The 57671-nt window shown below is 59.8% G+C and carries 53 protein-coding genes (1 of these 53 running past the window's edge); 17 read left to right on the top strand and 36 right to left on the bottom strand.

Annotated elements, in window-relative coordinates:
• The 15 genes from C7436_RS11430 to tssB all read right to left on the bottom strand — a co-directional run.
• A partial coding sequence (locus tag C7436_RS11430) for a type VI secretion system Vgr family protein (protein WP_121207925.1) occupies positions 1 to 584 on the bottom strand: 584 nt, incomplete at its 3' end.
• Between the two features lie 103 nt (positions 585 to 687).
• Positions 688 to 4281 (bottom strand): type VI secretion system membrane subunit TssM, encoded by a 3594-nt coding sequence (tssM, locus tag C7436_RS11435; protein WP_121207926.1) that lies wholly within the window; start codon positions 4279 to 4281, stop codon positions 688 to 690.
• Between the two features lie 27 nt (positions 4282 to 4308).
• Positions 4309 to 5757, bottom strand: a complete 1449-nt coding sequence (gene tssA / locus C7436_RS11440; protein ID WP_121207927.1) for a type VI secretion system protein TssA — start codon at positions 5755 to 5757, stop codon at positions 4309 to 4311.
• Positions 5758 to 5768: 11 nt separating this feature from the next.
• Positions 5769 to 6404 (bottom strand): type VI secretion system-associated protein VasI, encoded by a 636-nt coding sequence (gene vasI / locus C7436_RS11445; RefSeq protein WP_022991308.1) that lies wholly within the window; start codon positions 6402 to 6404, stop codon positions 5769 to 5771.
• A complete protein-coding gene (locus tag C7436_RS11450; protein WP_023008681.1) occupies positions 6401 to 7966 on the bottom strand; it encodes a sigma-54 interaction domain-containing protein in 1566 nt (521 codons plus the stop codon). The genes vasI and C7436_RS11450 overlap by 4 nt, the downstream gene beginning before the upstream one ends.
• A 259-nt stretch (positions 7967 to 8225) precedes the next feature.
• A complete protein-coding gene (gene tssH, locus C7436_RS11455; RefSeq protein WP_121207928.1) occupies positions 8226 to 10913 on the bottom strand; it encodes a type VI secretion system ATPase TssH in 2688 nt (895 codons plus the stop codon).
• A complete protein-coding gene (gene icmH, locus C7436_RS11460; protein ID WP_121207929.1) occupies positions 10879 to 11700 on the bottom strand; it encodes a type IVB secretion system protein IcmH/DotU in 822 nt (273 codons plus the stop codon). Before icmH ends, tssH begins: the two co-directional genes overlap by 35 nt.
• Before the next feature lie 3 nt (positions 11701 to 11703).
• Complete coding sequence (tssK, locus tag C7436_RS11465) at positions 11704 to 13038, bottom strand: type VI secretion system baseplate subunit TssK (protein WP_014422964.1); 1335 nt, start codon at positions 13036 to 13038, stop codon at positions 11704 to 11706.
• On the bottom strand, positions 13038 to 13571 hold the full coding sequence (tssJ, locus tag C7436_RS11470; RefSeq protein ID WP_011787131.1) for a type VI secretion system lipoprotein TssJ: 534 nt from the start codon (positions 13569 to 13571) through the stop codon (positions 13038 to 13040). The genes tssK and tssJ overlap by 1 nt, the downstream gene beginning before the upstream one ends.
• On the bottom strand, positions 13568 to 14878 hold the full coding sequence (tagH, locus tag C7436_RS11475; RefSeq protein WP_121207930.1) for a type VI secretion system-associated FHA domain protein TagH: 1311 nt from the start codon (positions 14876 to 14878) through the stop codon (positions 13568 to 13570). The genes tssJ and tagH overlap by 4 nt, the downstream gene beginning before the upstream one ends.
• A gap of 17 nt (positions 14879 to 14895) precedes the next feature.
• Positions 14896 to 15912 carry a type VI secretion system baseplate subunit TssG gene (gene tssG / locus C7436_RS11480; protein WP_121207931.1) on the bottom strand — a complete coding sequence of 339 codons (1017 nt, stop codon included), beginning with the start codon at positions 15910 to 15912 and terminating at the stop codon, positions 14896 to 14898.
• Positions 15876 to 17648 (bottom strand): type VI secretion system baseplate subunit TssF, encoded by a 1773-nt coding sequence (gene tssF, locus C7436_RS11485; RefSeq protein ID WP_121208309.1) that lies wholly within the window; start codon positions 17646 to 17648, stop codon positions 15876 to 15878. Before tssF ends, tssG begins: the two co-directional genes overlap by 37 nt.
• A 173-nt stretch (positions 17649 to 17821) precedes the next feature.
• On the bottom strand, positions 17822 to 18259 hold the full coding sequence (tssE, locus tag C7436_RS11490) for a type VI secretion system baseplate subunit TssE (protein ID WP_023010921.1): 438 nt from the start codon (positions 18257 to 18259) through the stop codon (positions 17822 to 17824).
• Positions 18260 to 18262: 3 nt separating this feature from the next.
• Complete coding sequence (tssC, locus tag C7436_RS11495; RefSeq protein WP_011787136.1) at positions 18263 to 19744, bottom strand: type VI secretion system contractile sheath large subunit; 1482 nt, start codon at positions 19742 to 19744, stop codon at positions 18263 to 18265.
• Between the two features lie 61 nt (positions 19745 to 19805).
• Positions 19806 to 20303, bottom strand: coding sequence for a type VI secretion system contractile sheath small subunit (gene tssB, locus C7436_RS11500; RefSeq protein WP_121207932.1), 498 nt, complete (start codon positions 20301 to 20303; stop codon positions 19806 to 19808).
• Between the two features lie 272 nt (positions 20304 to 20575).
• Between tssB and C7436_RS11505 the strand changes: the two genes are divergently transcribed.
• Both C7436_RS11505 and C7436_RS11510 read left to right on the top strand, forming a co-directional pair.
• Entirely contained in the window at positions 20576 to 20836 is a 261-nt protein-coding gene (locus C7436_RS11505; protein WP_011787138.1) for an acyl-CoA-binding protein, read from the top strand.
• Positions 20837 to 20960: 124 nt separating this feature from the next.
• Complete coding sequence (locus tag C7436_RS11510) at positions 20961 to 21275, top strand: site-specific integrase (RefSeq protein WP_011787139.1); 315 nt, start codon at positions 20961 to 20963, stop codon at positions 21273 to 21275.
• Between the two features lie 22 nt (positions 21276 to 21297).
• On the opposite strand, the gene C7436_RS11515 is transcribed toward C7436_RS11510, so the two are convergent.
• Positions 21298 to 21744 (bottom strand): hypothetical protein, encoded by a 447-nt coding sequence (locus C7436_RS11515; protein ID WP_031211189.1) that lies wholly within the window; start codon positions 21742 to 21744, stop codon positions 21298 to 21300.
• A gap of 116 nt (positions 21745 to 21860) precedes the next feature.
• A complete protein-coding gene (greB, locus tag C7436_RS11520) occupies positions 21861 to 22376 on the bottom strand; it encodes a transcription elongation factor GreB (RefSeq protein ID WP_014422972.1) in 516 nt (171 codons plus the stop codon).
• Positions 22377 to 22657: 281 nt separating this feature from the next.
• Here greB and C7436_RS11525 point away from each other — a divergent pair, with 281 nt between their 5' ends.
• A complete protein-coding gene (locus tag C7436_RS11525; RefSeq protein WP_011787142.1) occupies positions 22658 to 22939 on the top strand; it encodes a hypothetical protein in 282 nt (93 codons plus the stop codon).
• A 2-nt stretch (positions 22940 to 22941) separates the two neighbouring features.
• Here C7436_RS11525 and C7436_RS11530 read toward each other — a convergent pair whose 3' ends face one another.
• The 8 genes from C7436_RS11530 to ftsY form a co-directional block, all read right to left on the bottom strand.
• Positions 22942 to 24420, bottom strand: coding sequence for a HAMP domain-containing sensor histidine kinase (locus C7436_RS11530; protein ID WP_121207933.1), 1479 nt, complete (start codon positions 24418 to 24420; stop codon positions 22942 to 22944).
• Positions 24407 to 25087, bottom strand: a complete 681-nt coding sequence (locus tag C7436_RS11535) for a winged helix-turn-helix domain-containing protein (RefSeq protein ID WP_011787144.1) — start codon at positions 25085 to 25087, stop codon at positions 24407 to 24409. The genes C7436_RS11530 and C7436_RS11535 overlap by 14 nt, the downstream gene beginning before the upstream one ends.
• Positions 25088 to 25190: 103 nt before the next feature.
• Complete coding sequence (gene hyi, locus C7436_RS11540; protein WP_121207934.1) at positions 25191 to 25970, bottom strand: hydroxypyruvate isomerase; 780 nt, start codon at positions 25968 to 25970, stop codon at positions 25191 to 25193.
• Positions 25971 to 25990: 20 nt separating this feature from the next.
• Positions 25991 to 26902 carry an NAD(P)-dependent oxidoreductase gene (locus tag C7436_RS11545; protein WP_121207935.1) on the bottom strand — a complete coding sequence of 304 codons (912 nt, stop codon included), beginning with the start codon at positions 26900 to 26902 and terminating at the stop codon, positions 25991 to 25993.
• 240 nt (positions 26903 to 27142) lie between these two features.
• A complete protein-coding gene (rpoH, locus tag C7436_RS11550; RefSeq protein ID WP_121207936.1) occupies positions 27143 to 28003 on the bottom strand; it encodes an RNA polymerase sigma factor RpoH in 861 nt (286 codons plus the stop codon).
• Positions 28004 to 28195: 192 nt separating this feature from the next.
• A complete protein-coding gene (gene ftsX / locus C7436_RS11555) occupies positions 28196 to 29200 on the bottom strand; it encodes a permease-like cell division protein FtsX (protein ID WP_023008692.1) in 1005 nt (334 codons plus the stop codon).
• Positions 29190 to 29864, bottom strand: coding sequence for a cell division ATP-binding protein FtsE (gene ftsE, locus C7436_RS11560; protein ID WP_014422980.1), 675 nt, complete (start codon positions 29862 to 29864; stop codon positions 29190 to 29192). The genes ftsX and ftsE overlap by 11 nt, the downstream gene beginning before the upstream one ends.
• A 27-nt stretch (positions 29865 to 29891) precedes the next feature.
• On the bottom strand, positions 29892 to 31109 hold the full coding sequence (gene ftsY / locus C7436_RS11565) for a signal recognition particle-docking protein FtsY (protein WP_121207937.1): 1218 nt from the start codon (positions 31107 to 31109) through the stop codon (positions 29892 to 29894).
• 204 nt (positions 31110 to 31313) lie between these two features.
• Between ftsY and rsmD the strand changes: the two genes are divergently transcribed.
• Complete coding sequence (gene rsmD / locus C7436_RS11570; protein WP_121207938.1) at positions 31314 to 31949, top strand: 16S rRNA (guanine(966)-N(2))-methyltransferase RsmD; 636 nt, start codon at positions 31314 to 31316, stop codon at positions 31947 to 31949.
• A gap of 37 nt (positions 31950 to 31986) precedes the next feature.
• On the opposite strand, the gene C7436_RS11575 is transcribed toward rsmD, so the two are convergent.
• A complete protein-coding gene (locus C7436_RS11575) occupies positions 31987 to 33165 on the bottom strand; it encodes a DesA family fatty acid desaturase (protein WP_011787152.1) in 1179 nt (392 codons plus the stop codon).
• Between the two features lie 187 nt (positions 33166 to 33352).
• On the opposite strand from C7436_RS11575, the gene mutM reads away from it, so the two are divergent.
• From mutM to C7436_RS11605, 6 genes are all read left to right on the top strand, one after another.
• Positions 33353 to 34165, top strand: a complete 813-nt coding sequence (mutM, locus tag C7436_RS11580) for a bifunctional DNA-formamidopyrimidine glycosylase/DNA-(apurinic or apyrimidinic site) lyase (protein ID WP_011787153.1) — start codon at positions 33353 to 33355, stop codon at positions 34163 to 34165.
• Positions 34166 to 34341: 176 nt separating this feature from the next.
• The gene (locus C7436_RS11585) at positions 34342 to 34674 is read left to right on the top strand and encodes a hypothetical protein (protein WP_011787154.1); all 333 of its coding nucleotides are present in this window, start codon (positions 34342 to 34344) and stop codon (positions 34672 to 34674) included.
• 86 nt (positions 34675 to 34760) lie between these two features.
• Entirely contained in the window at positions 34761 to 35450 is a 690-nt protein-coding gene (gene yrfG, locus C7436_RS11590) for a GMP/IMP nucleotidase (protein WP_121207939.1), read from the top strand.
• Positions 35451 to 35498: 48 nt separating this feature from the next.
• Positions 35499 to 35906 carry a ribosome-associated heat shock protein Hsp15 gene (hslR, locus tag C7436_RS11595; protein WP_011787156.1) on the top strand — a complete coding sequence of 136 codons (408 nt, stop codon included), beginning with the start codon at positions 35499 to 35501 and terminating at the stop codon, positions 35904 to 35906.
• A gap of 87 nt (positions 35907 to 35993) precedes the next feature.
• Positions 35994 to 36848, top strand: coding sequence for an Hsp33 family molecular chaperone HslO (gene hslO, locus C7436_RS11600; protein WP_121207940.1), 855 nt, complete (start codon positions 35994 to 35996; stop codon positions 36846 to 36848).
• 174 nt (positions 36849 to 37022) lie between these two features.
• Positions 37023 to 38558, top strand: a complete 1536-nt coding sequence (locus C7436_RS11605; protein ID WP_011787158.1) for a phosphoenolpyruvate carboxykinase — start codon at positions 37023 to 37025, stop codon at positions 38556 to 38558.
• Positions 38559 to 38674: 116 nt separating this feature from the next.
• On the opposite strand, the gene C7436_RS11610 is transcribed toward C7436_RS11605, so the two are convergent.
• Both C7436_RS11610 and C7436_RS11615 read right to left on the bottom strand, forming a co-directional pair.
• Positions 38675 to 40741, bottom strand: a complete 2067-nt coding sequence (locus tag C7436_RS11610) for a TRAP transporter large permease subunit (protein WP_121207941.1) — start codon at positions 40739 to 40741, stop codon at positions 38675 to 38677.
• A gap of 25 nt (positions 40742 to 40766) precedes the next feature.
• Positions 40767 to 41819: a hypothetical protein gene (locus C7436_RS11615; RefSeq protein ID WP_121208310.1), complete on the bottom strand. Its 1053-nt coding sequence runs from the start codon at positions 41817 to 41819 to the stop codon at positions 40767 to 40769.
• Between the two features lie 261 nt (positions 41820 to 42080).
• On the opposite strand from C7436_RS11615, the gene C7436_RS11620 reads away from it, so the two are divergent.
• Positions 42081 to 42353, top strand: coding sequence for an HU family DNA-binding protein (locus tag C7436_RS11620; protein WP_014422988.1), 273 nt, complete (start codon positions 42081 to 42083; stop codon positions 42351 to 42353).
• Between the two features lie 39 nt (positions 42354 to 42392).
• On the opposite strand, the gene C7436_RS11625 is transcribed toward C7436_RS11620, so the two are convergent.
• From C7436_RS11625 to gshB, 8 genes are all read right to left on the bottom strand, one after another.
• Positions 42393 to 43412 carry a putative solute-binding protein gene (locus C7436_RS11625; protein WP_011787162.1) on the bottom strand — a complete coding sequence of 340 codons (1020 nt, stop codon included), beginning with the start codon at positions 43410 to 43412 and terminating at the stop codon, positions 42393 to 42395.
• A 192-nt stretch (positions 43413 to 43604) separates the two neighbouring features.
• A complete protein-coding gene (locus tag C7436_RS11630; protein ID WP_121207942.1) occupies positions 43605 to 44918 on the bottom strand; it encodes a dihydroorotase in 1314 nt (437 codons plus the stop codon).
• Positions 44915 to 45934, bottom strand: a complete 1020-nt coding sequence (locus tag C7436_RS11635; protein WP_022991331.1) for an aspartate carbamoyltransferase catalytic subunit — start codon at positions 45932 to 45934, stop codon at positions 44915 to 44917. Before C7436_RS11635 ends, C7436_RS11630 begins: the two co-directional genes overlap by 4 nt.
• A 27-nt stretch (positions 45935 to 45961) precedes the next feature.
• Positions 45962 to 46474 (bottom strand): bifunctional pyr operon transcriptional regulator/uracil phosphoribosyltransferase PyrR, encoded by a 513-nt coding sequence (gene pyrR / locus C7436_RS11640; protein ID WP_121207943.1) that lies wholly within the window; start codon positions 46472 to 46474, stop codon positions 45962 to 45964.
• A gap of 19 nt (positions 46475 to 46493) precedes the next feature.
• Complete coding sequence (gene ruvX, locus C7436_RS11645; RefSeq protein ID WP_011787166.1) at positions 46494 to 46925, bottom strand: Holliday junction resolvase RuvX; 432 nt, start codon at positions 46923 to 46925, stop codon at positions 46494 to 46496.
• Positions 46918 to 47484: a YqgE/AlgH family protein gene (locus C7436_RS11650; protein ID WP_011787167.1), complete on the bottom strand. Its 567-nt coding sequence runs from the start codon at positions 47482 to 47484 to the stop codon at positions 46918 to 46920. The genes ruvX and C7436_RS11650 overlap by 8 nt, the downstream gene beginning before the upstream one ends.
• Positions 47481 to 48347: an energy transducer TonB gene (locus C7436_RS11655; protein ID WP_121207944.1), complete on the bottom strand. Its 867-nt coding sequence runs from the start codon at positions 48345 to 48347 to the stop codon at positions 47481 to 47483. Before C7436_RS11655 ends, C7436_RS11650 begins: the two co-directional genes overlap by 4 nt.
• A gap of 46 nt (positions 48348 to 48393) precedes the next feature.
• Entirely contained in the window at positions 48394 to 49347 is a 954-nt protein-coding gene (gene gshB, locus C7436_RS11660) for a glutathione synthase (RefSeq protein ID WP_011787169.1), read from the bottom strand.
• A gap of 297 nt (positions 49348 to 49644) precedes the next feature.
• On the opposite strand from gshB, the gene pilG reads away from it, so the two are divergent.
• From pilG to C7436_RS11690, 6 genes are all read left to right on the top strand, one after another.
• Positions 49645 to 50037, top strand: coding sequence for a twitching motility response regulator PilG (gene pilG, locus C7436_RS11665; protein WP_011787170.1), 393 nt, complete (start codon positions 49645 to 49647; stop codon positions 50035 to 50037).
• Positions 50038 to 50070: 33 nt separating this feature from the next.
• Positions 50071 to 50433 carry a twitching motility response regulator PilH gene (gene pilH, locus C7436_RS11670; RefSeq protein WP_011787171.1) on the top strand — a complete coding sequence of 121 codons (363 nt, stop codon included), beginning with the start codon at positions 50071 to 50073 and terminating at the stop codon, positions 50431 to 50433.
• A gap of 20 nt (positions 50434 to 50453) precedes the next feature.
• Positions 50454 to 50999 carry a chemotaxis protein CheW gene (locus tag C7436_RS11675; protein ID WP_011787172.1) on the top strand — a complete coding sequence of 182 codons (546 nt, stop codon included), beginning with the start codon at positions 50454 to 50456 and terminating at the stop codon, positions 50997 to 50999.
• 93 nt (positions 51000 to 51092) lie between these two features.
• Entirely contained in the window at positions 51093 to 53168 is a 2076-nt protein-coding gene (locus tag C7436_RS11680) for a methyl-accepting chemotaxis protein (protein WP_011787173.1), read from the top strand.
• A gap of 27 nt (positions 53169 to 53195) precedes the next feature.
• Complete coding sequence (locus C7436_RS11685) at positions 53196 to 54095, top strand: CheR family methyltransferase (RefSeq protein ID WP_011787174.1); 900 nt, start codon at positions 53196 to 53198, stop codon at positions 54093 to 54095.
• Between the two features lie 11 nt (positions 54096 to 54106).
• Positions 54107 to 57671: the 5' end (the start) of an Hpt domain-containing protein gene (locus tag C7436_RS11690; protein WP_121207945.1), read on the top strand. The gene runs 4055 nt beyond the window's last position; only the first 3565 of its 7620 coding nucleotides appear in the window; the start codon lies at positions 54107 to 54109; its stop codon lies beyond the right edge, outside the window.

The following is a 57671-nucleotide window of genomic DNA, read 5'->3' on the forward strand; positions in this document are numbered from 1 at the left end:
TTCGGGGCGTCGCCGTGGTGGTCAGCGAGAATTAACGCTGGTTGTTCTTCGCCATCCACGCTGCCGTGCTGGTAGCGGTAGTGCCAGCCTTCTTCGGCGGCCAGGCGTTCCAGGAACTGCAGGTCGGTTTCCCGGTGCTGGACGCAATATTCCCGTTCTTCCGGTGGGCGTTTGAAGTCGAAGATGGAGTCCACAATGCCCCGCTCTTCGAGCAGGGTGCGCACGATGGCGTCGGTGGTCTGGGTCTGGAAGATGCGGCTGTTGTGCATCAGGCCCAGGCGCCACAAGGGCGGCTGGATGACCACTTCGTAGCGGGTGCGGCGGTGGCCGGTGTCGCCCCGCATAAATTCGTTCACCACGCCGGTGAACCGGCGCAGGGGCTGGCCATCCTGCCACACCACCAGGTCTACCGGCTGTTCCAGTACATCGGCGGCGGCCACATCCGGGTCGGTGCTGGCCAGCTGCAACCGGCCATGGAACAGATCAGACAGCTGTTCGGTCAGCGCGAAGCCGACAACGACAAAGTGGTCCGAGGGGAATTCGCCTACACGGGCGGTGAACTGCAATCCGCTTGCCTGGGGCATGACTTCGATCCCTGAAGATTGAATGTATCCGTTTTCAGCCTGCGCCATCCGGGTGCCGGCTCCCGCCAACCCGGGCACACATACCCGGGCGACGGAACACAGTTTAATACAAGCTGCGGGGTATGCGGTACCCTGAGAGCAATTGCTCTGTGAACGGGTTGGTATTGCTGGCCGCGTGCAGGCGATAACGCATTTCCCCGTCATCCACCGTGAACTTCACGTCCACCGCATTGCTGCTGACACCGGTGATGTCCGCTTTACCCAGCAACCGGAACAGTGCCCAGGGACCGCTCTCGGAAATGCTCCGGGGCGAGCGGTTAACCTGAATCGGCACCAGCGTTACCCGGCTCTCTACGGTGTCCCGCAGGGTGTTCGGCCATACCAGCGGAATGCTCTGGCTGGGACCATGGGAGAACTCCACCAGCTGGCCATCGATGTTCACCACCGAGCGACGTTTATTGTTGCTGAGGTTCAGGGGTTCCAGCGCGAATTCCACATCCAGCGTACCGCTACGGGTGAAGAACGCCTGGCGAATCTGCCGGGCGCGATCAAGCGCAGCAACCACGTCCCGGCGCACCAGGCTGGCCCGGCGAGCATCACCCACATGTTCCGGATGGTCTTCCAGGAACAGCTTCAGGTTGTCGTTGTAGAAGGTTTCCAGAATACCGTCCGGCGCGAAGAAGCGCTCGAAGTCCTGAAGCGCGGCATCACGCCCTGCCCCCTGGGTAAACGGATAATGCCGGGCCAGGTTCTGCTGGAATGGCTGATAAACTTCGCGATACCAGTCACGCTCCAACTGGGCTACCGCACTGTCCAGAACCACCCGCCAGCTTTCGGTGGCCAGGCGGTTCAGTATCCGGTTGAGGGGTTCCGGCTGATGGCCGGCCATGCGCTGCAGGGTGAAGATAGGGTCGGCGCCCTGCAGGCCCATGCGGGCACGAGCGGCACTGAGGGCGGCTTTGCCGGTATCCGGGGATTCCTGGATGTTTCGTATGTATTCATGCAGCTCACCCACCACCAGCATGACTTCCTCCAGCCCAGACGGCTCCTCACCCTGCTTGCGGGTAAGCTGGTTCAGATCGCTGAACTGGCGCTCTATGTCCTGCAGCATGCGGTAATGGGGAGATTGCTCAAGCAACTTGCGTGCGGCTTCCGCTTCGCCTTCACCTACCGGAATCAGGCGAGTGTTTTCCCGCACCTGCGCCAGCAATCGGGCCAGTGGCTGATGGCCGCTGGTCAGGCTGTCGAGAATACGAACGCCGTGGTTGAGATCCTCAAACCGATGGATATCCAGCCGGCTCAGCGCTGTGCGCCAGGCCTCGGCATAGTGTTCGGCGTACAGCGTTTGCAGGCTGGCCAGCAGTTCGGCTTCATCGGCCTTGCTGAAATCGACATCATCCCTTCGGCCCAGCACCCAGGCGTCAATCAAGGCCAGTTCAGTGACCGATCCGGATTCCCGCAGGAACCATTTTTCAAGGCCCTCCCGGGTCAACAACGCCGGGATCGAGAGTGGATCCTCAGCAGACGGCACATCCTCGGCAAGCGGCTCGCCGTAACTGTCCAGGCGAGTGAACACGGTCGAGAACGCCGGGCCGGAGCTGCGGGCCAGTTCCAGTGGGGTCGGGAAATCACGGCTGGCCTCATTCTCCAGCTCGCGGTATACGCGGTCTGAGGTGCTGATACGACCAAGCTCGTGCTGTGCCCATTCAACACTGCTGCGGAAGGGCGCCAGAGCCATAGTGGCGGTTGGGTCGCCGTTGGCTGCCAGGTCCGACAGGTCGGTGTGGGCCATGGCGTATTGCAGGTGCCCATACAGGCGATTCTGCACATCGCGCTGGCCGGGGAAACGGGCCTGCCAGTATTCACGCATGTAACCGGACACGATGTCGGTACGGCGGCCGCTGGCATCGTAAAGCATCCGCAGCACGCGCAGGTGTTCGAGCCGCTCAGTGCTGTTATCCGGGGCCTGGCCCATTTCCTCCATCACACCAAACATCAGCGCAGGCAGGTATTGATAGGCCAACATGTTCAGGTAGGCCTTATCCACTTCCGGGCCCACCTTGTGCCCCTGGTACAGCCCCATATCGGTCACCAGCGGCCACTCCTTGCGGTAATCGCCGAAGGCCAGAGTGGCATCCCGCAGCTCATCCAGCGGTTGCAGCAGATTACGGCCGGTGGTGTCCGGCTCATAGCCAACCGGCTGCCAGTCGTTCAGATAGCTTTTCACTCGGTTTTCCACCTGGGCGGCCGCTTCGGCATTCTGGAGAAAATAGTGCTGCCAGCCCGCCGTCATGCCCGCACCGGCGGCCAGAGCCACCACGGCGGCAACGGCCACCCGACGATGACGCTGGCGCACCACCCGCCGGTTATCCCCGGCCAGGCCCGCCTCCGGATAGATGATTTCGGGGAACAGCCCCTTGGTGAACAGGCTCGCAGACTGGCCACCACGCTGGGCCGGCTGAATCGGGTCGGACATCTGGTAGTTCCGGGCAGCAGCGGAGACAAAGGCGTCCTCGGGCACACCTTCCTGCAACACCGAGGTGAAGTAGGTGCCGCGTACCAGTGCCGGTGTGGAGAAGGCATCCGCCGACAGCAAATCCGTCAGGAACTGCTCCATGGCCGGCTTCAGGCCCGCCAACTGGCGGGTGAACGAATAAGCCGCCGCCCGTTCTTCGTTATCACGGGTGTTGGCCAGCACGTCCGGCAGGCGTTCGGTGAGCTCATCCACCATATCGGCGTAACGCTCGGCAAACTGTTCCAGCCACTGGTCCTGATCCTGCTGGCCGTCCAGCCTGAAGGTGAACCCCAGGGCCTTGTCCTTCTCCGCCTTGCTGAGAGTACGGACAAACGGCGCAAATCCGTACATCAGATCCATCTTGGTGAAGGTTACATACACCGGCAGCCGGGACCCAAGCTGTTCCATCAGCTCCCGCAGGCGGGTGCGCAGCAGAATGGCGTGGGCTTCACGCTGTTGTTCGTTAGCGGCGCTCAGGCGCGCAAGATCCACAGCCAGGATAACGCCATTGAGTGGCCGCTGGGGCCGGCTGCGTTCCAGCCAGGCGATAAAGTGGTTCCACAGCCGGCTCTGGATTTCGCCGGTGGCGCCCTCACCCTGGTTCTGGCTCAACAGTTCGCCATCCGGGTCGATCAGGACACCGTTGTCGCCAATCCACCAGTCAAAACTGAACGGGTTACGGTCGCCACGGTTGTTACGGGTGACGTTGGTCAGGGTATAGGTTTGCCCGGCACGCTGAATCAGGCTGGTCTTGCCGGCATCTTCCAGGCCCATCACCAGATACCAGGGTAGACGGTACAGGCCCTTGCGACCCGGCAGATTGCTTTTCAACGCCTGCAGCTGGCGGTCCAGCAGCCGCTGTTGGCGACGCTCCATGGGCAGAATCGGGTCTTCCTGCTCCCGCTGCTCCTCGGCCTTGGCTTTGTTCACTTTGCCCAGGCGACGGGCCAGCATGGTGCCCCAGACCATCACCACCATCAGGACCACACCGAGGGTGACCAGAGCACGCATCTGCCAGGCCATCAACGGGTAGTCGCCGTTGATTTCCAGGCGTGGCCCCAGCCACCAGGTGGCTACCAGCAGGGCGATCACCCCCAGAGCCAGGGTGACGGGGGCGGCGCTGCGGATGTAGGGCAGAAGCCAACGACCAATGAGTAATGCTTTTCTCCACATGGTTTCCATTCCTGCGTTCGTTGCGTCTTGCGGGCGTTACGCCAGTCGTTCCAGTTGTTTTATAAGAGCCGGTTCCCAGTCATCGAGAACCCGCCCCTGGATCTGGTTTTTCAGATCCTGAATCTGTTCGGCGGCCAGGGCTTTCAGGCCGGTTTCCTTGAGCAGCCGGGCCGTGGCCAGGCGCCAGTAGAAGCGCTCGCGCGGCTCCCGGGCATCGGCCAGACCCTGCTCCAGCAGTTCCATGGCCGGCGCCAGTTTGTTCTGCCGCACCAGCTCAAGCGCACCGTCGAATGCCTGCTCCCAGGGGTTGGCACCTGCGCCCGTTCCTTTGCCAGCCGCGGGGGCTGTGTGCAACCAATCAGCACCATCGTCACTGAGAAACGGTGTGCCATCGTTGAAGGTGAGCTCGGCCAGTTGCGGCAGGCGGTCGACAAACGCTTTCAGGGCTTCCCGGATGGCCTCCGCGCAATCGGTATTGCCAAGGGCCATGGCCGCCCGGGCGCTGAGCCAGTGGCCATCGAGCCAGAACGGGCTGACCGACAGGCTTTGTTCAATGCGCTGCCACAGTTCCAGGTCCGGTGTTTTCTCCAGAGCTTCCTTGTACTCGGCCACCCGGTCTGCGCTGACGGCTGCCAGATCTGTGCGCTTGCCATCCCGGGTTGGCGGCAGGCTGGTGATACTCTGCCAGATGGCATACCGACGCATCCGGTAGCCCAGGGCGTTGTCCGGTTCGCTGCTGGTCAGCAGCTCGGCGACCTTGAGCAGACTCTGCCGGGTCGCACGCTCGTTACTCGGGTCCAGTGTCAGATTGCCCAGCGACGCGGCCGTAGTGTTGGAACTGGCCGAGCTGGAGGGCGATGAGCTGGCCGTGCTCTCCTGTTTGTTTGTCGGGGTGTTTTCAGACGCCGTCCGGGGCGCGGTGGCCTGGTCCGGCTTGGGCAGCTTTTCCACGGCCCGCTTCAGGTCGAACAGGGCGTCGTCAGGTAAATCCCGGTCTTTGGCCTGGGTATCCAGTTTCTCAACCAGATCCAGACAGAACTGACGACCATCTCCTACGCTGGCATCAAAGTTCAGGCTCTCAACCGCTTTAAGGGCCCGCTGCAGCATCTGCGTAAACAGCATCTTGCGAGCCCGCTGCCCCTTGGCACCGGGATAGGGCCACGCGTTTTCCCACCAGTCGTCCAGCACCCGATGCAGCAGGTACAGCGACAAGGCAAACCGTTCACCATCGCCGCCACGTTGCAGGCTGAGCATGACACAACCCAGAACCTTGATGTCCTTGCTGCGATCCGCCAGCAGTTTCAGTGCTTCGCTTTCAACCTTGTGCCAGTCGATGTCGTTGTGGGCCAGCGAGCCCACTTTCATGATCTCGTCTTCGAGAAACTCCAGCGTGCTGTCTTCAGCCAGGCTTTCGCCTACCCCGGTGTCACCCGGGATCGGGTTCAGTACCTGATCCACATAAGGATGCTGTTCAATCACCTGCATGCCATCACTCCTTACCAGCCACAGGCCTGGCGCAAAGGCTTGATCGCCTCAGCAAAGCCGTTGAGGTCAAACAGCAGGCCATCAAGCTCCCGAACCCCCGCCTGCAGGCGCACATCCGGCTGGTTGACCACATCCAGTACGGTGCGGATAGCGGGCAGGCCGCGACCGGCGCTGACCACCAAACCTTCATCCCGAACCCGCCAGTGTGCCCGATGGGGCCCCAGAGTTACGTCCACTCGCTCGCGATCCAGTGGCTCCGGCAGCATGATGGCCAGCTCGGTGATGTTGTTGTGGCACTGCAGCGACAGCACCGGGCGTGGAGGTTTTACCCCGAGCGCGGTCACCGTCACCAGATGACCCGCCGCGCTGCCGGTGTCGCGATAGACCACCCCGCCGGCATCGTTCCCGCTGGCCTGTGCAAACACCCGGCGCCAGCGCTCCGACTGGTTCACCAATGCCGGATGCTGGCCGGCCTCGTACTGCGCCAACGGCGTACCGAACACCTCATCAAAACAGGCCAGACGTTCCAGCCGGTTCGGTTGTTCAGTGCAGGCCCGGGCTTCCGCCAGGCGGGTATCGGCCCAACTGCTGGTACTCACCAGCAACAGGACCATCAAGGGCAATCGGTGCAGGTCTTTCAGGGTCATACGTCGGTTACCTGATACTTCAGACATTTATGGGCCAGTGTGCGTTTTGGCAGGCCCAGGCTTTCCGCGGCCTGGGCGCGATTGCCGCCATACTGGCGCAGACGTTCGCGGATGATGGCGGCCTCAAAGGCCTGGGCGGCGGCTTTCAGGTCTCGGATATCATCGGCCGGAGGTACGCCCGGGATGGTTTTGGCTTCCACGAAGGCCATGGTCGACTCCGGGGAGTCGGCAAACAGATCATCCAGGCGCAGGACTTCCGGCTGAATGTCGTCACCGGCCGGGGTCTGCAGACAGGCCAGTTCGATGATGTTGCGCAGTTCCCGGACATTGCCCGGGAAGTGGTAGTCGGCCAGCGCACTCAGGGCATGGCTGCTGATGCCCAGCGGGCCACTGCCCTCGCGCTCGGTGTAGAGCCGGATGAAGTGACGGCTGAGCGCTTCCAGATCTTCACTGCGTTCCCGCAGTGGCAGAACGCGCAGGGGAAACTGGCTGAGGCGGTAGAACAGGTCACGCCTGAACCGGCCATCCTCAATGCCCTCCTGAAGCGGCTGATGGGTGGCCGCCACCAGGCGGAAATCCGAATGTTGCTCTTCCCTGGCGCCCAATGGCCGGAACTGTCGGCTTTCCAGCACCCGCAACAATTTGGATTGCAGTGCCATGGGCATATCGCCAATCTCATCCAGAAACAGGGTGCCGCCGTTGGCCTGGGCCAGCAGGCCTTCTTTGGCCTGGTCGGCACCGGAGAAGGCACCCTTGGTGTGACCAAACAGTTCACTCTCCAGCAAGGTGTCCGGGATGGCGGCACAGTTGACCACCACCAGAGGCCCACTGGCACGGTCGGACATATCGTGGATGCCCCGGGCCACTACATCTTTGCCACAACCGGTTTCGCCCTGAATCAGCACAGACAGCTGGCTGCCAGCCGCTCGCACCACCTGGGCCCGGAGGTGGGTCATGGCTTCGGAATTGCCAACCAGGGTATAGGCTAACTGGCTGCAGCGCTGGCGCAGGCTTTCGGCATCGTGCAGGTGGTCCAGGGAGCGCTTGAGCAGCCGCCGTTGCCACACCTGGTCACGGGTTTGCAGCTGGCTGATCCATTGATGCACCAGCAGTTGCTTCAGGCCGCTGTACAGTGGCTGCGTAACGATGCCCTGCCAGTCAGGATGGTCGCCGCACAACACGAGCATGCCGAGGGTGCGGCCATCTTCGCCCTTTAATGGCTCCAGCCAGAAGCTTCTTGGGCGGCCACTAAGTTCCAGGAGCGTCTGGAAGCCGGCATGATCCAGGCGATAGCTGGCAGCACGGGTGAGTTCCCGCGGCTGGCCTGTCTGCAGCACGTGGGCAAAGGGGTGGCTGAAGTCGTTACAATCAAACTCGCCCGCTTCGTCCAGTTTGCTGCAGTGCAGGGTCCGGCCGCTGAGGTCGAGTTCCAGCGCCCAGCACTTGCTGAGCCCGAAGGCGCTTTCGAGTTGGCGGGTGGCGGTGTTCAACAGCGCTGGCAATGTGTCCTGTTTGATCAGTGCCACCGCCAGATCGATGCCGGTGTGCAGTTCCTTCTGCATCCGTCCCATTGATATCGTTCCTTCTTCATGGAGATCGCCGCCCGCACACCGTGGGGGATAGCTTTCCAAAACACGCTGTGAATACATCCCTGTAAGCTCCGCTCAGCCCCTCACTGCTTACTGCTCCTGCGTCGCAGTGAGGGTCCTGTCTTGGCCATCCCTGGCCAACCCGTGAAGGGCTTTCGCCCTTCACCCATGGCTCCGCAGGGTTTTGGAAAGCTATCCCCCACGGTGCGCTACGATTCAGTCAGCCCGAAAGTCAGGCGACTGTGCCCGTGAACTTGTTTTCAGTAACCCCAAGCGTCACCTTCGTCACTGGCTCCCTGGCCGCCAGTTTTTCCAGCAGCGCCAACGACACCGGTGGCAGCAGTTCGCCTTCGATGATCGACTCCAGCATCCGCGCGCCGTTTTCACTTCTGGTGGCGCGGCTGCGAATGGCTTCGACCAGACCGTCTTCCAGTTCCACCTCGGTGTGGTAACGAGTTTGAATCTGGTCAGCCAGGCGCTGGAGTTTGTCGCCGACGATGCGGTTGAGAGTGTCTTCACCCAGCGGCAGGTAGGGCACCACTTCCATCCGCGCGAGCAACGCCGGCTTGAAGAAGTTGGCCAGTTCCGGGTACAGGGCTTCTTCGATCTTCTCCGGCTCTTCGGCGTGGTTGACGATGGTCTGGAAGCCGAGGTTGGAGGTCAGGAAGAAGACCACGTTCTTGCAGTCGATCAACCGGCCTTCACCGTCGGCCAGTTCGCCTTTGTCGAAAGCCTGGTAGAACAGGTTAAGCACTTCCGGGTGGGCTTTTTCGACTTCGTCGAGCAGCACCACGGAATAAGGCTTCTGGCGGATGGCTTCGGTGAGGATGCCGCCTTCTCCGAATCCGACGTAGCCTGGGGGCGAGCCGATCAGGCGGGAGACAGCGTGTTTCTCCTGGTATTCGGACATGTTGATGGTGGTGAGGAACTGGCGGCCGCCGTAGAGCAGTTCAGCCAGTTGTACCACGGTTTCAGTTTTACCCACACCACTGGGGCCCACCAGCAGGAAGGCACCCATGGGGCGACCCGGGCGGCGCAAGTCGGCGCGGGCGGTGAGCAGGTGCTGGTGCAGGCAGTCGATGGCCGTGTCCTGGCCTTTGATATGGGCCTGCAGGTACGCAGGCAGATGGGTGATTTTTTCCAGCTCGTCGGTGGTCATGCGATTAACCGGGATGCCGGTCCAGTCAGCGATGACTTCGGCTACCTGACGGGCGTCCACCCGGGCGTGTACCAACGGTTCGTCGGCCTGGAGTTCGGCCAGTTCCTGTTCGATGGCGGAGGCTTCGCTTTTCAGGTCCGGGCGTTCTTCGTGATCGCTCTCGGCCATCTCAACAGCAGCGTCATCGGCGGTTTCGCCCTCGACATCCTCCGCCAACAGCTGTTCACGGATCTCGACCAGTCGGGCAACCAGTTTCCGCTGGTCGTCCCAGCTTTGTTCCAGTGCTTCAGATTCGGCGGTCAGGTCAGCAATTGTCTGCTCGAGGGCCTGTTCGCGCTCGGCATCCACGTTCTGGCCAAGCGTGTGTTCCCGGCTCAGAAGCTCCTGTTCCATGGCCAGCTGGTGCAGTTCACTGCGCACATGGCTGAGACGGCGTGGCGGTGTACTCAGGTTCAGGCTGACCCGGGCGCAGGCGGTATCGAGAACATCGATGGCCTTGTCCGGCAGCTGGCGACCGGCCAGGTAACGGGCGGACATTTCTGCGGCGGCTTTGAGGGCGCTGTCGGCGATCAGGACCTGATGGGCTTTTTCGTAGACCGAGCGCAGGCCACGGAGGATGTGGACTGCTTCGCCCGGCGTTGGCTCGTCCAGGGCCACCGGTTGGAACCGGCGGCTGAGCGCCGGGTCTTTTTCGAAGTATTTCTTGTACTCGCGCCAGGTCGTGGCAGCAATGGTGCGCAGTTCGCCACGGGCCAGGGCTGGCTTCAGCAGGTTGGCAGCGTCGGAGCCACCTTCGCTGTTACCCGCACCGATCAGGGTGTGAGCTTCGTCGATGAACAGGATGATCGGGGTCGCCGAACCTTTTACGGCTTCAATTACGCCCTTCAGGCGTTTTTCAAACTCGCCCTTCACCGAGGCACCAGCCTGCAGGGCACCCATGTCCAGGGTCCAGAGTTCGACGTTCTTCAGGCGGTCCGGCACGTCGCCGTTGACGATGCGCAGGGCCAGGCCCTCCACCACGGCGCTTTTGCCCACGCCAGCGTCGCCCACCACGATGGGGTTGTTCTTGCGGCGACGGCAGAGGATATCGATCATCTGATCGATCTCGGCATCGCGACACACCACGGGGTCCAGTTTGTCTTCCCGGGCCAGCTTGGTGAAGTCGGTGGCGTAACGTTTGAGTGGGTCCATATCGGCTTCAACCGCTGGCCTGGCACCACCGCTTTCCAACAGCTGCGGACGCTCCACGGAACCCTCGGTTACCCGATCAAACTGCTTGCGCAGCTGTTCCCGGTTGATGTCCACCAGCGGCTGCGCCACCCGGGGCATCAAGTAGCGGTCGGCGTTCATCAGCAGGGCCAGGAACACCGCGCCGGAACGCAGTTCGGTATGGCCGAGTTCGGTCGAGGCCAGCAGCCAGGCGTCCTGCATCAATTCTACCAGCAGCGGCGAGAACGACGGATACGGTTCGGCGGTCTGAGGTTCGCCGTTCAGGCTGTCACCCACCACGGGTTGCAGTTGCTGGTGGTTGATGCCGGTGTGTTCCAGAATCTGGCGCACATCGGAGAAGGGCGTTTCCAGCAGTTTGAACAGCAGGTGCGCCGGGGTAATCTCGGCGCCCTGACGGCTGATGCACAGGGCCGCGGAGGCTTCCAGAGCCTGGCGTGAAATGTCGTTGAGGCGCCCGATCAGCGCCGGCAGTTCTACCCGAATCACAGTGATGTCCTTATTTCGGTAGTTGTTCCAGAACGCTGAGCACATCCCTGATGCGTTCGTTCAGCGCCATGTTATAGAGCGAATAGATCCCGGCCATGGCCGCCACAAACAGACCACCAATACCCCACAAGGGCAGGCCGCTGCGCAGTCGGTTGCGGGCCGGCATCAGGTTTTCCGTGGCATCGGCCAGCGGCCGGTTGTCGCGGTCGCCACGCAGTTCGCGAAGCTGGTCATAGAGGCCACGAACCACCTGTTCGTATTCGTCCCGCCCGTTTTCCATGACCTTGTAGCGACCCTCAAAACCCAGACACAGGCACAGATAGATGAACTCGAGCATGTCCCGGTAACGAGTCGGCTCTTTTTCCATGCGGGCCAGGATGGCAAATACCTTTTCGCCACCCCAGGTTTCGTTATGGAATCGGCTGAGCAGCGAATGCTGAGACCAGACGCTGTGGGCGCCCCAGTCGGTACCCAGCACAGCCTCGTCGATGAAGGCGCAAAGCACGTAGCGGTAGGCCACCACCGTGGGGCGCTCATAGCCCTGCTCCACCAGTTCCCGGTCAACGGCGGCGACTTCGTCCACTACCTGCTGGTACAGGGTTTCCACCTCGCGGAAATCCGCCAGTCGCCGCACCCGAATAACCAGTCCCAGCAGCGGGGTGGCGGCGTCAATCAGCCGGTTGTCTTCCAGGCCACGAAGCTGGAAGCTGCTGTCATCGGATTCAACCGGCGACTGTCCGGTGCCGCTATCGGCAAACAAAAGGTCGCTGAATGCACGATCACCCGAATCCCTGGTGTTGTCTGGTCTGTCCATTACCGGTGCATCTGCCATGATTTAGCTCCTGATTGCCCAGAATTGCATCTCCAGCCCCGGGAAGCTGCCCGCCACGTGGAAGGCAAATCCACTGGCGTTGTCCAGCATCTGCCAGGCCTGGCTTTGATCGTCCAATCGGAAATACACAAAGCCGGCGTGGTAGGGCAACTGACGCGGGGCCACCGGAAGTGCCGACAGTGGGATGCCCGGCAGCTGGAGGCTGATGAGATCCCGAATCTTCTCCACAGAGGCCACCTTGCATTGTTGAACAAACTGTTTGCGCAGGTCGTCCAGTGGCATGTCGGCTTTGACCGCCAGAATGAACTCGGCGTCGTTCATCAACTGGCCATCCTGAACCGGCGCGACGGTGAGTCCGTACTGGCGCTGCTGCAGGGCAATCGACAGCGCCCGGGGTTCCAGGACCGTGCTCAACGCCTGCCGCAGAATCTGCATCAGTGGGCTGAAACAGCCTTCCGGCAGATCGTGGTCGTAAGGGGTGAATTCCCTTGGCAAACGGCTTTCATCGGTAAAGGTGACCAGCTCGCCGCACAGCTCCAGAAGCGCTTCGTACAAACGCTCCGGGTGCAGCTGACGCAGCCGTGCCAGGTGCATGAAACGCGGGTGAGCCCGGTTCAGCATCTGCAGCAGCATGAAATCCGACACATCGGCGACACCACCCTGACCGGGCGCGCCCACCCGTTCGGCAATGTTGCGGGCCCGTTCCTGCATCAAACCCGCCATTTCGCCGACAAAGCGCTGAAGCCTTGGCGCCGAGCGCACACTGAGCATGGTCGGCAGGAAGTTCGGGTCCATCACCAGGCTGCCATCGGGACGTTTTTCCAGAATCCGGCCAATGGCCAGTGCCGCATAGGCACTGCGATCTTCCCGCTCCAGCATCAGGCGCGGAGCCACCCGCCCCACGTCGATGGTGTGAGCATCGCCGTCGATGGAATGCAGATCTCGCACTTCCACCGGCTGCGCCTGGAACCGGCCGGCCACGGGCGCTTCCGGCCATTCGACTTCGGCCAGGCTATCGCTGCCCAGAGGTAAAGCCAGATAGACCACCTGATTGGCCACCGAGGCATCGGTGATCTCCAGCGGCTCCGGCATCACATCGTCCTGAGGCAGGTTGAACCGCGTTCCGTCCGGAAACAGTCCGGAGGCCCGCACCAGTCCGACCCGACCAAAGCTCAGGTATTCGGCATTGAGCTCCAGATCACTGAACCCGAACAGGTAGTCCGAGACGGCCAGAGCCCGCTCGTTAATCTGGTGTTCCAGATAGCGTTGCTGTTGCTGGAAGTGCTGGGGTTTGATGAACAGCCCATCACTCCAGACCACTCGATTCGTGACTGCCATTAGCTTTCATCCGACCGTCTGAGTTGCACTTCACGTTCGCGCAGGTTCACCAGCAGGTGATACCGTCCGCCAATCGGGTCGACCTTCACCACTTTTTTCCACTGGGACAGGTTCGGGTAGGCGTAAAAGGCAATCACAGCGATGTAGCGGGTATCGGTACTGACCTCAAACGGCTCGACAAATTTGAACTGGCCGGGCACGAGGCTGTAATCGCTATGGTCCACGTAGTTCTGGCCCAGAGAGTCCTCCAGGTCGTTCAACAGCTGGTCGAAATCGCCGGCCATCAGCAGCGAGCTGTCCCGCAGTTCAATCACCTGAAACGCAATGGGGGTGGGTGCCAGGGATTCATTCGGGTTCACGTTCGGTTCCGCCAGCATGGTCAGATCCACCCGGCTGGGCAGATCTTCCGGGTAACCCACGGGAATATCGGGATCCCAAAGCACCTTGGCGGTCTTTGTCACCGCGTTGTAGGGGGTGCTACACCCCGCCAGAATCAAAGCAACAACCAGCAAGCTCCATTTGCAGTACTTCACAACAGTTTCTCCCTCTGTAATTGGCGCAAGTGTTGGTCGTAAGCCTGGTCGAACACTTCCTGGAACAGGCGTTCGAAACCCTGCTGACGACTGGATTTCAGTTCACGGTAATAGTGTTGGTACATATCCCAGGCCCAGCGGCCCTCGTCTTCGTTGTCCTGCAAACCACGGCGATAGCCGTGAAACCGGCGCAACAAGGCTTCCGGTGAGAAGGCGTGCAGAATGGCTTCCAGCGCCTCGCGAATGGCTTCCCGGGTGGCCTGCTGGTGGTGATTCAGGCTTTCCAGACTCTCACGGACAGCGGCGGGGGCCGACAGATGCACCGGGCTGCGCTGGGCGGCAAACAGGGTCTGAATGGTGTCCGGATAGTCGTTGGCCAGCCGCAGCGGGTTGTCCTCAATGGGCTGCAAGCGGGTGCGCAGCGCCTGGTGACGGCTGTCTTCGCCCTGATGCAGCGCCAGTAATCCTTCCACCGTTGCCTTCAGGGTCTGGCCGGCTTCCTCCAGAAACAGCCGCATTTCGTCGCTGTCGGCAAAATCAATATCCGCATCCAGCCCCCGGAGCAGTGGTGCACCACTGATGTGCTGGCGGCTGACCTCCTGCATGTTTCGTGTCGTTTCGGACATTCCCTGTCGTTCCTTATGCTCGCGTTGTGGGGTGACCGGCAGGCCCATGGCCACATCCCGGTTCTCCCGGTACTCATCGCTAACCTCAGCCGAACGGGCAAACCAGGCCTGGTCGCTGGCCAGCAGCTCGGGAGCCTCCTCGTCCGGGCGCGCCGGTTTTTGCTGCCAGGGCGCCAGCGGATCACAGCTGACCGGATCGCCGGCTGCCGGCTGCAAGCCCTCCAGAGGCTCGCGACCTTCAGGCCGGCTCTGTTCGTTGGCGGCATGCCGTAAACCACTCTCGGGCGCATCCACCAGGCCGTGATCTTCGCGTGCGTCGTGGTCGGTTTCACCGACAGCCGCCGGTGCGCCGGAGAGCTCGGCCCGTATCTGGTAGCGGCCAATGGTCACGGTGTCGCCGTGGCTCAGCCGGGCACGACGGCCCCGCCCCACAGGCTGACTGCTGCTGTTGATGTAGGTCCGGCCACTGCGATCAATCAGGCAGAAGCCACCGTCCAGGTAACGCACCTCGGCATGGCCGGCGACAGCGCCGGTACGGTGAGGCGAAAGCTGCCAGCTGTCGCTGGCCGCGGTGCCGATGGAACCGCCACGGGTTCCGAAGCTATGTTCAATGCTGGCGCCACCACCGGTTTCCGTCGGGTTGGTGATCACTAATGTCAGTTCTGCTGCTTGTTGTGCCACGTCTCCGGCTCCCTGCCCTAACGTCTGATCTGTATCCGCACCGCCGGACGCTCACGGGCCCGGTCCGGTGTTACGAAGGAATTCCAGCCCAGGCGAACATCCTCGCCCAGTTGCATGGGGCGAATATCCTTGGGCCGCATTTGCAGCTCCAGGTCATAGGCCAGTTGCTCCCGGGTAGCGAACTCCACCAGTTTGACCAGGCGCTGGTGATCCCGGCCATTGGGCAGAAAATCCGCAAACCGCTGCCGGGTCAGATTGCGCAGCCGGAGAATGAACTTGCCGCTGCGATCCCGGATGCGCGAACCCACCAGCGTGTCTTCGCCCAGGGTGGCGTTGGCCCTGCCCAGCGAGGTTTGCTGATCCCGGGCGATGTCCACTTTGCGCAGTACCCACTGTTCGATGCTGACGTCGTCCAGGTCAAAACAGTGGCCGATGATGCCGCTGACCACTTCCGGTGACCGGCTCCGGCCCGCCATCAAGCCGGCATAGGCCAGCATCTTGGACCAGTTCACCGGTGTCGCTTCCCGCAGCCGACTGTCGCCCAAACCGGTCAGGGCAAACACCAGCTCCGAAAAACCGTCGCTGGCCCCGGGCTGAAAGCGGATGTAATACCGGTATTTGCGCCAGGCCCGATGGAAGAGGGTCACCAGCCGGTGATTAAAAAAATCCAGAAAATGCCGACGAACACCGAGATTCTGCCCCGCTTCCCAGGCCAGATCTTCCAGGTAGTAACCGGGCAGTGGCGACTGGGAGCCGTGAAGCCCCAGGAAGCTGACTTCCATCTGATAGGGGGCGTGCTCATGCTCCGGCGACAGCGCCGACACCACGTCACTGCCGGGAAACCCCAGGCCGGCCGAGGCCGAGAACCGGATGCGTTCCTGGCGGGGCTGATCGTGACCGCCACGCTCCAGGTCGTCTCCATGGTGCCGGTGAATCAGATCCACCAGCTGAAAAAAACTGTATCGCCGCGCGTTGCCGAGAACGGGTTCCAGCCCGGCTACATCAGCGGCTGCTGACCTTGCTGTAACGTCCATGTATACCGTTCCTGATTGTCTGTATTCACCACTTCCAGTTGGTGAAAAGCATTGATACTCGCGTAAAGCGCAAAAAACTGACTCAACACCGTGCCGAACAGGTAGAGGTCACCTTCACTGGCAAACCCATGCTGATCCAGCTGCAGCTCTGAGCGGATACCGCGCACTGGCAGCCCGCGAATCATGCGGTCAACCGGCTTGGTGGTGATGCCCGTGATACCGGCCAGCCGCTTCTGGGACACCCGCTCAGCCTGTCGGTCGACGAGGGCCCGGAAGTCATACACTCGCAGCACGGTGCGCAGGGCATCCACATCCAGCATCGACAGGTAGTTCAATGACAGGTTGGATATCAGCGTCCACAACAGGCTGCCATCCAGGGTAGGCCGCAGGGTCGCCGTCGGGCGCGTGATATTGCTGAATGCGGCAAAGGCCGGTGTACTCTCGGTGGCCATGCACACTTCCCCGACGGCCAGTTGTTGTGGCAACTGGCGATTGGTGCACGTGAGCGTGAGCGAGACCGCTTCCTGACGATTCAGACATTCGGTTTCATCACCACGAACAAAGGAAATGTAGTGATCAAAACCATCCCCACGCACGCTCTCCCGGGTACGTACCCGGTAGTACAGGGCGGTGCGGCCCCGATCCCGCTCCACTTCATGCTGGAAACTCTCAAACGCCGTGTAGATGCGCGGCTCGCCTCTACCGGAACGACCTTCCAGCCAGCCCTCAACCTGCTCGATACTGAACACCTCGTAGTGTTCCGGGCAGCGGCTGGAGGGTGAAATACGGTATTCAGTCTGGCGACCGTTCAGGTCTACCGGCTCGCCTTCGTGGCTGAACAGATTAACCGCGGGGGTGCAGTACAACTGCATGGAGTCGCGGGTTACCCGGGTGTCCGGGGGCAAAATGCGGCTGAAGTGGAAACGCAGACTGATCTCATCAGCCTGCACCGCTGGCAACCGGGATTTCAGGCCGGTGATGTCAACAAACCGGAAGGCCTCCGGAAAACTCAGGTACTCCTGGATAATCCGGTAGCCGGCATAAGCATTCTTGGGATAAGGCAGGATCGCCTCGTCTGCCGCAAAGCCAACCGGCTGCAACAGGGATGAAGGCAGACTGACCACACGGTCGCTCACCACCAGCTCCATACGGCTGAGGTAATGGTTTAACCACAGATACAGGGTCTCTGCCGTGTGGTTGTCGCCCCCCAGGTAAAAACGCAGATTTTCCAGGCCAATGCCATTCAGTGGCTGGTCCGTATGCAGGGCCAGGTCTACGGTCACGGAGGAAACCTCCCGTGAGTGCTCGGCATTGGCATCGGCCACACTGATCGGAAAAATATCCACCGACCGGCAGGTGCGGAACCGGCATTGGGTCTGGCGGCTGGCGTCGCCCAGGGGGCGGCTCTTGATCTCGGTATGACGATCAACAACCTGACGTTCACTGATGGCATGCAGCTGTGGATCAAAGCGCATGATGGTGCAGCTGGGCACTGGCCGCAGATAATTGGGCCAGAGCATGTTCAGCAGCGAATGAGTCAGCTCCGGAAACTCGTCCTCAACTTTTTCCCGCAGTTTGCCGGTCAGGAAGGCGAAGCCTTCCAGCAGCCGTTCTACGTCCGGGTCGGTGCTCTGTTCGGATAGAAAGCGGGTGAGCTGCGGGTGGGCTTCGGCAAATTCCCTGCCTTGCAACCGCAGAAAGCTCAACTCATCCCTGTAAAAGCGATTTAACTTCATCGTTACTGCACCACTAGTCTGGCCCCGAGCAAGGGTGTGGTTGGCCTTTCCAAAAGACGCTTCAAGCCCATCCATGGGGCGCTTGAGCTCCGCCATCCATGGCTCCGCGCACTTTTGGAAAGGCCAACCACACCCTCGCTCTCATCCTTGCCTGCAGAATACTACCCATGACGCTAGATCACGCGGTAGTACCGCTTATCATCCAAAACCAGGTCTATGGTCGTCCGATCATCGCTTCCTGCAACGTTCAGGTAGACCGTCACCTGGAACTTCAACTGCAACGGGTCCGGGCCCGGTGGCATGGCCACCACATCCACCCGCTTAACCCGCGGCTCAAACTTCTCGATGCACTGACGGATGGCCCCGCGGATCTGGATGCTCAGGTCATGAGTGCCCAGCGTGGCGTCGTTGAAATCCAGCAAGCCAAGATCCGGTGCGCTGCTGCTGTTGCCCGGGTGGGCGTTCAGCAGTCGCACCAGGTGGCGCTTGATGGATTCCACCACATGGGTGAACTCGCCCATGCTCTGGCCCGCGGGAGCGGCAGCCTGTTCAAGCCGTTCAAACAGGCTGCCGGTGTTGCGAACGCCGTCAGTGCCGGTGCCGCCAAACACGGATTAATCCTTGTCCAGTCGGCCAACCAGCGAGAGTTCAAAGTTGGCGCCCATGTATTTGAAGTGCGGACGCACTGCCAGGGAGACCTGGTACCAGCCCGGATCGCCTTCTACATCGGAGACTTCCACTTTCGCGGCACGCAAGGGGCGGCGGCTGCGGACGTCTGCAGGCGGGTTTTCCTGGTCGGCCACGTACTGGCGAATCCAGGTGTTCAGTTCCCGCTCCAGATCCTGACGCTCTTTCCAGGAGCCGATCTGCTCTCGCTGCAGCACCTTGATGTAGTGGGCCAGGCGGTTCACGATCATCATGTACGGCAACTGGGTACCCAACTTGTAGTTGGTTTCCGCTTCCTTGCCTTCCTTGGTGTTCGGGAACTGCTTGGGCTTCTGCACCGAGTTGGCGGAGAAGAACGCGGCGTTATCGCTGCCTTTACGCATGGTCAGGGCGATGAAACCTTCTTCCGCCAGCTCGTATTCGCGACGGTCGGTAATCAGCACCTCAGTCGGAATCTTGGCTTCCAGCTGACCGAAGGACTCGAAGGTGTGCACCGGCAGATCTTCCACCGCACCACCACTCTGGGGACCAATGATGTTCGGGCACCAACGGTACTTGGCGAAGCTCTCGGTCAGGCGTGTGGCCAGCAGGTAGGAGGTATTGCCCCACAGGTAATGCTCGTGGTCACCGGAGACATCTTCCTTGTAGTTGAAGCTGCGCACCGGGTTTTCAGTCGGATCATAAGGTACCCGCAGCAGGAAGCGCGGCGCGGTCAGGCCCAGGTAACGGGCATCTTCGGACTCACGCAGGGAACGCCACTTGGCGTATTTCGGGCCTTCGAAAACGGCACTCAGCTCTTTGATGGCCGGCAGTTCCTGGTAGCTGTCGACGCCGAAGAACGACGGTGCAACCGAGGACAGGAACGGCGCGTGGGACATGGCGCCAACCGACGATACGTACTGCAGCAGCTTCATGTCCGGCGTTGATGGGCTGAAGGCGTAGTTGCCGACAATCGCGCCCACCGGCTCACCACCGAACTGACCATACTCGGCCGCATAGATGTGCTTGTAGAAGCCGGTCTGGGTCACGTCCGGAGCAAATTCGAAATCTTCCAGCAGTTCGGTCTTGGTGGCATGGAGGATATCCACCTTGATGTTCTCGCGGAAATCGGTGCGATCCACCATCAGTTTCAGGCCACGCCAGGACGATTCCAGTTCCTGCAACTTGGGCGCGTGCAGAATCTCATCCATCTGGGCGCTGATTTTGCGATCCAGCTCGACCACCATCTGGTCGACCAGCGCCTTGTTGACCGGCTGGCCTTTTTCATCGCTCTTCAGCAGGTTGGCAATAAACGTGGCCACCCCTTTACGGGCAACATCGTAGCCTTCATCGGCCGGCGCCATACGGCTGTTGGCCATGACCTGGTCAAGCAGAGAGCCTTCTGCTACGGATTCGGAGGCAGCAGATTGCTGCACAGCAGTATCAGACATACCACATCCCTTCAGTACGTGATTGATAATCGATGTAGGTTACCGGGTTCCGGTGTTGCGATTACTCGCCGTCGTCGGTGGCCAGCTCAAGTTCAGCCAGCAGCTTTTCCCGGGCGTCGTCGTTGTCCAGCAGCTCCTGCAGCTTGGAACGGAACGAAGGCACGTTGCCCAGCGGGCCCTTGAGGGCAACCAGGGCTTCACGCAGCTCAATCAGCTTCTTGAGCTCAGGGACCTGGCGGGCAATGCTGTCCGGAGAGAAGTCTTCGAGACCCTGGAATTCGAGATTTACGGGGAGGTCGTCGGCACCGTCTTCGAGCTTGTTGGAAACACTGGTGGAAAGCGTCAGACCCGCTTCCTTCATGACAGAACGGAAGTTGTTCTTGTCGACGGAAATGGCCTTACGGTCTTCAATGGGGGTTTCTTCAGCGTGACCCTTGAAATCACCAACCACGAACATCTTCAGTGGTAGTTCGGTTTCGGCCTGCTGATCGCCTGTGGCGGGGACATACTTGATATTGATGCGCTCTTTCGGCGCAACGGAACCGTCTTTGGCAGACATGGCGTGCTCCCTGTGCAAGTCATTTGCAATTGTATCGATCCTTGGTGTCTGCCCTCCTGGCAGACAACGCGTAAAACTGTACACAGGTCACCCAGGGTTCTCAAGCAAAAATTGGCCAGCGATGGCTCAAAATGTGTGCTTGGGCAAACTTTTGCCAGATTGCCAGGGCGACCGGAAAACCGCTATTTCGGTCAATGACGCCAACCAGCCCCGTCGCTATACTGCCGGCATACTTGAATGGAAAAAAACCACCAACACCACGGAGACACAACATGAGTGACCTGAAAGCGAAATTCGAAGAAGCGGTAAACTACATCCAGACCGCGGAAGGCGACTTCAAACCTTCCAACGAGTTGAAACTGGAATTCTATGCCCTTTACAAGCAGGCCACCGAAGGCGATGTCAGCGGCAAGCGTCCGGGCATGATGGATTTTGTTGGCCGGGCCAAGTACGACGCCTGGGAGAAACTCAAGGGCATGTCCAGCGATGACGCCATGCAGCAGTACATCGACAAACTTGAATCCCTGAAGTAACGCCCCTGCCCCGCCGCCATTCCGGCCGCGGGGCACCGCACCCGCCAAAATTTTGCGCCGTTCAAACGTTTGTCATATGATGCGCGCAACATAACAAAAACAAGCTTTTGAACGAGTACACACCATGGACATTACCGAGGCCCTGGAGCAATCGCGCCCAGGCATGATTGGCCAGGTACAGGCCGCCATCCGCAAACGCGAACTGAATCAACGCGCCGAGCAAACCTATCTGCACTGGATCAGCCGGTTTGTGCTGTTTCATGATCTTAAGGATCCGGACAACCTGGCCGAAGAGGATCAGAAGCTGTTCCTGACCTATCTGAGTGAAAAGATCCGGGTATCCCGGGCCCGACTGAATCAGGCCAGTCAGGCTCTGAGCTTTTTCTACGAAGATGTGCTCGGCAGGCCCGCTGCTGCAGCGGATTCAGCCGCTGCCTGAGGCCGAGTAGCGGGGCCGATGTTTAACGACCGGTGAGATTGGTATTCAGGGTATCGTAGGTACGGTTCTCGGGTGGCCGGATCACGTAATTGTTGCCGTGGCTCTGGCCCGGTATCACTTTGGGGTTACTGAAACGGATCTCGACGGGAATCTCGGAACGGCCCAGATCGGTTCGCGGGTCTCTCGGCTGCAGGGCCAGCGGGTCCAGATAGAAATCGTCATCCGTTGCCTGCTGCACCGGTACCCCGGCCGCCGGCGCTGCCAGCCCGCCCTCAATTACGGTATTGGCCAGCTCCTCTTCCGCGACCGAGCGAAACGGAATGGTGTCGATAGTGGAGCGCTCTTCGTACTCAAACGCGGCGTCATCGTCACTCTGGGCATAGGCAGGCAAGGCCGTCAGCAGCATCAACGGCAACGCCAGCAACGCTGCCCCGGCTCGTTTTTCCTCTGTCTGTTTCCTGACATTCATGGCGCTCATCCCAACCCTAGCCGATCATCCATTTGCCCTGACGGGTGACAATATTTGATCAGTCTATCGCCAAAAATGACCCTTTGCCCAGGCAAAAGCCAGTTTTGTGACAGCACTCACTTGTCGTTCGAGGCCATTTGGTAGCGGATATCGGTAATCACCACCTGCTTCCAGCCCTCAGGGGTTCTCACCGATACCTCGTCATCCAGATGCTTGCCAATGAGCGCGCGGGCCAGCGGAGAATTGATACTGAGATAGCCTTTTTCGAGATCGAATTCATCGGCACCCACGATTCGATACTCCTGCTCACTGCCGTCCTCATCCTCGATGGTCACCCAGGCACCAAAGAATACCCGGCTCCGGTCCTCTGGCAGGCGATCCACCACCGAGACCTCATCCAGCCGCTTGCTGAGGAAGCGTACGCGACGGTCGATTTCCCGAAGCTGCTTTTTGCCATAGATGTACTCGGCGTTCTCGGACCGATCCCCCAGGGCGGCTGCTTCACGTACTGCCTGGGTAACCTCTGGTCGCTTCACTTTCCATAGGAATTGCAGCTCATCCCGGAGCGCCTGTTCACCTTCGGGGGTGATATAGCGCGGCCGGTTGTTGCCTGAAGGCGTCTGGTTGGCCATGGGTGTCCTGGTTCAAGAAACAATGCATTTCGGAAGGGCAAAAAAAACCCCGTGAATCACGGGGTATAAGGCTAGCGCTGTGCTGGAGGGGGAAGCAAGCAGATCATCCGCCCGCTTCCGCATCTACACCCTCTATTCTGCACATTGACCATTACCTGCCTGTGGCCATGCGATTACCTTTTGGCAAGGCATCCGTTTCGCAATCTAGGTTGAACACTCTAGCGCCAAGGATTAGCGTGGCCGACAATGACACCTGATCTTTTCTGCATGGAGATATGCTAATGGATACCAAGAAACTGATGAATCTGGCACTTGAAGGGGTGGATAGCCTGGGTTTCCGGCTGGACCAACTGGGCATCACCAGCCGCGTCAATCGTCACAATATTGCGGCCTTTCTGATGGCCGAACAGAAGCACCTGGAAGGCGAATGGGACAGTATTCAGGCCAAGGTGGATCGTCGTCGCTCGCAGTTTGATCATATCAGCCAGCAGGTCGAGTCGCGGGCCGACGCGGTACTTGGCCCTGTCCTGAGCCGTATCAACCGCTTTCGCGCCAGCCAGTAATCTCAGGCCGTGCCGGATTCTGCGGAGGAGCGACCCTCCTCCGTTGAACCACCATTCTCAGACTGTGTGGCCTTGATCCGCTTTTTTACGGCGGTGTACGCTGGCATCCGGACCGTGACGGTCAGGCCCGGCATGTCTTCACCAGGATGGGTATCACTCAGCAGAATCTGGCCCTGATGAATCTCCGCCACCGCCGACACCAGGCTGAGACCCAGACCATTGCCCGGTAACGAGCGGCTCTTGCCAACCCGGTAGAAGCGCTGGAAAACCTGGTCTTTCTCATCATCCGGAATACCGATACCGGAATCCTGAACCTCAAACACCGCTCCGCCGCCGTCCCGGCGAACGACCACCTTGATGGCACCATGCTCCGGCGTGTATTTGATGGCGTTGTCGATCAGGTTACTAATCATCTGGAACAGGAGATCCCGGTCTCCCTCAATCCGGACATTTTGCTCAAGTTCCTGAGAGAAACTCTGATCCTTGTCCTCGGAAAGGGCCTCGTAGAGTTCACAGGCATCGCTGACCAGTTCATCCAGCGCCACCACTTTCATGTCGGCCGAGTTGCCCCGGGTCTCCAGCCGGGCAATGCGCAGCAAGGCATTGAAGGTGGCCAGCAGCTGGTCAGCCTCCGCCACAGCCTGCCCGACATGCTCGCGCGCCTCGTCATTGTCGACCGTAATCAGCGTGTTTTCGAGCTGGTTACGCAGTCGCGTCAGTGGAGTGCGAAGATCATGGGCGATGCTGTCGGAAACATGGCGTATGCCTTCCATCAGATACACGATCCGGTCCAGCATCTGGTTCAGGTTTTCGGCCAGTTGATCAAAATCGTCGTCGGTCCCACGGGTCGGAATCCGGAGGGACAGGTGCCCATTCATGATCCGGCGGGAGGTGTTGTTGATCACTTCAATGCGGCGAGTGGTGCTTCGGCTCATCAGGAAGCCACCCAGGAGCGCCAGGGCAAGGGTGATGCCCATACCCCAGTTGATGGCAGTTTCAATCACCCGCTTGAGGTTGGTGAGGTCATCCACATCGCGCCCCACCAGCAAGCGCAAACCACCCTGGACCTCAAAGATCCGGGCCCGGGCCAGGCGCTCGGGGCCCTGCCAGCCAACGGCGGGATTCAGGGTGAAATTAATCCAGCCACTGTCAGACGAGCGGCTGCCCTCTGGCCAGGTTTCAATATTCCCGGCCAGTTTCAGAAAGTCGTCTGTGGTCAACAGGTAAATGGACTTGGCATTCGGATCCCTGGCCACCCGTTCCCGGATGATCGTGATCAGACCATTTACACCACGACTGCGATACTGCTCCGCCAGGCCGGCGATTTCCGCTTCAATGGTCTCGTCGGTCTGGGCAGTCATGAACCCGGCTGTGCGCCAGTAGATAAATGCCAACAGCAGAAACACCGAGGTGGCAAACACCACCATATACAGCAGGGCAAGCTGGAAAGACGATGTTCTGAGCTGACTAAGCAGTTTCACGTAACATGTATCCCGCCCCCCGCACTGTCTGCAGCAGGGGTGTATCGAATTCCTTGTCGATCTTGGCGCGCAGACGGCTGATATGCACGTCGATCACGTTGGTCTGGGGGTCAAAGTGATAATCCCACACTTTCTCCAGCAGCATGGTACGGGTGACCACCTGCCCGGCATTACGCATCAGGTATTCCAGCAGCCTGAACTCCCGGGGCTGGACATCAATATTCTGGCCGGCGCGTTTCACGGTGCGGGCCAGCAGGTCCATCTCGAGATCCGCCACTTTCAGTACGGTCTCGGTCTCGGCCGCCTGACGGTTACGCCGGATCAGTGACTCGATGCGCGCCAACAGCTCGGTGAAAGAAAACGGCTTGGTCAGGTAGTCATCGCCACCGCCACGCAGCCCTTCGACACGGTCATCGACATCGCCCAGAGCACTGAGAATCAGCACCGGCGTCTGGTTGCCCGTGGCCCGTACCGTCTTGATAATGGAAAGGCCATCCATACCCGGCAACATCCGGTCGACAATCATGATGTCGTATTCTTCACTGGCCGCCATCATCATGCCTTCCTTCCCGTCGGCCGCATGATCCACCACGAAGTCGGATTCCCTCAGTCCCTTTAGCAGATAATTTGCTACATCCCGATCGTCTTCGATTACCAGCGCTTTCACCGGTGCTCCTCCTGATAGCGGAAAACATTAACAACAAGGGTACGAAGAACTCCGGGAACCGGCCAGTTACGATCTTGTAAGAGGGTGTCGCCTATGGCGACGGTCAGTTTGCCTCAGAAAACCAGCCCAGAGACGGCTCTGTCGCCCCGGTAGGCCTGTACTCTGCACTCACCCAGCCGCCATAACCCAGTCTGTCTATCGCCGAGAAAACATTCGAAAAGTTAATCTCCCCGGTTCCCGGCTGATGCCGGCCCGGGTTGTCGGCGAACTGGATATGGCCAATCCAGGGCAGCAGACACTCAATGCCGCGAATCAGATCCCCTTCCATGATCTGCATGTGATAGAGATCGTATTGCAGGCGCACGTTGTCTGCCTCCACCGCCTCAATCAGCGCCATCACCTTGCCAGTGGTATCAAGCATGAAGCCCGGCATATCCACCCGCGAATTGATGGCCTCCAGGCACAGGGTCAGGCCGGCTTCGGCGAAGCGGTCGGCTGCGTACTGCACATTCGCCACCAGGGTCTGCCAGGCGTCTTCCTCGGCAACGGATTCGGGCTTCAAACCTGCCAGGCAGTTCAGCTGCTCGCAGCCCAGCATCCGGGCGTAGTGAATGCCCTGCTCGACACCGGCGCGAAACTCATCGATACGATCCGGCAGACAGGCAATGCCACGCTCCCCCGCTGCCCAATCGCCGGGCGGCAGATTGAACAGCACTTGTTCCAGCCCGTTGCTCTGAAGCCGCTCCGCCAGCTGTTCCGCCGGCCACTCATAGGGAAACAGATACTCCACACCACGGAAACCGGCGCTTCGGGCCTTGGCGAAACGTTCCAGAAACGGCACTTCGGTAAACAGCATGCTCAGGTTGGCAGCAAAACAGGGCATGGCAGATTTCTCCGGTTATTTCAGTGCTTGGGGCCTCGGCCCAGGGAACCCATCAGGGTACCGTTCAGATGCTCCAGCTCCAGCAACAAGCCGCTGTGATCGACATCGCTGTGGCCATTGGCGACCAGGGCAAGGTATTCATTATGCACCTGCTGGGCCAGCGGCAGGGTCAGATTTTCCGAGCGGGCCTCATCCAGAATCATACGCATATCCTTGAGCTGGATGCGGGCCGGAGCGCCCGGCGCGAAGTCCCGGTCAATCATCCGCTGGCCATGCAGTTCCAGAATCCGGCTGCCGGCAAACCCGCCCATCAGCGCTTCCCGCACGGCGGCCGGATCCGCGCCACCCTTGGCGGCCAGCAACAACGCCTCCGACACCGCACCAATGGTGATACCCACAATCGCCTGATTGGCCAGCTTCGCCAACTGACCGGCCCCCACCGGCCCGATGCGGGTGCATTTGCCCAGCGCGCTGAACACCGGCAAAGCCCGCTCGATATCGGCTTCAGAACCGCCCGCCATGATACTCAGCCGGGCCTCGGCCGCACCCACCGTGCCACCGGACACCGGTGCATCCACGTAACCCACCCCCTGCTCTGCGGCCAGCTCGGCATGCTGTCGCGCCAGCGAAGGCTGCACCGAACTCATATCAATCACCAGCGCACCCACCTTCACCGCAGCCAGAGCGCCCTGATTTACCAGCACATCGTCCACCACCTGGCCATTTTCCAGCATGGTGATCACGATATCGGCCTCCGCCACCGCCTCGGCGGGCGTCCCGGCGATCATCGCTTCGCTGGCAAAGGCCTCGCACTTGCTGGCGGTGCGATTCCAAAGCGTCATGGAAAAACCGGCGTCCAGCAGGTTACGGGTCATCGGCGCGCCCATCAGGCCGATGCCGAGAAAAGCAATCTTGAGATTATTAGATGTCATGGTTTGGCCTTCACGTACAACGTTTGCAGAAGCAAGTGGGTAGGGCTTTCCAAAACCCTGCGGAGCCATGGATGGCGGAGCGGAGCGTACAGGGATGTATTTACAGCGTGTTTTGGAAAGCCCTACCCACTTGCTTCCTCACCAATGTTAGAAATTAAGTCGTGCGAGGATTATACAAACAAAAACGCCACCAACCGCGAACGGTGGTGGCGTTTTCAGCTTCCGGGCTGCAATAAAGCCTCAGGCGACCTCGGCCATCTGCACCCGGATCTTCTTCATGGCGTTTTTCTCAAGCTGGCGGATCCGCTCAGCGGACACCCCGTACTTGTCGGCCAGCTCATGCAACGTCGACTTGCTCTCCGACAACCAGCGTTCACGCAGAATATCCTGACTGCGCTCGTCCAGCTGCTCCAGCGCCTGCATCAGCCGGCCGTTGGAGTCCTCAGACCAGTCAGCGTTTTCCATCTGAACCGCCGGATCGCTACGGCGATCTTCCAGGTAATAAGCCGGCGCCTGGTAGGCGTTGTCTTCGTCATCATCCATCGGGCCGTCAAAAGCGGTGTCCTGGGAAGCCAGGCGACCTTCCATTTCCCGCACCACGTGGGGCTCGACACCCAGATCATTGGCGACCGCTTTCAGCTCATCGTGATTCAGCCATGCCAGCTTCTTCTTCTGGCTGCGCAGATTGAAGAACAGCTTGCGCTGGGCCTTGGTGGTGGCCACTTTCACAATGCGCCAGTTACGCAGAATGAATTCGTGAATCTCCGCCTTGATCCAGTGCACGGCAAACGACACCAGACGCACGCCATACTCAGGATTAAACCGCTTGACGGCCTTCATCAGGCCAACGTTGCCTTCCTGGATCAGGTCGGCCTGGGCCAGGCCGTAGCCGGAATAGCTGCGAGCAATGTGAATCACAAAGCGCAGGTGCGACAGCACCAACTGACGCGCGGCCTCAACATCGCCATGGTAGTGCAGCCGTTCTGCCAGTTCCCGCTCTTCATCAACGGAGAGAACAGGAATGCGACTCGCCGCCTGGATATACGACTCGAGATTCGCACCCGGAACCAGTCTGTCAACCAGCTGTAAACTCGTACCCATGCATTAACCTCCGAACCTGACAGCCTTTAAATATAGCAACTCAATATGAGACCGCCAAGAACTCAATTAGTTCCCGAACTTACCAGTAAAACGTTAAAAATCATACATCTGGGAAGATCGCCTTTGCTTTTCTACAAATAAAACTACGTCAGAAAAGGCTCTTTTTTCAATACGGTTTTCCCGCGATCCGGATCAGCCTCCAGCAATATCGCCCGGCTCTATGTCATCCAGATGACGCCTCACCGCAACCCAGGCGCCCAGCCAGCCTAACAGCATCGCTACGATTATCAATGCCAACGCGCCATCGAATCCCGGCCCCTGCAAGGTAAACTCACTGCGATACAGCCCGGCAAGACGCTCGATCGGGCCGCTTAACCACCAGAGCGACACCTGAATCAGTAACCACGCCACCAGGCCACCCCCGAGCCCGAACCAGGCGCCGGTGTAAAGAAACGGACGACGAACGAAAGCATCGGTTCCGCCCACCAGTTTTGCCACGAGGATTTCATCCCGCCGGTTCTCGATGGCCAGACGTACCGTGTTTCCAATCACCAGGATAACCGCAGCCCCCAGCAACAAAGCCAGCGCCCAGACGGCGCGGGCAAGGATGTCGGTCATTGCGTTCAGGCGTTGCAGCCAGCCCAGGTCGACCTGGACCTGATCGATACCGTTCATATTCTCGACAAACGTCACCAGTGCCTGAACGCCCTCTGCCGAGCGAGCGCTGTCTTCGGGTGTAATCAGCAGCGTGTGCGGCAAAGGATTCTCTTCCAGAAAATCCAGCGCCTCGTCCAGCCCGGAACTGGCTCGAAAATCGGCCAGGGCCTGGTCACGCTCGACCAGCTGAACCGATACCACTCGCCCATCGCTTTCAATGTCCGCGGCCATACCCCGGGCTTCCTCCGCCGGCAGTTCCATCGCCAGATAGGCGGTAATCCTGGCCGTGCTCTCCCAGCCTGCACTCACACCCTGCAGGCTGGTCAACAGCAACAGCAGGGCAACCGGCAAGGCCAGAGCTACCCCCATCACTGTCCAGGTCATGGCGCTGGCTACCGGGGTTTTCCACATTCTCTGGATAGAATCCCGGGCTACTTTCCGGTGGTGGCCCAGATAACTCCGGGCCTGATCACTCAACAGTGATCGCGAACGGTTAGCGCCCCGGCGATTATCCGGCTTCTGGCGAGAGTCAGTGGCCACTCACACCTCCGCCAGCTACCAGCTGGCCCTGATTCAGAGTCAACGTACGTCGATTCATTTCATTAATCAGAGCAATATCGTGGGTTGCCACAAGTACCGTTACCCCAACCTGACTGAACTGGGTAAACAACCGCATGATGTCTGCAGACAATTCGGGATCCAGGTTACCGGTCGGCTCGTCCGCCAGCAGTACGGGTGGTTTGTTTACTACCGCACGGGCAATACCGACCCGCTGCTGCTCACCCCCGGATAACTGCATGGGGTTCATCTTTTCCTTTTTCAGCAAACCAACCTTGTCCAGTGCCGCCCGCACGCGCCGGCCGGTGTCTTCCGGCGAGGCCCCCATCACTTCCAATGGCATGGCCACGTTGTCGAACACCGTGCGGTCGAACAACAGCTGGTGATTCTGGAACACCACACCGATATGACGCCGGATGTAAGGAATCTGGCGACGGGGCAGGCTATTCAGTTTCTGGCCGCCCACGATCACCTCACCCGCTGTCGGGCGCTCCATCACCATGATCAGTTTCAGAAGGGTACTCTTGCCCGCGCCGGAATGACCGGTCAGAAACGCCAGCTCACCACGATCCAGGTGAAAGTTCACAGCCCTGAGTGCGGTGTGATCACTGTCGTAGCGTTTGGTTACCTGGCGGAACTCGATCATCGGGGCAGCTACTCCGTCTTTACGGCGTCAGTCTTCGAACAACGCATCCACAAAAGTTTCGGCATCGAAGCTGCGCAGGTCTTCGGCCTGTTCTCCCACCCCGATATAGCGGATTGGCAACTGCAGCTGACGGGCGATCGCAAACACAATACCGCCTTTGGCCGTGCCGTCCAGTTTCGTGAGCGTAATGCCGGAGACACCCACTGCCTGCTGGAATACCTGGGCCTGGCTCAGGGCATTCTGACCGGTGCCGGCATCCAGCACCAACATGACCTCATGAGGCGCAGATTCATCCAGCTTCTTCATCACCCGAACGACCTTGGACAACTCGTTCATCAGGTTGTCCTTGTTCTGCAGGCGACCGGCGGTGTCTGCAATCACCACATCCACACCCCGGGATTGAGCAGACTGGATGGCGTCGAAAATTACCGATGCACTGTCTGCGCCGGTATGCTGGGCCACCACCGGAACGTTGTTGCGCTCGCCCCACACCTGCAATTGCTCAACCGCCGCCGCCCGGAAGGTGTCACCAGCGGCCAGCATGACCGACTTACCCTCACTCTGGAATTTCTTGGTGAGCTTGCCGATGGTAGTGGTTTTGCCGACACCGTTCACGCCAACCATCAGGATAACGTAGGGCTGTTTACCAGCATCGATCTCCAGCGGCCGGGTCACGTCCTTGAGAAGGCCATGCAACTCATCCCGTAGCGCCTTGCGCAGGGCCTCGCCATCTTTCAGCTGATTGCGTTCGAGTTTCTCGGTCAGGGCGTCGATGATCTCAGAGGTGGCGGTCACACCCACATCGGCCATGAGCAACGTGGTTTCGATTTCTTCCAGCAGATCTTCGTCAATCTTCTTGCCCACCGATAACAGGTCGGCCAGACCACCGGTCAGGCTGGCCCGGGTTTTCCCCAGACCCTGCTTGATGCGTTCGAAGACACTGATTCGGGTTTCCGGTTCGCGCTCAACCTCAGGCTCCGCCGCCGGAACGGGTTCCGGCGCGGGAGCCGGCTCAACAGCCGGTTGAGCCGCTTCCGGCTCAGCGGCTTCTGCCGCGGGTTCAGGCGGCACTTCAGTTTCGGCCTCCGGTTCCGCTGGCACAGGAGCCGGCCCCCTGGCCACCTCCGGCTTACGCTGAGGTACCGGCTTGGGCCGGGGCGCACGCTTGCGGTTGCCGGCGATATCCAGCACAAAAAACAGAACAAGAAGGGCCAACAGGCCGACTGAAATCCACTCTGCCGTCATAATCTATCCATCTGTCTGAAAAAAGGGCGGGCACAGGCCGCAGGTTCGCGAAGAGGACACAAGAACCTCAGCTCGCCAAAATAAGTGGAGCATTCTAACAGACTGACCGGCACAAGTGATGGGGCAGGATTAACCGGTCTCGTGGATTCCTGTACCATAGCCGCAAACATCAGCCATCCATGATTTCCCCGGAGCCTCGCCCCTATGGCACGACGTCCCCCAGCCCGCAAAAAACCCGTCGTCTCACCAGGCAAAGGCTCCGGAACCGGCGAACTGAGAATCATCGGCGGCGACTGGCGCAGCCGGAAACTGCGCTTTCCGGACGCCGGCGGCGTGCGGCCCAGCCCGGCCCGCACCCGGGAAACCCTGTTCAACTGGCTGAACTTCCACCTGGCCGGCAGCCGGTGCCTGGATCTGTTCGCCGGTTCCGGGGCTCTGGGACTGGAAGCACTGTCCCGTGGAGCAGCGCAGGCAACGCTGGTGGACCACACCCCCGCCCTGGCCAAAGCGCTCCGGGACAACCTCCGGCTGCTGGGAACCAACAAAGGGGATGTCGCCTGCCAGGATGTGGAACAGTTTCTGGCAAAGGGTGACGGCCAGGGCTACGACATCGTGTTTATGGACCCGCCATTCCGTCAAGGCTGGCTTGAACGGTTGATACCGCTACTGGACACCCAGCAATGGGTGAAGCCGGGTGGCTGGATCTATGTCGAACACGAGAGTGAAAGAGCCTTGCCGACGGTACCGGCCAGCTGGCATCTGCACCGACAGAAATCAGCAGGCCAGGTCAGCTACTGTCTTTTCCGGGTTGAACGGGGTGACGAACCGGAAGCCCAGTAACGGGGGGCTTCCGGCGCATCCTACAGGCAGGCCTGTCTCAGGAAGCGGGGCGCAAGGAATACGCTCGCAGGTGCGCGGCAAACTCTTCCAGGTAACGAACACCACTGGCTTCGGCGTCACGACACCACTCCATCAACGCCTGCAGCTTGTCCTGGGGCTTGAGCCCGCGCTGGCGCCAGAGTGCCTGGAGTTCATGACTCTTCTCGTAGATCAGCCTGAGCACTTCGTTGCGCTCCAGCACCGTGTCAAGATGTTCTTTTTCCCGAGGCTTGATCAGGCTGATTTCGCGAGACAGCAATTGCTTGAGCTTGCGATAACGGGGACGAATTTCGTCGTCCATCAACGCTTTCTGCTGTCGCAGCACCGGCTCCATTACTCGCTTGCGATACTGGCGCATGATCACAAAGCGGTTATTGGCGATAGCCTGAACGGTTTCCACGTCCACCGCCTGCTTGCCCGGAACATAATGAGCAATAGGCCGGTAGCCTTTCGGCGTCGCCAGACCAAACAGCTGGAACAGACGAATGTAACCCCAACCGATGTCCACTTCGTACCAGCGACGAGACAGCTTGGCCGAATTCGGATAGGTGTGGTGATTGTTGTGCAGCTCTTCACCACCAATCAGGATACCCAGCGGCGAGATGTTGCGGGCGTTATCGGCGCATTCGAAATTCCGATAGCCCAGGTAATGGCCGATACCATTGACCACGCCGGCAGCCCATACCGGAATCCACATCATCTGGACCGCCCAGATCCAGATGCCGTGCACCCCGAACAGCGCCAGGTTGATCACTGCCATCAAGGCAATACCCAGGGTCTTGTACCGGCTGTAGAGGTTGCGCTCGACCCAGTCTTCCGGGGTGCGCTGGCCATAGCGCTCAAGGGTTTCAGGGGTGGCAGAAGCTGCGTATAACTCGGCGCCCTCAAACAGCACCTTGCGAATACCCAGCACCACCGGGCTGTGAGGATCTTCCTCGGTTTCGCACTTGGCATGGTGTTTACGGTGGATGGCCGTCCACTCTTTGGTGTTCTGGGCCGTGGTCAGCCAGAGCCAGAAGCGGAAAAAGTGCTTGAGAACGGGATGCAGATCCAGCGCGTTATGGGCCGAATGACGATGCAGATAAAGGGTAACGCTGACGATGGTGATGTGTGTCATCACCAGAGTGACCGCGATCAGCTGCCACACAGAAAGGTCCAGAAGACCGTTAAACCACATAGATAATCCTCGAAACTCGATTAACTTCGAAAGGCGATACTGCTGAGGGATGTCGCTGGCACTCGAAGGGGGTGATCGTTAGGCCCACTCTAGCGTACAGGTGTAAGCCTGGACAACCAGGTTTGGCGGCTTTTTTGTTACCGATTACACTGTTTCGTCTCAAAATCTGTCTGTTGGTGGAGGCTCTGTGCCGGAATTACCTGAAGTTGAAACCACCCGTCAGGGCATCGCGCCTCACTGCGAAGGCCAGACCATCCAGCGGGTAATTGTCCGCAACCCCAGCCTGCGCTGGCCGGTGCCGGCGGATCTGGCCGAGCACCTGGAGGGCAAGACCATCCGTGCCGTGGAGCGCAGGGCGAAATACCTGTTCCTGCACCTGGAGACTGGTTCCGTGATTGTCCATCTGGGCATGTCGGGCAGTCTCAGAGTGATCACCGACGACAGCCCCGCCATGACTCACGATCACGTCGAGCTTGTCCTCGGCAATCATCGCCGCCTGCGCTTCAATGACCCGCGACGCTTCGGCTGTTGGCTGTGGACTACCGACTGGAACCGGCATCCACTGATCAGCGCGCTCGGGCCGGAACCCTTATCCGAAGATTTCAACGGCGCCTGGCTTTTTCGCCTGTCCCGGCAGAAACAGACGCCGGTCAAATCCTTCATTATGGACAATCATGTGGTGGTGGGCGTGGGCAATATCTACGCCAACGAAGCCCTGTTCAAGGCCGGCATTCACCCGAAACGGAAAGCCGGCCGCATCAGCCTGGACCGCTATCACAAGCTGGCCGAGGCCATCCGGGAAACCCTCAGCGCCGCCATACTGATGGGCGGCACCACTCTGCGGGACTTCGTCAACAGCGACGGCAAACCGGGGTATTTCGCCCAGTCGCTACTGGTTTATGGCAAGGCGGGAGCGCCCTGCACCGAATGCAACACCCCGCTGAAAGAGATCCGCATGAACAACCGATCGACGGTTTACTGCCCCCGATGCCAGCGCTGAGATTCCGCAACGGCTCACACTTTTCAACGAAAAACCGTTTGAAATTGAGGCAATATGATTCATAGTTAATGGAGTGCTAGTACCCGGTCGCCGCACGCAGCGCGAACATGCTGGCTCGCAATACAGAGACAGGCGAGCCCTGACCAACCGGGCTGATACGTTCAGGAGAGAATGACATGACCCGCAAGATTTCCCGCACCCTGGTAGCCACCGTCGCAGCCTGCCTGCTGGCATTCTCATCGCTCGGCCATGCCCGTGCCGTGGACGAAAGCCCGTCTGCGCTGGCCATGACCGCCGATGCGGTGTTGCTGCGCCCGGCGCTGCTGGCCACAACCATTATTGGTAGTGCTGTGTATCTGGTATCCCTGCCATTCTCGGCGCTTGGCGGCAATGCCGGTGAAGCCGGTGAAGTGCTGGTGGTTGGCCCGGCCAAGGCCACCTTCGTGCGCTGCCTGGGCTGCACCCGCACCGGTCGCAAGTCAGAAACGGTGGAGCAGTCCGACAACTGATTTGGCTTACCGATCCGTAAAATCCCGGCTTGCCACTGGCCGGGATCTGAGGCAGCCTGAAGAAAATTCTTCAGGCTGTTTTGTTTATGGTGGACTGGTCAACCCTCGATACCGTGTTCCTCGATATGGACGGGACACTGCTGGATCTGCATTTCGACAACCACTTCTGGCTGGAGCACCTGCCAAGGCGCTATGCCGAACACTTTGACCTGCACCCAACCGAGGCCCGGGACTACCTGATTCCGATGATTATGGCCGAGCGGGGCTCACTGAACTGGTACTGCACCGATTACTGGAGCGAACGCCTTGCCCTGGACATAACCGGCCTTAAGGCGGAAGTTGGCGACCGCATTGGCTACCGCCCCCATGTAACCGACTTCCTGGCCGCACTGCGCCAGGCCGGACTGCGCTCGGTCATCGTCACCAACTGCCATCCGGATCCTCTGGCCCTGAAACTTCAACGGACCGGGCTGGATCAGCATGTTGATGGCATCGTCTCCAGCCACGAACTGGGCAAGCCCAAAGAAGACCCGGTGTTCTGGCAGGACCTTGCCAGCCGCTCCCCCTATCGCCACCAATCTACCCTGATGGTCGACGACAGTTTCCCGGTGCTTGAGAGTGCCCGGGCCGCCGGTATTGACCAGTGCCTGGCGATTCTGGCCCCCGATAGCCAGCAGCCAGCCAAAGACCACCACCCGGACATTCCCGGCATTCATCACTTCGATGAAGTGCTGCCTGCCTTACGCTCACATACAGCAGTGCCATCCACCCCATGAGGGGGTTATAATGGGTTATTGCGGCATGTGCCCGACAGGTGAGGAGATATGACGGCGGCGAACGCAGACGATCAGAAAGTCCGGCTCGATAAATGGCTGTGGGCAGCGCGATTCTATAAAACCCGCTCGCTCGCCAAAGAGGCGATTGAAGGCGGCAAGGTGCACTACAACAGCCAGCGCACCAAGCCCGGCAAGATCGTTGAGACCGGCGCCAAAGTGACCCTGCGCCTGGGCTGGCAGGAAAAGATCGTGATCGTCGACGACATCAGCGACCGACGCCGGGGCGCCCCTGAAGCCCAGAAGCTCTATCACGAAACCGACGACAGCGTGAAACGGCGGGAAGACCTGGCTTGGCAACGCAAGACCATGCAGGCTGCACAGCTGCCCCCGGCTCGAAGGCCGAGCAAGAAAGATCGCCGGGATATCCAGCGCTTCCGGGAACAGAATGGTCTGTAACCATTGAATCCCACGTATCTGACAACCCGTATACAACCCCGTTTCAGTAACTCCCAGTAAATCGATACATCAGCTCCAGGAGACACCATGGCATCCCGCGACCAGTTCCAACGTTTTCTCTTTGAACACAGCCAGGTGCGGGGTGCCTGGGTACAGCTGAGCGAGAGTTTCAAGGAAATCACCGGCCAGGCCCCCTACCCGGATTCAGTCCGCGAGCTGCTGGGAGAATCCCTGGTAGCCAGCGTACTGATGAGCAGCACCCTGAAATTCAAAGGCACCCTCTCGCTGCAGGCAGCGGGTGAAGGTGCCCTCAGCACACTCATGGCCGAATGCAGCCATGACCGCCATATCCGTGGCCTGGCCCGCTTTGATGCCGATGCGGTCAGCGGCGAAACCCTGCACGAGTTGCTCGGACAAAGCCGCATGGCCATCACCATCACCCCGGAACAGGGCCAGCGCTACCAGGGCGTGGTGCCACGGGAATCAGAAACCCTGGCCGGCTGCCTGGAAGAGTACTTCGAGCGCTCCGAGCAGATCGCCACCAGCCTGTTCCTGTTTGCCAACGAGGATACCGCTGCCGGCCTGTTACTCCAGCGCCTGCCCGGCCATACCGATGACGACGATGACCTGTGGAACCGGGTGAACCACCTTGCCGCGACGATCGAAGCCGAGGAGCTACTCACCCTGGACAGTGAAACGCTGCTGCACCGGCTGTTCCACGAGGAAACGGTGCGCCTGTTCGAGCCGGATCCGGTGGCCTTCCGCTGCAGCTGTTCCCGTGAGCGCACCCTGGCCGCGCTGGAAGCCATCGGCAAGGACGAGTGCTACAGCATCCTCGACGAACAGGGCAGCATCAACATGGACTGCCAGTTCTGTCACGCAAACTATCGCTTCAATAGAAATGATATTGATCACCTTTTCACCGGCCATACGTTACACTAAGCCGTCACTGAACTTGCCCGGAAGCCGCCTCTGGCGCGGCTTTCAGGGCAGTCGTTTTTTGTGGGCGTCTCTGGCATAATAGCGCGCCTGAATTGACCCGATTGTTCAGTTTTCCGTCAATTTTCGGGGGGACGGCCTGGGCAATCACGAAGACATCCCGAGGGCGAGGTCGAAGTGAGCAACACTTATAATGATCTGAGTACAGCACGACTGGTCGAGCTGGCATTAGCAAGGAACGAAGGCCAGCTGGCATCCAACGGTTCTCTGGTGGTCACCACCGGTGAGCGTACCGGCCGGTCTCCTATGGACCGCTTTATCGTCGAGGAGCCCAGCACCGCCGACGACATTCACTGGGGTCCGATCAACCGCCCGTTCGATGCTGAAAAGTTCGATGCCCTGTGGGATCGCGTTGAAGCCTACATCGCTGAAAAAGACCGCTTCGTCTCTCACGTTCACGTTGGTTCCGACCCGGAACACTACCTGCCGGTAAAAATGACCACGGAAACCGCGTGGCAGAACCTGTTCGGCCGCAACCTGTTCATTCGCCCGGATAGCTTCAATCCGGCCGACAAGCAGGAATGGCAGATTCTCAACGCCGCTAATTTCGAGTGTGTACCGGAGCGTGATGGCACCAACTCCAACGGCTGCGTCATCATCAACTTCGCCAAGCGCAAGGTGTTGCTGGCCGGCATGCACTACGCAGGCGAAATGAAAAAAGCCATGTTCTCGGTTCAGAACTTCCTTCTGCCCGAGAAAGACGTTTTGCCCATGCACTGCTCAGCCAATGTCAGTGAAACCGGCGAGACATGCCTGTTCTTCGGCCTGTCCGGCACCGGCAAAACCACCCTGTCTGCAGACCCGCACCGGTTCCTGATCGGTGACGACGAGCACGGCTGGGGCCCGGGCACCGTATTCAATATTGAAGGCGGTTGCTACGCCAAGTGCATCGACCTGAGCCAGAAGAACGAACCGATCATCTGGGACGCCATCCGTTTCGGCGCCATCGTTGAGAACGTGATGATTGATCCGGAGACCCGCGAGCCGGACTACAACGACGTTTCACTGACCGAAAACTCCCGCTGCGCCTATCCGCTCGAGCACGTCGAAAAGCGCGTGATCGAGAACCGTGCCGGTGAGCCCTCGCACATCATCTTCCTGACCTGCGACATGACCGGCGTTCTGCCTCCGGTATCCATCCTGAGTCGTGAAGCTGCCGCTTACCACTTCCTGAGTGGCTACACCGCGCTGGTGGGCTCCACCGAAATGGGCTCATCCTCCAAGCTGAAGTCCACCTTCTCCACCTGCTTTGGTGCGCCGTTCTTCCCGCGCCCGGCCGGCGTCTATGCCGAGCTGCTGATGAAGCGTATCGACGAATTCGGCAGCAAGGTATTTCTGGTCAACACCGGCTGGACCGGTGGCCCCTACGGTGAAGGCAAGCGTTTCAGCATTCCGACCACCCGCGCCATCATTGCCGCCATCCAGAACGGTGATCTGGACGACGTGGAAACTGAGCACCTGGATGCCCTGAACCTGGACGTGCCCAAGCATGTTCCTGGCGTAGACACCGAGCTGCTGAACCCGCGCACCACCTGGGTCAGCCCGGACTACTACGACGGCAAGGCTCAGGAGCTGATTGCCCAGTTCGTGGAAAACTTCAAGAAATTCGACGTGGCCGACGCCATTGTTGAAGCGGGCCCGAAAGCCGGCTAAAGCCGCTTTCCCACTGCCATAAAAAAAGCGCCTTGCGAAAGCTCGGCGCTTTTTTTGTGCCTTTGGTTTGAGAACACAGACCAGACAGGCCGCCGGGGCGGCCTCGGGCAGAGAAATCAGTTGGCGTAGAACAGCAACGGCACAAAGGCCACCAGTACCAGAGAAATACCCATGGCAATCAGTGGCATGATGATGCGTTCGTGGCGCTGGTAGAAGGTTCCACCTTCCTGCTGGGCCGCCAGCACCTCAGCCTCGCCCACCACCTGGCGGGTGAGCAGATGGTTCAGGGCCACAGGCGGGCTCAGGTAGCCAAGCTCGAAGGCTACCAGCGTCACCATCCAGAAATGCACCGGGTGAATACCGCTGGAGTAGGCTATGGTCGCCACCGTTGCGGTTACCAGAATCACCGCCCCGAAGGCGTCCATGATCATCCCCAGAATCACCAGGATCACTACCATCAGCAGCATGGCAGACCAGGGACTGTCGAACGCCTGAGGGAAAGTTTCCATGATGTGGGAGCGCTCGATCACACCACCAATGCTCACCGACAGCCCCAGCAGCAACAAAAGGGCGCCAATCTCAGCGGTGGTATCGTTGGTCGCGCCACGAACGCTGCGCTCCAGCCCCTGGTGATTGATCTCACCGGACGCCCGGCCCCGGCCATTTTTCAGGCTGATATGCTCATATACCAGAATGGCCAGCATGATCACCGGCAGCAACCGGGGCGCCGAAAATTCGTCCATCCTCACATCCAGGGCAAGCCGGTAGAGCAGCACTACGGCAGCGATCACGATCACATAGGGAATCAATGGCCGCAAAGCCTGAATGGACGCCGGAAAGGCATCGGCCGCCGGGGCAAGATCAAACTGGCTCTGCCGGTTCACCGTGAGAGCCACCATCGCAAACATGGTGGCGGTCAGTACGAATACCCAGATGCCCCAGCCAAACAACTCATCGGTCGTCACCTCTCGGTTCAGGTAGGCAATCACCACCACCAGCAGACACGGCCGCAATACCACACCCAGGGAGCCCGACATGGCCGTGGCCGCCAGGGCCAGATGTCTGCGCGCGCCCGCCGCTCGGAGCTCACTGTAGATAACAGCACCGGCAGCAATCACAAAAATACCGGAAGCACCGGTATAGGCGGTAGGCACCGCCGCCACCAGAACAGCCACCACCGCCAGCATCTCCGGCGGCATACGCCAGGGCCGGAAAATATTGAAAACCAGTGTCGCCAGGCGCGTCTGCTTCAGCATCATGCCCACCCACACGTACAGCCCGACATTCAGGAACATGTCGGCCAGCTCCATCATCTTGCCCAGATAGATCCCGATACCGGAGGAATGACCGATCAGCGCGAAGTAAGTACCTGAAATCAGACACATCACGGTATAGAGCGGAACCGACAGAAACGCCTGGTTCAGATTGCCCCCCGGCGCCAGATTGTCGGGCACGCGGAACAGGCGATAGAGGCTCGCCAGTGTCAGGCAGGCAAAGCCGACAATCCAGAAATTGTGCAGCAGCAGCTCCTCACCAGATACTGTGGTGCTGCTGGCCAGGCTGGATTGCCGGAAGATCACCGACGAGCCCAGCAACATGGCGTTGGCAATGGTTTGCAGGGTATAGGAGACGGTGTAGTCCAACCGGGTCTCCATGGCTCGCATGGCAATGTGATGGCGGGTGAGTGTGGCGGTCACCGCACACAGCATCACCAGAATCACCAGAACATAGCGTTGGGCTGTGAGCCCGAACGCGATCAGGTCGGCTACAAAAAGCTCTACCGCCCGATAGGCTTTCACACCGGGAGTCAGTTTGTCCTGCAGGTCTTCGTAACTGGCGTGAGCGGCCCGGCAATCCGCCACCGAGCGCTCTATGGCAAGACGGACTTCCCGGGGGTCTTTTTCATGGGCGCCAAGCAGTGCTGCCATCGGGTCGTCTGCCGGCGCTTGCTCAGCCAGCTCCCGGGCGACCTCTGCCTCAATATCCCGGTCGAGGTCGCACTCCGGTTGTACCGGGTCCATGCGCAGCTTGTAATAACCGCTCCAGAGCTGCTCACCAGCGCGCAACATCTGATTATGAATATCACTGCTGGTAGAGAACAGAACCACGGCCAGCAACAACAGACAGGCCGGCAGCGATGAAAACCACTCCAGACCACTACGACGAAAACCACCCTGGGGCATAACGGCTTACTCGGCTTGATGATGGTTACAACAGGTCGTCCAGATCCATGGTCTCGACCGGTTCACGCTGGTCATCCCAGAAGGCACCGAACTGCCCGATGGGGGTGCGGTGGCCGGTGTTTTCCACCCACAACCGATCCGAAATCGCCACCAGCATATTGGTCGCCATGGCATCCACAAACCGCCATTCCTCGTTGGCGGGATCGGCCTCAAGGGATTCAGCATGGTCCCGGATAACCGACTTCACCAGGGCTTCATCATTCTTGTTCATGGCCGCAATGGCCTGGAACACATGGCCCAGTCGGACGCCAGCTTCCTCACCCTGCTCCGCGGCAATGGCCAGGCGCTCGAAGGCATCTTCACCCTGGGGCTGGGTTCCCGGGATCATGGCCCAGACCGTGGCACGCAGGCCCATAGGGGCGCCCCACCATTTCTTGTTATCCAGACACTGGGTAGCACGGCCCACCACGGAGCCGGTATTGAACGGAACGCCCACCGAGGAAGTGGCCTGGATCTGGGCGTTAAGCGCCTGCAGCCCGGACAGCAAACCGGCCATGTACATGAACTCGTCCATGTCATCGTCGAAATCCGGGCACTCGGTTTCATCCGGGTTGCCATAGTGGCTATTGTGATGCTGCCAGCTTTTCAGATAGCGGCGAGCGGCCAGGGTATGGGCACGCTTCTGGCGAATAAAGGCGTCTTCCGCCGCGGTCGCGTCCATGGAGTGCATGGCGGCCAACCCTGCCAGCTCATGCTCCCTGGCCTGCTCTTCTGCACAACTGCCCGAAGACAGGTAGAGCATCACAGCCAGTTGATCCGGCTCGCTGGTTACCCGACCAAACGACATCAACAGCGGCGCGGTAGCCTCGCTCATGGAACAGCCCATGGCCAGATCGTCCGACTCCATGAGGTAGGGGACGGTATGGTTGCGGGAGAAGCCCTTCATGACATCCCCCGTGGTCTTGTAGATCATGTTATTGACCGCCCCGCAGCCGCTCAGCAGGAGACCGGCAGTCAATGCCGCCACCATGCCGCGAAGCCCAGATGATGTTGTCGGGGATCTCCGGAAACCCTTCATACCTTTCAACCTTTTGTTCTTGTGTTTTGTCCAGAAGATGGGGGCGGACTGCACCATTTGTTACAGTCTGTAACCGACGCTCATTATGACGAACTCCGCCCCGGGTTTATGAGACCGATCCCGCAAATGACGCCTCCGGGAACATATCGTTACCGAAGAAGGTTTGCAGATTCAGCCCAAAGCCACTATAGATTGCTTCAGCCTCCGGCCTGGCCGGGGCAATAACCAACAACAATCAGAACGAATAATCAGGAGTATCCGATGCGCAAACCTGAACTTGCTGCTGCCATTGCCGACAAAACCGGGCTTACCCGGGAAAAGGCCGGAGAGGTAATCAACGCGTTTACCGACCAGGTATCGGCGGCTGCCGCGCGGGGAGAGGACGTGACACTGATCGGTTTCGGCACCTTCAATATCCGCAGCCGGGAAGCCCGCAGCGGACGCAACCCGCAAACCGGCGCAAGCATCCAGATCCCTGCCAGCAAGACCGTGGGTTTCAAGGCCGGCAAGGCCCTGAAAGACGCCATCCGCTGATCACCTGCGGCCCGCTCTGTATGCGGGCCGCTCAGTGCCTCAGGAGGCGCACTCCGAACGGGAGCCATCCACCCGACAGCGAATCGCCTTCATCAACTTGATGGCGCGCTCGTCATAGACCCCGTCCTCCAACAGTGAAAGACGAACCTGGCGCAGCATCTTGTCGTACTCGGCCACATCTTCCCGGGGCGGGTGCATCCAAACCTCGGCAGGAATCCCGGACTCCGCTTCCGCAATGATCTCGTAGGCCTGATCAATCCGCTTGATGGACTCATCCCGAACCATCTGGCCGGCGTCTTCCGGGAAACGGTCGCGATGAATAATGACCTGGAAGTTCATGTACGCCAGGGCATACTTGAACACCCCACCCTTGGAATTAACGCCCTTATAGAGTTCCAGAGGCTGATAGGCCACGGCTGGTGCATAGGCCAGGTCGACACTGCCATTATTGAACTTGCCGGCAAAGTTGGCGGAGTTGGAGCCAACCACCGATGCGCCGACATGACGGACCATGCGCACCGAGGCCGAGTCGTAATCCAGCGTTGCAATGCGTTTGCCCTGGAGTTTCTCGACCGAATCAATGGCCCGGTCGCGGGTATACAGGTAAATGGCCCCGGCAGGAAAGACACCGGCTACCTCATAGGGCCCGTCAACCAGGAACGGCCGGGCCTTGGGCTGGCTCAGGGTGTTGTACAACAGGCGCATTTCTTCTTCACCCGGCACTGCCCCCATGGCTTCGAGGCTACCGGTAAACTTGTTGAATTCCCGGGCACGGGTGCCGGTCAGCAACACGGCGTCGCACTGACCGGCCTTGAAGTCTTCGGCCGCTACTTTTTCATCGGTGTAGGCACGCAGTTCCAGCTTGATGCCTCGCTTGAGGGCCACCGGCTGGAACTCCTTGGTAATGGCAAACAGCGGGCCATTGGCACCAACCGGGTCAAACACACAGAAACTGCGCTCAAGGATTTCATCCTGGGCCTGAACCAGGGAGGGTGCCACCACGCTGGCACACAGGACGGCCGCCATGGCGAGCCGGCGGGAAAAGCGGATTGATTTCACGGGATGACTCCTGAGTTTTTATTGTCGGGCCGGTCACATCCGGGTGACTGGCTCTCGTATTCTATGACCTGACCGTAGAGGGTCAGGTCATAGAATACGTTGGCTCAGGTGCCTGCCATCAAGGGTTTTTCAGCAAAACCGGCGAGTTCTGTGATGATGTCGACAGAGGCGGAGCCACCCCTGCCTCATTTTTCAAAGTGGTGTTCCGGGAGCCTGCCAGGCGGTGCGACCTGCCACCAGGGTGAGTTTCACCTCCCCTGGCAGGGCTCGTTCCAGAACCGGAGCGTGCCGCCCAGCCGACAGCAGCGTTGCTGCGGAAGGCTGCCAGTGGCCATCCGGGTCAAACAGACAAAGATCAGCAGCAGCCCCGGCCGTCAGAGCCACTTCCCGGCCCAGGACAGCCGCCGGGCCAGCGGTCAGTGCCCGCAGCAAATCCGGCAATTCCAACTCATGATTTTGTACCAGCTCCAGACCCAGGGACAGGACGCTTTCGATGCTCGACAGCCCGGGCTCGGTCGCGGGCAGAGGGGCCTGCTTGGCCGCGGAATCATGGGGCTGATGCTGACTCACAATTGCATCGATAACGCCGTCCCGCACGCCGGCCACCAACGCCTGACGGTCGGCTTCCCCGCGCAGGGGCGGCCGGACATGAAAACGACTGTCGAAACCGGCCAGGGCCGATTCGGTGAATGCCAGCTGGTGCATGGCAACATCGGCGGTAACCTTCACGCCGCGATCCCGGGCCTGGGCCAGCATCTCGACGCTGCGGGCACAGGACAGCTGGCTCAGGTGCAGGCGCACCCCGGTCTCTTCCGCCAGCAATAGCATTTCCATAACCGCGGCCGTTTCGGCCACCTCGGGGATACCCAGCAGCCCCAGACGCGTGGTGACCTGGCCATCATGGGCGTAGCCATCGGCCGCCAGTGCCGTATTTTCCGGACTGAACATCACGGTCAGTCCGAAGGTCTGGGCATAGGCCATACACCGGCGCAGAATGCGGGCATTGCGCACGCCCCGGGAACCATTGCCGACCGCCACGCAACCGGCTGCTTTCAGGCCTGCCATATCACTGAGCATATCGCCATCAAGGCCACGGGTGATGGCACCGATCGGCAGCACCCGAACCACACCTCGGGAGGCCACGCTGTCGAGAATCAGATTGGTTACGGCACCGGAATCATTGACCGGCGAGGTTTCCGGCGAGGCACAGACCGTGGCGAAACCGCCATGGGCGGCGGCCCGTGTTTCCGAGGCAATATTGCCCTTCTGGCCATTGCCCGGCTCCCGGAGATTACAGCACAAGTCGATAAAACCGGGCGCGATCACCTGCCCGGCGGCGTCCAGTGTTGCGGCGCTCTCGGCTGCCTGAGCCTGCTCTCCAACCGCCTCTATGCGACCATTGCGCACCAACAAGCCCGGGTTACTGATCAACCCCTTGCCCGGCTCAAACAACTGCCCGCCGGTCAGTTTCAGGCCGCCCTCATTCCAGTTCGCTGACGCTGTCATGCCCGGCCCTCCTGCTGTTCCTGCTGTCTTTGCTGACGCTCCGCCATCTGACCACCCATGGCCATGGACATCACCGCCATCCGGATAGCAATACCATTGGTGACCTGGTTAAGAATGACCGACTGGGGTCCATCGGCCACTGCCGACTCAATCTCAACCCCGCGGTTGATCGGACCAGGATGCATAACGATGCAATCGGGCTTTGCCAGCCCCAGCTTTTCCTGATTCAGCCCGTACAGACGGTAAAACTCACGTTCACTGGGTAGCAGGGCACCTTCCATGCGCTCCTTCTGAAGCCTCAGCATGATCACCACATCCAGGTCTTTCATGCCCCGGGCCATATCGTATTCCACGGTACAGCCAAGATCCTCGACATCTCTGGGCAGCAGCGTGCCGGGAGCAATCACCCGCACCTCTTCCGCGCCCAGCACATTCAAAGCACGAATCTGCGAGCGCGCCACCCGGGAGTGCAGCACATCCCCGACAATGGCGACTTTCAGGCCTTCGAAACGGCCCTTGTGCTGACGGATGGTCAGCATGTCCAGCATCGCCTGGGTGGGATGGGCATGGCGGCCGTCACCGGCATTGATGATGGCAACGCCGGGGGTCACACTCTCGGCTATGAAATGCGGCGCGCCGCTCTGAGAATGACGCACCACAAACATATCCGAAGCCATGGCCTCCAGATTAAGCAGGGTATCGGACAGGGACTCACCCTTGGAGGTAGCTGAGGTAGAAATATCCAGGTTCAGGACGTCGGCAGACAGGCGCTTGGCCGCGAGTTCGAACGTACTCCTGGTCCGGGTACTGGATTCAAAGAACAGGTTGACTACGGTGCGGCCTCTGAGTAAGGGCACTTTCTTGATACTTCTCTCTCCCACCTCAATAAAGGAGTCGGCGGTGTCGAGAATATCCGTGAGCAGTGGCTGGCCCAGGCCATCCAGCGTCAGGAAATGCCGCAACTGACCATCCCGGGTCAGCTGCAAGTGGTTCGGGGAAGGGTCGTTCGCGGTCATGGCTCGCCTGTTATCAGTTGGGAAGGTTTACTGCCCGGATTCCTGTACTTCAATGCGCAGTGGCTCGGGGCCACGCAGTTTCACTCGTTGATGGGCTTCCAGCGTCAGCAGGGCCCGTCCCACCACATCCGGCTGGATTGGTAGTTCCCTGGCGCCCATATCGATCAGCGTGGCCAGTATGATACTGGCCGGACGGCCGTAGTCGAATATTTCGTTCATGGCAGCCCGGATCGTCCGGCCACTCATGATCACGTCGTCGATCAGGATGATGTCCCGGCCTTCGGTATCAAACGGCAGACTGGACGGCATCACCCGGGGGTTCAGACCAATGCGACTGAAGTCATCCCGGTAGAACGAGATGTCCAGCTCTCCGAAAGGCTGGGCAATACCCAGGCGCTTCCCCAACACATCCGCCAGCCAGACACCGCCGGTCCGGATTCCGATCAGCACCGGGTCATCTACGCCACGCGCCTGGAGAATCTGACGCAGGCCGGATTCCAAGGTGTCGAGCAGCTGGTCTATATCAAGCAATGCGGTCATTACAGCCTCGTTTATCAGATCAGCCGGCCTGCTCCCGGCACCAGGTTTCCAGTATCAGCACGGCGGCACGGTCATCGACGCCGTGGCGGCCGAAATCGCGGCTGCCACCACCGGCCATCACCTCGCCCTTGGCTTCGTAGCTGGTGAGTCGTTCGTCCACCATTTCGACCGTGACATGGTAGCGGCCGTGCAAACGCTTGCCGAACTTGCGGGCCCGCGCGCACATCTCATTTTCGGTGTCATCCATATTCAGAGGCAGGCCGACCAGGACAATATCCGGCTGCCAGTCCGCCAGCAGCGCCTCGATCTGCTGCCAGTCGGGGATCCCGTCCCTGGCCGGAAGCATGGCCAGGGGCTGGCCGGTTCCGAGCATTTCCTGCCCTGACGCCACCCCGATACGCCGGGTGCCGAAATCAAAGGCCAGTAGTCGACGGTTACCGGGATCAGGCATGACCCACCGAATCACTGAGCTGGTTCAGATCAATGCCCATCAGGCGGAGTACCGCCTGGTAACGTTGGTCTGCCGGCGTGCGGAACAGAATGTCGGTGCTGGCAGGGCAGGTCAACCAGGCATTGCTGCCCAGCTCTTCCTCCAGCTGACCTTCGCCCCAGCCAGAGTAACCCAGTGCCACCAGAAACGACTCCGGCCCCTCATCCCGGCCAATGCTTTCCAGAATATCCCGGGAGGTGGTCAACAACACTTCGTCGGTGACTCGCGCGGTATTCTGCCACTGCCGGCCCGGCGAGTGCAGAACAAAGCCGCGCTCTGGCTGAACCGGCCCGCCGGTGTATACCGGCAAGTCCAGCTCCCCGCCGTGCATGTCGAGCTGCTCGAGGATCTCACCCAGGTGGATATCCAGCGGCTGATTAATCATCAGCCCCAGCGCGCCCTCTTCCGAGTGTTCGCAAAGGTAGATCACCCCACCGTGAAAGCGGGGATCAGCCAACCAGGGCGAAGCCACCAGGAAGTGGTGCCTGAGACTGCCTGTGGTGTCGTGTTCGGCCGTCATCCTGATGTAAGCCCCCGTCTCTGAAATGACCAGGTGCGTATGATTTCCAGTTCGTCCACGTCCTGACGCATTTCCTCCGGGAAAGGCGCAAACGGAGCGGCCATACGCACAATTCGGATTGCGGCATCATCCAGCACCGTGCTGCCGGAGGACTGTAGGATTGCCACTTCCTTGATTGTGCCATCTTTCTTCAGCGAAACCAGCATGCGCAGGGTTCCGTAGATGCCGGCCTGCCTGGCTTCGGTGGGATAGTTGATGTTACCCACCCGGGTCACCTTGCTCACCCAGTTCTGCACATACCAGGCGTTGCTGGACTTCAGGGTCGAGGCTGCCGTTACCCGCATTACCCGGGGTTTGCGGGCATAGGCCCGCTGCTGTGCGTCAAACCGCGCCTCCAGGCTGGCAATCTCCAGGCTGCGCTCCATCAGGCTCTTTTTCTCGCTCTGGGGCAAGGGCTCTTCCTGGGGCTCGGTTCGCTCCTCGGGCCTTGACGCCTGGCGCTCGGTGCGAGTCTCGGTCTGGACGACCGCCCGCTCCCGTTGCGGCTGAGGCCGGGTGGTGGTCTGTGGCTCGGGTTGCACCTGAGCCAGATCCGGCTGACTGATCTCGGAGGGATTGGGCGAGGTCATTTCCATGGCCTGCTCTTCCGAGCCACTGCCCTGTTGACTGGTCTGGGCCAGAAAATCGGCTTTCTCCGGCGCCTGCTCATCGTCGAACTGGGACAGGGTAATTTCCATGGTCTGAGCCGAAGACCGGGGCGATTCCGGGGCAAAGGTAATCCCCAACACCAACATGGCATGAACGGCCAATGCCATAAACAGGGTGAAGGAAAACCGATCGAAATCGCTAACCTGGGTTGCCATGACGGTTCCTGAGTCTCCTTGTGCGCTCAAAAGCTGTGATCGGTCTTCAGTCTCTGGCCAGACGTCGCTCGATGGCGTCCATCAGCATGCCGGCAATGTCGATGCCAAACGCCGCATCCAGCTCACGAATGCAGGTGGGGCTGGTGACGTTGATTTCCGTGAGATAGTCACCAATGACATCAAGCCCCACGAACATCAGGCCCTTTTCCTTGATCACCGGTGCTACCCGGGCACAGATCTGACGGTCACGCTCGGTCAGCTCCCGGCCCTCACCACGGCCTCCGGCGGCCAGGTTGCCGCGATTCTCACCGTGCGACGGAATGCGTGCAAGGGCATAGGGTACCGGCTCGCCCTCAATCAGCAGAATACGCTTGTCACCCTCGGTGATTTCGGGGATGAATTTCTGGGCCATGGCCTGATGGCTGCCGTAATTGGTGAGGGTTTCGATGATGACCCCGAGATTGGCATCGTTTTCCTTGACCCGGAATATCGAGCGGCCACCCATGCCGTCCACTGGTTTCATGATGATGTCACCATGTTCGGCATAGAATTCCCGGAAACGCTGGGCAGAGCGGGTCACGATGAGCGGCGGTGTCAGGTCTTCAAACTGGGTGGCAAACAGTTTTTCGTTGCAGTCCCGCAGAGTGGCCGCCGGATTGACCACCAGAGCGCCCTGCTGCTCCGCCGATTCCAGTATATAGGTGGCCATCAGGAACTCCCGGTCCACCGGTGGGTCCTGCCGCATCAGAATCACGTCGAGGTCACCCAGCGCACGATCCTGACTGGCGCCGAAGCTGTACCAGTTGTCCGGATCCATGTGCACAGTCAGCCCACGGGTGTGAGCCCGGGCCTGGCCGCCTGCGAGATAGAGATCCGGCAGTTCCATGTACTCGATTTCCCAGCCGCGTTTCTGGGCGGCATGCAGCATGGCCAGAGAACTGTCTTTCTTGAAGTGAATATCCTGAATGGGATCCATCACGATCCCCAGCCGGATTGTCATAGCGTCTCCTGGAACTGTCGGTAAGAAAACACGAACCGGTCAGCAGAGCGAACCGGTTATTAAGTGCTATGCTGAGAGGTCAGATGGTATTGTACCCGAGCCGCGAATGCATCCGGAGAAATCCGCAGATAAATCCGTGATGGCAGCGGCAGAAGTACATTTGGTCACAAACTAATACTTTTTATCCAGCCATGGATACTCTATAAATGAGCGGGGTTTATAGAACAACCTTAACGTTTGTGTTAAAACCCCCGTTCGAAAATAACGACAGTCGCTAGAGCGCAAGGCAGTTGGACAATGGATGACAACTTCGAGAACCTGAAGATCATGGTGATTGACGACAGCAAGACCATTCGTCGCACCGCGGAAACCCTTCTTAAAAAGGTTGGCTGTGAGGTTATCACTGCCACAGACGGCTTTGACGCTCTGGCCAAGATTGCCGACTCCCAGCCGGACATCATTTTTGTCGATATCATGATGCCCCGCCTGGACGGCTACCAGACCTGCGCACTGATCAAGAACAATTCCTCTTTTAAAAAGACGCCGGTTATCATGCTTTCGAGCAAGGACGGCCTGTTCGACAAGGCAAAAGGCCGAATCGTAGGCTCGGACCAGTATCTGACCAAACCGTTCAGCAAGGATGAGCTGCTTAACACCATCCGCCAATACATGCCTCAGGCGGAACAGTAACCCCTGCTGACACACAGAACCATCGAGGAAACCATGGCCCGCATTCTGATTGTTGACGACTCGCCAACTGAAGTTAAGAAGATTTCCACCATTCTGGAAAAACACAAGCACGAAGTGCTGACCGCAGATAATGGCGCCGATGGTGTGGCCAAGGCCCGCGCGGAAACTCCGGATTTGGTGCTGATGGATGTTGTCATGCCCGGCCTGAACGGCTTTCAGGCGACCCGCCAGCTGACCCGTGCGCCGGAAACCGCTTCCATCCCGGTTGTGATCGTAACCACCAAGGATCAGGAAACTGACCGGGTGTGGGGAACCCGCCAGGGTGCCAAGGGTTATCTGGTCAAGCCAGTTAACGAAGACGACCTGATCAAAACAATCAACAGCCTGATTGCCTGATCCCCAACCTTGGAGTACGCATGTCCGCCCAGGCCGCCCCTTTTGCCGTTCTGACGGATATCGCCCAGCGCAGCCGGTCCATGGCCGCCGGTCTGCCGGAACAACAGGAAGCCGTTGAACTCTGGAACGGCATCGGTTTTATTCTCTCGGGCGAACGCTACGTTGCCCCCATGGGCGAAGTTACCGAAATCCTGCATGTACCCCGGTTCACCCATGTTCCGGGGGTTCGGTCGTTCCTGATGGGAGCGGCTAATGTTCGCGGCCGCCTGTTACCCCTGGTCGATCTCGCCACCTTTTTCGATGTGCCCCGCTCTTCCCGCAGCCTGCGTGAACGGCGGGTTCTGGTGGTTGAGCAGGGCGACGTATTCAGTGGCCTGGTCGTCGACAGCGTACTGGGCATGCAGTACTTCGCCAAAGACAGTTTCAGGGCCACCCCCGACGGGGTGCCCGACAGCGTTCGTCCGTTTGTGAGCGGCGGTTACGAGCGTAATGAGGAGGTCTGGAAAGTGTTCTCAGCCACCGATCTGGTGGAAGACGAACGCTTTCTTGATGTTGCACAGTGGTAAGGGTGATGGTACTGGCAGGAACATCACCCTGACCGTCTGAAACCCGCTACACATACTTGCCATTTCCAGAAGAAAGAGGCCGGGAGCCAGAAAATGAAAAACAGAGCCGGAAGACTCAGTATGGGACAGGGAGGCAACAAACTGGTTGCCGGCCTGATCGCAGCGCTGATTGCACTTACCGTCCTGCTCGTTGTGGTGCTGTTCATCATTAACCAGGACAGTCAGCACGACCAGCAGTACATCGCCAACACCGCGGAAATGCGGGTACTCTCCCAGGAGATCGCGAAGAACGCGACCGAGGCCGCCGGTGGTACCGCCGAAGCCTTCGACCAACTCCGTCGTTCGCGGGATGAGTTCCAGCAGCTCTGGACCAACGTGACCGAGGGCAACCCGGAAACCGGCCTCCCGCCCAGTGAACTGGCCCAGCAAAGTGGCGTACAGGAACACTGGAACACCGTTCGTGAAAACGCCGACAGCATCCTCTCCACCCGTGATGCAGTACTCGGCCTGCACGAAGTAGCCCGGACCCTGAACGAAACCATTCCCCAGCTGCAGGTGGAATACGACGACATCGTTCAGATTCTGCTGGATAACGGTGCACCTGCCGAACAGATCTCTCTGGCCCAGCGTCAGTCGCTGCTGGCAGAGCGTATTGTCCGCTCCGTTAACAACGTACTGTCCGGTGACGAAGACGCTGTTATCGCGGCCGACCGTTTCGGCCGGGACGCCAGCCTGTTCGGCCGGGTTCTTGACGGCCAGCTCAACGGCAATCCCGCCATGGGCATCTCCCGCGTAGCGGACGAAGACGCCATCTATGGTCTGGAAGCGGTTGACGAGCTGTTCCAGTTCGTTTCCCAGAACGTAGACGCGATCCTTGAAGCCTCTCCCGACCTCTTCAAGGTTCGTACCGCCGCAAGTGACATCTTCCAGAACTCCGAGAACCTGCTGGCCGAACTGTCGACTCTGGCCGACAACTTCGCTACCCAGTCCAGTTCCCGTCTGATCAGCCCGACCCTGGCCTTCGCCATCCTGGCCGCCATGGTTGCGATTGTTGTCTTTATCGGTCTTGCCCTGTACCGCGACGCCCAGGAGCGTCTGGCTACCACCCAGGAGCAGAACGAACAGAACCAGAACGCGATCCTGCGACTGCTGGACGAACTGGCCGATCTGGCCGATGGTGACCTGACCACAGAGGCCACGGTAACCGAGGACTTCACCGGTGCCATCGCCGACTCCATCAACTACGCGATCGACCAGATGCGGGGCCTGGTACAGGCCATTCGTGGTACTGCGGTACGAGTAGCTTCCGCCGCCCAGGAAACTCAGGCCACGGCCATGCACCTCGCCGATGCATCCGAGCACCAGGCCCAGGAAATTGCCGGCGCCTCCGCTGCGGTTAACGAGATGGCCGTGTCCATCGACCAGGTATCCTCGAACGCCGCCGAATCCTCCGCGGTTGCGGAGCGGTCGGTTGCGATCGCGAAGAAAGGCGCAGAAGTGGTACAGAACACCATTCGCGGCATGGATAACATCCGGGAGCAGATCCAGGAAACGTCCAAGCGGATCAAGCGTCTGGGTGAATCCTCCCAGGAAATCGGCGATATCGTATCCCTGATCAACGACATTGCCGACCAGACCAACATCCTGTCCCTGAACGCGGCAATCCAGGCCTCCATGGCCGGTGACGCGGGTCGGGGCTTCGCGGTGGTTGCGGACGAAGTTCAGCGCCTGGCGGAACGTTCCTCTGCAGCAACCAAGCAGATTGAAGCCCTGGTTAAGACGATCCAGTCTGATACCAACGAAGCGGTTATCTCCATGGAACACACCACCGCCGAGGTGGTCCGTGGTGCCCGACTGGCCCAGGACGCGGGTATCGCCCTCGAGGAAATCGAGAACGTATCCATGTCCCTGGCGGAGTTGATCCAGAACATCTCCAACGCCGCCCGTCAGCAGTCATCCTCTGCGGCGCACATTTCCAACACCATGAACGTTATCCAGGAAATCACCTCCCAGACTTCCTCCGGTACCAACGCTACCGCGAAGTCTATCGGTAACCTGGCAGAAATGGCCTCCGAGCTGCGGTCCTCCGTTGCCGGCTTCACCCTGCCGGATGAGGAAATGGCCAATCAGGAAGAAGAGGAAAACAGCGACGTACCGGTGGTCAGCTGATCACCGGCCCGGGGCAGATGACGGTCTATGGCGCATACGCATAACCAACTGTCACCCGCCGAAGGCATCTGGTCACTGCGCCGTCTTCCGGATATGGACGACGCGCAGTTCAGCCAGTGGCAGACCTTGCTGGAGCACCGCACCGGCATAACCCTGACCACCGAACGGCGCTCGTTTCTGGAAACCAATCTTGGCATCCGGATGCGCGAAATCGGTTGCAGCAGCTACCAGGCCTATTACGAGAAAATCGTATCCGGCCCGGATGCTGTCAGGGAGTGGGCCACACTGGTAGACCGGCTCACTGTTCAGGAAACCCGGTTTTTCCGGGACCCGGACGCCTTCCGGCTGGTGGCGGATTATGTGCTTACCCGTCCCCGGGAACAGTTCAGGAAGCGGGCCCTGGAGGCCTGGAGTGTTGGCTGCTCCACCGGCGAGGAGCCTTACACGCTCGCGATGATCCTGAACGAGGGCATGGCTCAGTTGGGCGTGCAACCGCTCTTCGGCGTAACCGGCTCGGACATCAGTCAGCCGGCCATCGAAAAAGCGCGCCAGGGCCGGTTTAATGCCCGCAAGTTGCTGGGAATGGAAGAAGACCTGAAAGCCAGGTATTTCCGGCCCTCGGAGCGGAATACCGTAGAAATTGTGAACAGCATCCGTGACCGGGTGTGCTTTACCAGGCTCAATGTTCTGGATCTGGATAAAGCACCCATGCACGGGATGAACATTATCTTCTGCCAGAACCTGCTGATCTACTTCCGTCGCTGGCGCCGACGGGAGATCGTCAAACGGCTCGCAGAGCGTCTGGCACCGGGGGGGTTACTGGTGCTTGGCCAGGGTGAACTGACCGACTGGCAGCCACCGGGCCTGCAGAGGGTTCCCTCGGAACATGTACTGGCGTGGATCAAGCGCCAGTCCGACGAAGAATAACCGGAGTGGTTATGGGCAATCACCATGACAGCATCGCCCTCGACTGGGTTCGGGGAGAGATACAGGACACGCTGACCCAGGGCCAGCATGCACTTGAAGCGTATGTCGAGAATCGCGACGACACTGCGCGCCTGCGCTTCTGCCTGAATTACCTTCACCAGGTACACGGTACCCTGCAAATGGTGGAACTCTACGGTGCGGCATTGCTCACCGAAGAGATGGAAAAACTGACCCAGGCCATTCTCAACGAAACCGTGACCAGCGTTGACGATGCCGTCAACGTGCTGATGCAGGCCATTCTGCAGCTGCCACAGTATCTGGAGCACATTGGCAGCAGCAGCGATGACTTTCCCATGGTTCTGCTGCCGCTGCTCAACGATCTCCGGGCCGCCCGGGGCGACTCCCTGTTGTCCGACACCTCTCTGTTCAAGCCGGATCTCTCTGCTTCACAGATGAGGGTCAGCGGCAAGGTGTCTGAACGCCTGCACGATCCAAAAGTCCTGGGCCACCTGCGCAAGCTGCGCCAGATGTACCAGTTTGCCCTTGCTGGCGTGGTTCGCGAGGCGGACCTCGACGCCCATTTCGATTACATGCAGAAGGTAATCCAGCGGTTGGTGCGCCTGTGCCAGAAAACGCCCCGGGGCGAACTCTGGAAAGCGGCCAGCGCCTTTGTCGACACTCTGCAAGCCCGGGTCAACCCGGTGAACACCGCCGTCAAATCCCTGCTCAGGGAACTGGATTCCGAGATCCGCCGGCTCACCGACGAACATGCGGATATCCTTCAGCAGCCGGTTCCGGAAGCGCTGTTCAAACACCTGTTGTATTACGTCGCCCGCGCCCGGGATCTCGATCGCCCTCAGGTTCAGGCACTGCGTCAGGCCTATCAGTTGGATAGCGCCCTGCCCTCGGAAGACGACGTGGATGCGGCCCGCAACCGGGTATCCGGTCCAGGCCGGGACGCCATCCACTCCGTGGTCAGTGCCCTCAACGAAGAACTGGCTCGACTGAAAGATCAGCTTGACCTGTTTGTGCGGGCCGAATTTCGTCAGAACAGCGAACTGGACGAGTTACTGCCCGGCCTGCGTCAGGTTGCCAACACCCTGGCCGTTCTTGGTCTTGGCATTCCCCGGAAGGTCGTCACCGAACAGATTGAACTGGTAGAAAAACTCTGCCAGCAGGCCGAAGTGGTCGACGATGGCACCCTGATGGACATTGCCGGTGCCCTGCTTTACGTGGAGGCCAGTCTGGCTGGTCTCAACAGCGAGCGACGCCCGGAGCAGTCTTCCGGCTCGGCCGAGGAAGCCTCCGCCATCAACATGGGCTCCCGTGAACTCGGAGAGGCCAGCGAAGCGCTGATCCGCGAATCCCGGAATACCCTTGAGCAGGTTAAATCCGCCATCGTCAATTTCATTGCCTCCCAGTGGGATGCCCGTGAAATCGAACACGTACCCGGACTCCTGCACAGTATCCGTGGCGGTCTGAGCCTGGTGCCACTGGATCGCGTTGCCGATATGCTCGCCTCAGCCGAGCGTTACGTCACCGACGTACTGCTCAGCAACAAACAGGTTCCGGACTGGAAACAGCTCGACACCCTGGCCGATGCCGTTACCAGTATCGAGTATTACCTGGAGAGACTGGCAGATGGCATCAGCGATAACGACGCTATCCTGCGCGTGGCCGAAGACAGCCTCGCCAGTCTCGGCTTCCCGGTCGGACAGGAGCCCACCTGGAGCCTGACGGAAGAAACCGAAGAGGCCCCGGCTGAAGTACCCGTGGCTGAAGAACCTGAGGCCAGCGCCGAAGAGACCACCGCACCAGAGGCCAAAACCTCTGATGCCGAGCTGCTGGATGATGAAATCCTCGGCATTTTTGTTGAGGAAGCGGAAGAAGTTCTGCAGACCATCCACGAGTTCTATCCGAGGTTGCACCAGGATCACGACGATCGCGAAGCTCTGACTGAAGTTCGCCGGGCTTTCCATACCCTCAAAGGTAGTGGCCGCCTGGTCGGCGCCACCAGCATCGGCGAACTGGCGTGGTCGGTGGAAAATCTGCTCAATCGGGTCATCGACCAGACCATCAAACCGACCGATGACATGTTCACCCTGGTGGACCAGGTCAACGCCCGTATTCCTTCCCTGATTGAGGACTTCCGGAACGGCGAGACCGGTGGCGACGTCAACGAGCTGATTGAACAGGCTGAAGCGCTGGCAACGACCCGACGCGCAGAAACCGGACAGGCGGCCGGAGAGACCACAGGCGAAGCAGAAACTGCAGACGAGGCCGCCGCCGAGCACGAAATCGAAATTCCCGAAACGCCCGTTACCGCGCCAACGAGCGAAGTTGAAGAAGCGGACGACAGTGACGATCTCATTGATGACGAAATCCTCGAGATCTTTATTGAGGAAGCTGGCGAGGTACTCGACACCATTCGCGAATACCTGCCCATGCTGTTACGTCAGCACGATGACCGCAGTGCCCTGGCAGAAGTTCGACGGGCCTTTCATACCCTGAAAGGCAGTGGCCGGATGGTTGGCGCTACCGTGATCGGGGAGCTGGCGTGGTCGGTCGAGAACATGCTGAACCGGGTGATCGACGGCAGCGTGTTCATGAATGATGATATTGCCCAGCTGCTTCAGGATGTCACCGATTCGGTGCCGGCGCTGGTCACCGATTTTGAGAAACGCCAGGCGCCGAGCCTGAACACATCTGCCATGGCGGCGCGGGCCAATGCCCTGGCCAATGGCGAAATTCCCGATGCCACCGCCATGCCGCTGGTGGACACCGACACAGAGTCTGCAGAGGAAACAACGGCCGGTACCGTCACTCCGGAAGACAGCATTGAGTATGATGCCCTGCCCGGAGAAGACGAAGTGGATCCGGTGCTGCTGGATATCTTCGAGAACGAAACCGAAACCCATCTGCAGACCATCAAGGAATACCTGGAGGCTGCGGGCGACAAAGCCACCGCCGCCTACACGGACGATCTCTCTCGGGCGTTGCATACCCTGAAAGGCAGTGCCAACACCGCCGGTATCGCGCCAATTGCGGAAGTCATTACGCCGCTTGAGCGCTTTATCAAAGAATCCCGGGCTCAGAACAAACGGGCAGACCGCGACGTACTGGCGCTGATCAGTGATGCGGCGGGCTTCCTGACCCAAGGGCTTGCCCAGATTCGGGAGAATCCCCAGGCACCGCTGGCAGGCACCGACGAGTACCTTGAGCGCCTGCACCAGGTGTGTGAGCAGACACTCACCAGCCATGCCCAGGCAGACGACGAACAACCCGCCAGGAAATCGTCGTCACAGCTGGTACAGCTGTTCCTGGGTGAAGGGCTGGATATCGTTCTGGATGCCGAAAGCATTCTCGATCGCTGGTCTGAAAACCCGCAGCAGGACGAGGCACTGGCAACCCTCCGTGCCGAACTGGAGCAACTGACCCAGGGTGCGACGGACGCCAATCTGCCCGATGTTGCCGAACTGGCCGCCGCTTTGACCCGCACCTACACCGCGATTTCAGAGCAGGGCCTGCCGCCGGGCGATGATGTATTCCAGACCCTGCGCGCCGGCCATGAGCAGT

The sequence above is a fragment of the Marinobacter nauticus genome, assembly GCF_003634635.1.
Lineage (GTDB): Bacteria > Pseudomonadota > Gammaproteobacteria > Pseudomonadales > Oleiphilaceae > Marinobacter > Marinobacter nauticus.

Bases quoted from the DNA above. Each gene is read 5' to 3' on its own strand.
- rpoH (WP_121207936.1), bottom strand. From the start codon at position 28,003: ATGGGTACGAGTTTACAGCTGGTTGACAGACTGGTTCCGGGTGCGAAT.
- hslO (WP_121207940.1), top strand. From the start codon at position 35,994: ATGGCATCCCGCGACCAGTTCCAACGTTTTCTCTTTGAACACAGCCAG.
- C7436_RS11585 (WP_011787154.1), top strand. From the start codon at position 34,342: ATGACCCGCAAGATTTCCCGCACCCTGGTAGCCACCGTCGCAGCCTGC.
- hyi (WP_121207934.1), bottom strand. From the start codon at position 25,970: ATGCCCTGTTTTGCTGCCAACCTGAGCATGCTGTTTACCGAAGTGCCG.
- tssA (WP_121207927.1), bottom strand. From the start codon at position 5,757: ATGCAGGTGATTGAACAGCATCCTTATGTGGATCAGGTACTGAACCCG.
- C7436_RS11675 (WP_011787172.1), top strand. From the start codon at position 50,454: ATGTCCGCCCAGGCCGCCCCTTTTGCCGTTCTGACGGATATCGCCCAG.
- tssC (WP_011787136.1), bottom strand. From the start codon at position 19,744: ATGTCTGATACTGCTGTGCAGCAATCTGCTGCCTCCGAATCCGTAGCA.
- pilG (WP_011787170.1), top strand. From the start codon at position 49,645: ATGGATGACAACTTCGAGAACCTGAAGATCATGGTGATTGACGACAGC.
- hslR (WP_011787156.1), top strand. From the start codon at position 35,499: ATGACGGCGGCGAACGCAGACGATCAGAAAGTCCGGCTCGATAAATGG.
- ftsE (WP_014422980.1), bottom strand. From the start codon at position 29,864: ATGATCGAGTTCCGCCAGGTAACCAAACGCTACGACAGTGATCACACC.
- C7436_RS11505 (WP_011787138.1), top strand. From the start codon at position 20,576: ATGAGTGACCTGAAAGCGAAATTCGAAGAAGCGGTAAACTACATCCAG.
- rsmD (WP_121207938.1), top strand. From the start codon at position 31,314: ATGGCACGACGTCCCCCAGCCCGCAAAAAACCCGTCGTCTCACCAGGC.
- C7436_RS11525 (WP_011787142.1), top strand. From the start codon at position 22,658: ATGGATACCAAGAAACTGATGAATCTGGCACTTGAAGGGGTGGATAGC.
- C7436_RS11515 (WP_031211189.1), bottom strand. From the start codon at position 21,744: ATGAATGTCAGGAAACAGACAGAGGAAAAACGAGCCGGGGCAGCGTTG.
- tssB (WP_121207932.1), bottom strand. From the start codon at position 20,303: ATGTCTGCCAAAGACGGTTCCGTTGCGCCGAAAGAGCGCATCAATATC.
- C7436_RS11630 (WP_121207942.1), bottom strand. From the start codon at position 44,918: ATGACAGCGTCAGCGAACTGGAATGAGGGCGGCCTGAAACTGACCGGC.
- ruvX (WP_011787166.1), bottom strand. From the start codon at position 46,925: ATGCCTGATCCCGGTAACCGTCGACTACTGGCCTTTGATTTCGGCACC.
- C7436_RS11650 (WP_011787167.1), bottom strand. From the start codon at position 47,484: ATGACGGCCGAACACGACACCACAGGCAGTCTCAGGCACCACTTCCTG.
- vasI (WP_022991308.1), bottom strand. From the start codon at position 6,404: ATGACCCTGAAAGACCTGCACCGATTGCCCTTGATGGTCCTGTTGCTG.
- yrfG (WP_121207939.1), top strand. From the start codon at position 34,761: ATGGTGGACTGGTCAACCCTCGATACCGTGTTCCTCGATATGGACGGG.
- pilH (WP_011787171.1), top strand. From the start codon at position 50,071: ATGGCCCGCATTCTGATTGTTGACGACTCGCCAACTGAAGTTAAGAAG.
- C7436_RS11610 (WP_121207941.1), bottom strand. From the start codon at position 40,741: ATGCCCCAGGGTGGTTTTCGTCGTAGTGGTCTGGAGTGGTTTTCATCG.
- C7436_RS11575 (WP_011787152.1), bottom strand. From the start codon at position 33,165: ATGTGGTTTAACGGTCTTCTGGACCTTTCTGTGTGGCAGCTGATCGCG.
- tssH (WP_121207928.1), bottom strand. From the start codon at position 10,913: ATGTGCTCAGCGTTCTGGAACAACTACCGAAATAAGGACATCACTGTG.
- icmH (WP_121207929.1), bottom strand. From the start codon at position 11,700: ATGGCAGATGCACCGGTAATGGACAGACCAGACAACACCAGGGATTCG.
- tssK (WP_014422964.1), bottom strand. From the start codon at position 13,038: ATGGCAGTCACGAATCGAGTGGTCTGGAGTGATGGGCTGTTCATCAAA.
- greB (WP_014422972.1), bottom strand. From the start codon at position 22,376: ATGGCCAACCAGACGCCTTCAGGCAACAACCGGCCGCGCTATATCACC.
- C7436_RS11685 (WP_011787174.1), top strand. From the start codon at position 53,196: ATGGCGCATACGCATAACCAACTGTCACCCGCCGAAGGCATCTGGTCA.
- tssM (WP_121207926.1), bottom strand. From the start codon at position 4,281: ATGGAAACCATGTGGAGAAAAGCATTACTCATTGGTCGTTGGCTTCTG.
- C7436_RS11620 (WP_014422988.1), top strand. From the start codon at position 42,081: ATGCGCAAACCTGAACTTGCTGCTGCCATTGCCGACAAAACCGGGCTT.
- ftsY (WP_121207937.1), bottom strand. From the start codon at position 31,109: ATGACGGCAGAGTGGATTTCAGTCGGCCTGTTGGCCCTTCTTGTTCTG.
- C7436_RS11655 (WP_121207944.1), bottom strand. From the start codon at position 48,347: ATGGCAACCCAGGTTAGCGATTTCGATCGGTTTTCCTTCACCCTGTTT.
- C7436_RS11635 (WP_022991331.1), bottom strand. From the start codon at position 45,934: ATGACCGCGAACGACCCTTCCCCGAACCACTTGCAGCTGACCCGGGAT.
- C7436_RS11615 (WP_121208310.1), bottom strand. From the start codon at position 41,819: ATGAAGGGTTTCCGGAGATCCCCGACAACATCATCTGGGCTTCGCGGC.
- gshB (WP_011787169.1), bottom strand. From the start codon at position 49,347: ATGACAATCCGGCTGGGGATCGTGATGGATCCCATTCAGGATATTCAC.
- pyrR (WP_121207943.1), bottom strand. From the start codon at position 46,474: ATGACCGCATTGCTTGATATAGACCAGCTGCTCGACACCTTGGAATCC.
- tssF (WP_121208309.1), bottom strand. From the start codon at position 17,648: ATGAAGTTAAATCGCTTTTACAGGGATGAGTTGAGCTTTCTGCGGTTG.
- C7436_RS11450 (WP_023008681.1), bottom strand. From the start codon at position 7,966: ATGCAGAAGGAACTGCACACCGGCATCGATCTGGCGGTGGCACTGATC.
- C7436_RS11545 (WP_121207935.1), bottom strand. From the start codon at position 26,902: ATGACATCTAATAATCTCAAGATTGCTTTTCTCGGCATCGGCCTGATG.
- C7436_RS11510 (WP_011787139.1), top strand. From the start codon at position 20,961: ATGGACATTACCGAGGCCCTGGAGCAATCGCGCCCAGGCATGATTGGC.
- C7436_RS11680 (WP_011787173.1), top strand. From the start codon at position 51,093: ATGAAAAACAGAGCCGGAAGACTCAGTATGGGACAGGGAGGCAACAAA.
- tssG (WP_121207931.1), bottom strand. From the start codon at position 15,912: ATGGACGTTACAGCAAGGTCAGCAGCCGCTGATGTAGCCGGGCTGGAA.